The sequence below is a fragment of the Nannocystis sp. RBIL2 genome (assembly GCF_026626745.1).
In the GTDB taxonomy this organism is placed as follows: domain Bacteria; phylum Myxococcota_A; class Polyangia; order Nannocystales; family Nannocystaceae; genus Nannocystis.
In genome coordinates this window covers 3,193,082-3,250,752 of sequence record NZ_JAPNJW010000001.1, presented here as the reverse complement: position 1 = coordinate 3,250,752, position 57,671 = coordinate 3,193,082, and the positions used below count along the sequence as shown (strand labels likewise).

Below are 57,671 nucleotides of genomic sequence, written 5' to 3'. Positions count from 1 at the left end.
ACAAGGATTGGGGCGCGGGGCGTGGCGACGAGCTTGAAAGTCGCCGGCTCCCCCGCGCGCTGACGGGTGATGAGGATCTGCCCGCGGACGACGATGAACGCGAGCGCCTCGCCCGGTTCGATGACCTCGACGCAGTGCTCGCCGCGCACCATGACCAGGGCGCCGAGGTTGTAGCGACCGCCGCGGACATTGGTGAGGCCGAAGTGCATGGTCGTCCTTCAGGAGAGGCCGTCGGCCGAAGTCGATCCCGTCACGGGGGCGCGCGAACCGTCGCGGTGCGAGTCGGCAGGGCGCTCCGCCGGCGTGGCCTCTTCGTCCGCGCACGAGCTCGTCGCCCCTCGGGTTCCGACCCCCGGCTTCGCGTGGGCGACCGGGCCCGCAGCGCGCATGAGGCTCTGCATCAGGCTGGCCTCGACCTGGACGCCGTCGCGCATGTGCTGGAGCAGCGCTTGCCGCACCGCCGCAGGGTCGACGTCGCTCGCCAGCGCGAGCTGAGCCGTGCGCAGGATGTTCGAGAACGAGGTGAGCTTCGTGAGTGCGAGGCCGAACCAGAGGTCGAGCGGATGCTCCACCTGCGGCGCCGGGGCCGCCTTATCGCGGAGGTCCTTGAGCTCTCGAATGGTGGTTCGCAGGGTATGAATGATGTCGTCGATCTGGAGATCCATTTCGATTCCTTCCTTGCGCCGCGTATGCGGCTCATCTTGACTGAGAACTACTCATAATGAACGCCGCGGCGACACCCGCGAGCGTGAGGCCGGCGACCACGCCACCGATGATCTTGAGCGAAACGAAGAGGTCCGTCGATTTCGAGGGCGAGCCCTCAGCGACAGATTCGCTGTTGCAGTCCTCCAACGAACCGCATGGGGGCTGGGCCTGCAGCGCGCTCTGGATCGCATCCTCGGTCTCAGGGCCCCATTTACCGTCGACGCCGATCTTGAGAGCCGTCTGCGCGGCCTTGAGGGCCTCGACCGCCGCGGGGCCCCAAGCGGCGCCGACGTCGCCCTTGTAGAAGCCGAGGTCGGCGAGCGCCTGGAGGCGCTGACGTGTCTGGAGCAGCGACATGTTGTCGCCGACCATTCGCTCGATGTAGTTCGTGGGATTCAGCAGACCGGTCGGCGGCGGATCGTCCTTCCACCAGCGCGAGTTCGCGGTGCGGGCCGGCTCGGCCTTGTACGCCTCAAGGTGCAGCATGCCGTAGCCGCCCGCAATCCGTCCCAGCTTGTCACCCTTCTTGACACGCTGCCCGTGGACGACGCCGAATTCTTTGTGCGACCCGGCGATGACGCCACCGAGCACGAGGAAGAGGCCCGAGTCCGTGCGCAAGAAGACGGCGCGAGTGCCATCGGTCCAGCCCTTGTCGAGCCCGGCGATCATGCCGTCCTCGGGCGCGATCACGAGGGCGCCGTTCTGCGCGTTCGTGAGGTCGACGCCGGCGTGCCACCGCTCGCAGGTCTGCGTGGTGCAGCCGAAGGGACGACCGCCGCCGAGACTCCACGTGGCGAATTTGGGTGTTACGGTCGGCAGCGGCCACGCGGGCTTGTCGGCCCCGCCGGCCATCGGGATCTTCTCCCAGTCAGGTGAGCGGGCCATGTCAGCGCCTCCTCGTGCCGGCGAGCATGCCGCGTTGCAGGTCGAACCTCAGCGTCGTAGCCGACTGCTCATGGAGGCGCCGTTGCTCACTCCGTGGATGATCGAGACGCTCCTGCGTCCGCTGCACGAACTCTTCATCGGTCATGGTCTCACCTCCACTTCGCCGCCCTCGATCGCGGCCCTGTCCTCGGACGAGACGGGCAGGTGCGGCGACGTCACGGTGATGTCGATCTGGCCCTCGCCGCAGCTCCGGGCGATCTCGGCCGCGGCGGCGCTGATCCGCCGCAGCGCCTCGTGCATCCGCCTAACCGCGTCCACGGTGCGGCCCTCCATGAGCCGGCGCCGGGCTGTGTCGTAGTACGCCTTCGCCTGCTCGAAGGCCGAGCTCGCCCGGCTCTTGACGTCGCCCTGGCACAGCGGCGCGTCGAGCATCGCCGCCGTCCAGTAGAGCAGCACGCGGACGTCCTGGAGGGTCTTCGGCGCGTGGACGAGGTTGCGGTGGAAAGCCCGGACTCGCTTGTACACCTCCTCCAGCGCGCGCTCGCTGCGGCCGCGAAGATGCACGAGGACACCCGGGAGTAGATCGCCCTTCACGTCCCAGACCGTGACCCTGCCCTGTTCGTCTGGCAGTTGGCGGACTGCGTCCTTGAGTCGATGCCGGCGCAACGAGTACACGTCGCCCTCTTGCACCCTCTCGAGGATTGTCTCGTGATTGCTGATGTCGAAGATTGCCTCGTCGGGCACGCGCAGGACGCCGTCGACCTCGTCGACCTCGACGACCTTGAATGCATCGAGAAGGCTGTCCCATAGCTCTTGCATGAGCCGCTGCACGGGGATCGCCTCGACCCGCGAGCGCGCGACGACCTCGCCAGCTTCCATCAAGTCTTGCGACTCGAGCCAGTTCTGCAGTTCCTCGGCGCTGAGCCCCGAGGGGCCCGCGAGCTCGTGCAACGCGCGGGCGATCTCCTGGTAGCCGTCCGTGCGGCCGAGGCTCTTGCTTGTCTCGGGTCGTGCCCCGAGCGCCATGGTGCGCCGCTCCATGAGCGCGATGAGGTCCTGGAGCGGCGAAGGCGGCGGCGCGGGCTTGTCGTCGTCCTTGTCGTCCCCCTCATCGTCCTGTTCGGCCGCGTAGGCGGCCCAGAGCGCGCGCTCGACCCGCTCGAGGATCGTGTCCTGCTCCGCGGAGGCCAGCCGATCATCGAGCCAGCGGACCTCGTCCACGTTCAGATCGAGCACGTCGATCGCCGCGACCGCATCATCAGGCCCCGCGCCCTCCGGGTACACGGCGAGGACATACCCATTCGGCCGACCACGAAGCGGTGAGAGGCGCCAGCGCGGCTCCGCGTTGAATGCGTCGAGCACGACGTCGATGCCCGGCTGGCGAGGGCGCGCGGGCTGCCGGATTGCGCTGCGGCCACCCGCCTTACCGTTCGGCCCCTTCAGCTTCTCGACAGCTTTGCGGGCGCGCTCGACGATCGGCTGGTAGCTCTTGCCGCTGGCGATCGCCTCGTCTACCTGGCGGAGGTACTTGACGTGTTGTGTGACCGGTAGGCCCAACGCCCTGATCGCGGTGCGCGCCTCCTCGTGCACTTGATCGGGGTCGCTCCTGGGAGACGATCTGGCGGTCGTCGCCGCATCTGCGCGGGGGGGGGTCTCCTCGGGCTCAGGAGGTTGGGGCGCCGGCGTCTGATCGGACGACTCCACGCCGATGGCACGGGCACGGCGCCAGATCGACAGTATGGTCTTATCGTCGAGCGGCGAGCCTGCCTTTCGCTCCTCGCGCATGATTGCTTGTACGGCTTGCCCCACGTTGCCCAGGTCGCGCTCGATCCGCGCCTTTGCCTCGGCGTCGAGCTCTGGCGCGAAGAACACCTTGCCACCGCGCGCGGCCAGGACCTTCCTGTCCCGGGCGATGATGTTGAACGTTTGCTCGGTGCCGCCTTCGAGGACGACGCGGTAGCCGCGACGTCGGAGGATACTGGCTTCTGCGCGGAGGAGGGTGATCCGCTCTACCGTCTGCTCGGCCTGCGCCATCTGCTTCTGGCGATCGGCCTTGCTCGCGCGGCCCATGACGAGGGCGTCGTTCATCGCGGCGCGCTGAAGAAACAGGTTATCGACCACGCGCTGGTCAACGTCTTCGGGCGGCTCGGGGTCGTCCTCGCTGTCATCGTCGTGGTCGGCGGCGAGGAGTATCTGTAGCCTCTCGAGCTTCTCGCTCGAGAGCAGGCCCGAGGCGCCCGCCGCCTCACCAGCGCCCTGACGTGGCTTGTCGCTCGTGGAGTAGGTGGCGGCGAATGCCTGCTCGCTGAGCGAGCGGCGGAACGACTCGTCGTCGGCGTAGCGGCGGTAGAGCTGGCCGTGCGCCTCGTGGTCCTCGCTGAAGAGAGCCAGCATCACCCGGCCGAGCGCCCTGTCGTGCTCGATGCGGGCGTTCTGCTCGTCGGAGTTCTCGCGTGCGTTGCGGTACCCGGCATCGTCCAGCAGCCGCGGCACGATGAGCTGCCGCAGGAGGTTGCGCTCCTTCGACAGCAGGTCTTGCGGGACCTTGCGGCCCCACCAGGCGAGGCCGATGTCCTTGAGGACAGTGAAGTTCTCGCCGCTCGACGGGGCGAGCTCGAGGAAGCGTTGCCAGCCGGCGCGCGTCGGTGGGAGCAGCGAGCCCTCGCGGAGCGCCTCGCCTGTCGCAAGGACCAGCTTGCCATCCAGCACGATGGGCGCCTTCTCCCGCGCGTAGGCGCCTGCCATCTTGTCGGCGATGGTGTCGGCGAAGCGCGGCCACCAGCGGTCGAGCCAGGCGTCAGCGGCGCCGCGCCAGCCGAGGTTCTCGAACTTGCCGTAGCGGAGCGACGACTCGATCTTCTTCTCGATGGCCTCACCCGTCGTCACGTCGTCGTCCGCGGGCCACGCGGGGCTGCCCTCGCGGGGGAAGTGCTCGGGCTGGAGCGGCGCGCCCCCGAGGAGGCCGTCCTTGTACGCGATGACCTGCCAGCTCGGCGAGCCCGCTGCGCGGAGACCGATGGTGTCGCCGTGCTCGTCGCTCGTCACGCGCCCGAACTCGAGGTGCTCGAACTGGTCGGTGTGGCCGGCGCGTGGCTTGACGATCCGCAGGCCCTCGTAGACTGGCGCGCCGCCGTTCTCGGGGATCAGGACGTCCTTGTCGCGGACGGCGTACATCCACGGCGCCCACGGCCATGCCTCGGGGTCCATGCGCTCGAGGTCGGCGAGGCGCTGCTCACCCTCCTCGCGCAGCTTGGCCGCTCGCTCCGGATCCGTGGAGCGGCGCGCGTCGGCGAAGCGGCCCGCTGCCTGGCGGAGCAGGCGCGCGGACTCCTTGGCGATCTTCGCGCGGGCCTCGGTGATCTGCCGCGTCTTCTTGTCCTCGAGGAGCTTCTTGGTCTTGGCCTTGTCGCGCGAGATCATCAGCAGGATGTCCTCGGGCGTGAGCTGCTGCTGCGCGGCGGGATTGTTGGTGTCGCGCGCCTGAGTCTTGATCAGGTCCGCGAGCCAGGTCGCCTTGCCGTCGATGAGGCTGAAGCGGTAGCCGTCCGTCGAACCGTCGGCGAAGTAGTAGAATATCTGCACGGTGCCGAGGGTGTTGCCCTGGCGGACGGCCCGACCGTTGCGTTGCTCGAGATCTGCGGGCGTCCACGGCAGGTCGAGGTGGTGGATCGTGCAGGTCCGAACTTGCAGGTCGACGCCCTCGTAGGCGACCGAGTTGGCGATGATGACGTCGTACTTCGGTGCCGTCTTGCTGTCGGTCGGCCGGGTGCAGGTACCCGGTGCCGGTGCTTCGGAAGCCAAGCCGTTGAACTCGCGGGCGATCCGGATCCGGTCGGCCGGCGCGGTCTCTTCGGCGTTGAGGATGGCGATTCGTTCGCGCGGCACTCCGTGGCTGACGAGGACCTCGCGCATCCACAAATGCACCGTGGTCGGCTCGCAGAAGATGATGTGCCCGCAGTGCGCGCTCGCGGCCACTCGCTTGGCGCACTCGACCAGCTTGGGGCTCTCGTAGGCCGGCTTCGGGAGGCGGAGCTCGACAAGCTCGACGCTGCCGTCGGCGTTCGTGACCTTCTTCCTGACGATGCCGCCCTCGAGCGCGGTCGCGTAGGAGTAGCCGTCCTCGAGCGAGGCGTGGAGCGCGACCAGCGATAGGCGCGCGAGCAGGCCCAGGATGATGTTGCTCGGACCGTCCGGGCTCGGGTTCTCGAGGATGTGCTCGATCTGCGCGACGTACTTGCGGTAGCGCCGCTCCTGCTCCTCGTCCATGGCGATCGTGAGCGTCTCGACTACCGCCTTCGGGAGCTCGAGGTTGACCTCGGCGGCGGTGCGGAACTCACCGTAGGTGAAAATGATCGTGCGCAGGTCGTCGAGGTTCTTGAAGCCAGTAACCGCCGGTTTCATCGTCACGTCAAAGGCGGAGTCGAGGACCTCGCGATATTCGATCCGCAAGAATCGATCGATGAACTGCTCGGGATCGTGGATGCCGGCGCTGGTGAAGGCGGTCGGGTCGATGAACTGGATCAGGTTGTAGAACTCCAGCGGCGAGTTCTTCGCCGGCGTGGCGGTCAGGAGCACGATGCCGGCGCCACCGGTGCTCTTGCGCACCGCTGCGGCGCGGAAGTCGACCTGCCAGGCACGATCGCTGCCCTCGCCGCCGCCTCCCATGAACTTCGGCACGCCGTCCTCGCGAGCCTGCGGCATGTGGAGGTTCTTGAAGGCCGCAGCCTCGTCGATGACGAGCATGTCGATGCCGAGCTCGTCCCAGGCGACGCCGGGATCGTATTCGTAGCCCTCGGGCAAGGTGAGGATCTCGCGGACCCACGCGCGGACACCGTGCTCGAGCAGCGCCCGCTCGCGCTCGCTCATCTTGTCGCGGCCCTTGCGGCTCTCGGCCTTCTCCTCGAGGTTGCGTTTGCGCAGCCCGATGGCCCGCTCGACCGACTCGACCTTGCTGATGTAGTCGAGGACGGCATTCTCGTTCATCCGCGTGCGCGCGAGCGCGTCGAAGCTGAGGATGACCACGTCGACCTGGCCGCTCTGCAGCGCGATCCACTTGGCGGCGCGCTCCTGCGGCGTATCGGTCTCCGAGGTGAGGACGTCCTTGCGACGACCGCGGGAGATCCGCTTGCGCTTCGAGCCGATCACTGCGACGCGGTAGTCCGGCAAGGTGCAGAGGATGTCGTCGTGCCATTTCCAGACGAGCGAGCCCGGGACGAGGATGACGGGCCTTCGGACCCAGCCCTCCTGGCGAGCGCGGGCGATGATCGCCAGCGCGGTGTAGGTCTTGCCCACGCCGACGTCGAAGGCGACGAGGCCGCCACGCGCGGCGAGGACGCGACGTGCGCCGGTGATCTGGTGGGCCTTCAGCTTGGGCGCCTGGGCGCCCCAGCGGGCGATCTCGAGCGGCTCCGGGGTGAAGGTCGGGACGATGCGGCCGCGCGTGGCCCGGTTGTAGGCGTGGACGAATCGGTCCTTGCGGGCGTCGTCGGCGGCGAGCCAGTCGCGGAACGACTTGGCCCACTGATTGGCCAGCTCCATGCGCCGCTCGGCGAGGCGTTTCTTGTTCTCCTGGCGCTCTTCCTTGCTCGGCGGGGGGTCGTTGCGATCCCGCTTCTCCCGCGGCGGCTGAAAGAGAGAGGGGTCGTGGTTGTAGTAGCCGAGGAAGGCGAGCGTGTCCGGGGAGAGCCCGACCGTGTTCTTGCTGTCGACATAGTCGACGCCGACCGCCTGGACGAAGCCGCCCTGGCGCTCGAGTCGCACGGGCCCGTACTTGCTGTTCAGGGTCGCCGAGAGCCAGCCTGCGAGGAGTTCGAGGTCGTCATAGACGTTCTGCGGGTTGATGTCCTGGATGTCCTCGAAGACAGCAGGCTTGATGGCGTCGAGGAGTCGGCGGGCCTGGATCTTGGCCTGCTCGTCGCCTCGCACGGCGCGGGCCGCGGCGCGGTCGTACCTGTCCCAAAGCTGATTGCCGGTGAGGTAGGCGTCCTTGGGCAGGAGCTGATCCCAGCCGTCGCCCTCGAGGTTCCACTCGGCGGAGAGCAAGGCGTCGACGATCTCGACGCGACCGAGTTCGCCGCCGACCTGCTTGTGGAACGCCTCGAGCTTGCCGACAGAGAGGGCGCGGTGCTGCCGGAAGAGCTGCTCGGCCTGCGCGATGACGTCGTCGGGGCGGCCGGTGTACTTCCGCTCGATCTCGGGCGGGGCCTTGAGAGCCGCGACGATCTCGCCTGTCTTGGTGAAAGCGCCGAGGATCTGCTGGGCCGCGACGAGCTCGCGCTTGTCGGCGAGCTCGCGCAGGAGCTTGTGGCGCCAGGGGTTGCCGAAGGAGCCCGTGAAAGACTCCAGCGCCGCGTGGAGCTCGGGCCAGAGCTGGGCGGCGCGCTCGGCCTCGTCAGCGCCGAGAGCCGCGAGGTAGCGGCCGACGCGACGGCCGAGGAGGAGCGCGCCGCGCACGTCCTCGCCGATGTCGTCCGGCAGACCTTCTTCGGCGCGCGCGAGCGCCTGGTACTGGGGAGCTTCACGGCGGACGATCGGGCCGAGCACGCAGGCGGTGCAGAGCGGGCGCTCGGTGACCTGCGGGAGGCCGGCGAAGTCGCCGATCACCTGGTAACGCCAGGACGTCGCCGTGCCGGCCTCGTCGTCTCCGGAGAAGCTGCCCTGCTCGACGCCGAGGAGGTGCTGCGGGAACTCGACGAAGTAGTTGCCGTCGAGGATGAACTGGTCGTCGGTGTCGACCTCGGCGAGCTCACCGCCGCGGCTGCGCCAGAACAGAATGTCCATGACGACATTCGCGCCGGGGACGAATTCGCGGCGGTCCTTGGTGTGGCTCGGGAGCCGGTAGGCACCGGCGAGGTGGTGGCGGCGCAGGAGCTTCTCGCGGATCGCCCGGTTGCTGACGCCGCTCAGGAAGCCCGCGGGGACGAGGAAGACGCCGAGACCCCCAGGGACGAGGAGATCGAGGGCCCGGCGCATGAAGTAGGTGTAGGCCGTCTTCTCGCGGTAGAAGGCGTCCGTGTCCTCGAGCGCGAACTCGCCGCGGTCGCCGTAGGGCGGGTTCGAGAGGATCAGGTTGATCGTGCCGGTGTGACGTGCACCGTGGAGACGGATCCACCGCTCGAATGGCATGTGAAAGTGGGTCGCCGCCGGGTAGGTCGCTTCGAGCATGCGCGACGAGACCTGCGAGAACTCTACGGTCGTCCATTGCACGCGCTTGACTTCGGCGGTGGGGAAGATGCAGCGCGGCGGGCCCATCGCGCGAACGAGGCGGCCGATGCCGGCGCTCGGCTCGAGCGCGCGGACGGTGCCGTCGTTGCCGGCGAGCTGCGCGAGCAAGGGGCAGACGACCTCCGCGATCGCCTCGGCGACGACGGTCGGCGTGTAATACTCGTGGATCAGGCCGAAGGTCTCAGGGACCAGATCCTTGGGGAACTTGTCGTGGTTGTCCTTGATGGACAGGCCGCCCCATCCGGAGTACGCGAGGACGGCGCGCCGCTCGTCCGCGGTCATCTCGGTCGGCGACCGGTTGGCGACGACGCGCATCGCCTCGAGGTTGGCGCGAGTGCGCTGTGACCGAGTCCAGAGATCCGGCGGGAGCTCGTGCGAGCTCGCGGCGGCCTTCTTCTGCGCGCGCCGCTCGAGCCACTCGCCGAGCATGGCCTCGAGCGCGCTTCGGTTCCTGCGTACGAACCCGTCGAAGTATCGGGGCGAGACGTTGGGCGGCAACATCCTGCGCCAGACGGGGAGCAGTTTGTCGAGGAAGTCGGCTGCATGGGCGGTCATGGGGACTCCTTCGGGCTGCCGAGCCGGATACCGGGCTCAGAGAGGAGCGCTTCGACGACGTCGAGGATGGCGTCGGTGTCGCGGGCGGTGACCCGCAGCTCGAGGACGCGGATTGCCGCGAGTACGGCGCGCTCCAGGCGGAGGAAGAAGAGATCGGTGAGCGGCTCGACCTTGTTCGAGGCGAGGATCTGCGCCACCGCCGCGGCAAGCCTGTCGAGGCTCGCACGGGTCAGTTGTTCGAGATCGTGCTGCTCGTACAGGACCTTGGCGATCAGATGCTCCTGGTCGGCGACAGGCGGAAGAATCCGCGAGCGCTGCCAGGTCCGGCAGGCAGGGCAACGAAGGTTGGTGCCGAGCGCATACGGGCAGATCTCGCAGGTGCCGGTCTCGGCGTCCGCGGCGACCTCGGTAGCAGCCTCCCACGCGAATGCGCCCGGGCTGCGGCGCGAAGGCGAAATCGGATGCACGAGGGCGCCTCGGGACGCCTGGGCGGCGAGAGACGCTGCGCGACGCACAAGGTCCTCAAGCAGGTGCGCCCGACGCCGATCGAGCATGGCGGACCACCGAATCGTCGGGCGGCGCTCATGCAGCAGGACATGCGCGAGCATGGTGCCCGGAGCGAAGTCCGGAAAGTGCATGACTTCGCGGATGCAATCGTGAAAGCGTCCCGCGGCCCATTCAGGTGCTACGACACCCTCGTACGGCACATGGATAGAGAGCGTACTCGTGCCATCTTGATGCGCGAGGAGAGTGCCGAGGCTCTCGCTCATGATGAGACGCATGACGTGACCGAGCACGTCGTGCTGGTCGCCACCCGCGGGGGTCTTTCCGCAGGGGCAAGCGTCTCCGCGGCTGCACGAGTTGCAGCCGCAATCCTCCTTGCTCGCGCGGCTGTCAGTCGTCGTGAGCACCCCGACTTTGCCGGAGCGAGCGGCCATGGCGACCAGTTTTCCGTCCGCCGGCCCTTTTCCGCAGAAGAAGGCCGGACCGCTCTGCTGCGGAAAGGCGCGCTGTACGGGCCGGCAGTGAAGGGCCGCCTGCCCAGCGCTCGTGATTTGATAGCCGTCCCCGGAGTCCCACACCACGATACCGGCCTCGCGCGAGGCGTTGCGGATGAACTGGGCATCCACAAACCACTCATCGCCGGCTTGATAGTAATGGCCCTTCTGGTCGTTGGTGGTCATCATCGGCTCCGTCAGATGTCCATCGCGGCGAGCGCCGATTTGAGCGACTCGGTGATGCCTGCGTCTTTCTCCGGGTCGACGGGTTCGTCGGGGTCTTCACGAGCAGGTTCGGCTGGAGCGGGCGCAGGCGGTTCCGGCTCGCGCTCGCGCCTGGGCGGACGCCTCGGCTCCGGCACGGCGGGGGGCGTCTCGGGCTCAGGTGCGGGGGGCGTCGGCGCCGCGGAGGTCGCGCAAGCCTGCCGCGCGACATCTTCGGTCAGGCTGCTCTCGGGCTGGCTCGGAAGGCCCTTGGCGGCGTGCTCGCCGGCGAAGTTCTCGAGTTCATCGATCGTGCCGCAGCCGAGGTAGATGTATTTGCCGTTCTTCCATTCGTAGTACAGCGCATAGCGGTCGCCTGCGACGCGCAGCAGCTTGTACGCGCCGCCGTGGAAGGCGGCGCGGAAGCCTCGGCGGCCGGCGTCCGTGACCTCCTCCCACTCGAGATCGACCGATGGGGCCTTCGGCTTGGGTGGCGGCGCGGCCTCGGACACGTTGCCCTTGCGCTCGGCCTTGCGACGGTCCGCCTTCTCGCTGCGCTCCGCCTTCCCGCTACGCTCCACCTTCCCGCTACGCTCCACCTTCTCGCTGCGCTCCGTTTTCTCGCCGCGCTCTGCCTTCTCGCTGCGCTTGGGCGCCGCTTCCGCTGGCTCCTTCGCGGCGTCAGCGTTCATCGCTTCGCGCGCCCAGTCCGCCGGGCTGTGGTCGCCGCGGGTGCTCGGCGGGGCGCCGATAAGGCGCTTGGCCTCAGCCTTCATCTCCGCGAGCGGACCGCAGGCGATGTCGCGCCACGTCCCGTCCGCCGCGAAGTAGAAGAGGCCCCAGGTGCCTTTGCCGGGGCACTTGGCCTTGAGGAGCTGGAAGGTGCCGTCGCCGTGGCGGGCCTCGTAGGCTTGCCGGCCCTCGCGCTCGGTCTTGACCCATTCGAGCTCGGCGGGCGCGATCGGCTCGAGTGCCGCGGCCGACGCGGCCTGTGCAGCGACCGCCTTGCCGTTCATTTCGACGGTCCAGGGACCCGGGCCGCGGAGGTCGAGCTCGTGCAGCTTGCCGGTATTGTGATCCCGCAGGCGCAGGTGCCACGCGGTCGGGTGCAGCTCTTCGATCGTGAGTTCGCGTGCCATGGTTCACCTCGTGCGTTCGTCGTCAGAAGTTTCGCGCCGTGGTCGCAACGCGACGGTCAACAGGGCACCGAGCCCGAGGCCGGCGGTTCCCGAGATCGCGGCGATCCATCGCCAGCGCCGCTGGGCGCGCGCGGCGTACTCGCGGAATTGGGTGTAGCTGTCGAGGCATTCCTGCAAGGTCGCGTCCGTCATCGCCGGCTCTCCTTCCGGTCGCGCGCGCGCCGGTACATCCAGTAACCTGTTCCGGCGGCCAGGGCCGTGCCGCCCAGGATCCCCGCCGCCCGCAAGCCGTTGCGCTGCGTCGTGCAGTCGCTGTCGCACCGCTGCGGGTCTGCAAACGGCATCGCCAGCGATGCCTCGGGCACGACCGGCGCAGGATCCTTGGTGGGCTCGAGCGAGCCGGGGCTGAGCTTGAGGCCCAGGACGCCGGGCGGCCGATCCTGGACGCCCGCCTTGCGGAGTTGGTCCTTCCAGTCCTGGCCCTGGAACTTCTCGCCGACCGGCACATCGCTCAGATCGACGAGCCGGCGGTCGGGGTGCTCCAGCAGCAGCCCCCGCATCTGATTCAACAGTATCATCATTTTATCGTCTCTAAACGCGTCCCAGCTCGAGCGGACGTAGGCGCACTGCAAGGAATGGCGGAGGTAGTGGACCTGCCGCGCGCGCACCATGTCGAGTGTGGCCTTGAGATGCGAGTCGTACATGCTGACGAGGCAGAGTTCGCCCTTGCCGATCGCCCGTGTGAGGTTCGGGTGGAGAACGCAGCCGTACATGGGGCTCAGGCCGTCGAAGCGGCCCATGTCCCTGCGGACATTGCCCGGGAGGCTGCGGCCGTACTGGGGCGAATAGGTGGTGCCGCCGGAGACGTAGCACTGCCAGGCGCCCACGGCGCAGCCGATCGAGCTGCCGTAGACGTAGCGCAGATCGTCGAAGCGCTTGCCGCCCTCGGCCCACGCCTTCCCGTTGTCGCGCAAGAAGCGAATCCCCCCGTCGCAATAGCGCTTCCAGCGAGCGTGCAGATCCGCGATGTGAAGTTTGTAGAGGTCGAGGCTCTGCTCTTGTTGCGTGGCGAGCGCCCAGGCGGTCGCGCCGAGCCGGCCGAGGTTGATGTAGAACTGGCCGACGTCGACGACGTGCTCCTGTTTGATCGGCCAGGCGTAGCTGCGATCGGCGTTGAACGCGGCGATCTCAGGGCCGAACGGATCAAGGCTAACCTGGATCACCGACGTGATCTGGTCCATGCCGGGCAACACACCGAGGCCCTCGCCGGGCTCGAAGATCGCAACGTCCTCCCCTGCCTCGTCCTTGCCGCCAGTGGACTTGCCAGGCGCGAACGCGTAGCCGTGCTTGCGCTTGACGCCGACCCACTCGTCGCCGTCGAAGCGCGGCGCGAAGATCTTGGTCCAGTCGCCGCCAGCGAGGATCGGCAGGAGCGCGGTGTTGACGAGGTAGTCGTCGGTGTCCTTCGAGGGCTGCTGCAGCGGGGGCATGCGCGCGAACACGGCGCGCCGGGCCTGCTCTTCGCTGATCTTGGCGGCCTTCTGGCGCGCGGCGTGAGCCTGGCCGATGGCAACGCCGAAGCCGACGATCGCAGCGATGACCTTGCCGACTGGGCCGGTCGCGCCGAGGGCCTTCATGCCGGCGCCGAAGGCGGCGTCGGAGAGGGCCTTGAAGACCATGTCCTCGTCCATGAGGTCCGGGAGGGAGAACCGCGTCATGACGAGGTCGATCGCGCCGTCGAGCCCGCGCAGCACGCCATTGGTCTGGAGCGCGCCGAGGTCGATCGACTCCTTCGCGGCGGTGACGATCCGGTGGACCATGTACTGCGCACCGAGCTTGAAGTCGCGGGTGCCGATCTGATTCTGGAGCTTGCCGTTCAGCAGCCGATCCAAGTTGGTGTCGCACGAGCTGGGGTCGCTCAGGCACGCGACCATCGCCTCGTAGGGCGTGCCGGCGCTGGTGAAGGCGGTGGTGGCGAACGGGTGATGCCCGAAGATCTTGGCGTAACGGTCGGAGGTGACTTCGATGATCACGGCCGCACCTCCGCGGCTTGCAGGACCGCGCCGGCGAGCCCCTTCGGGGCGAAGGCACGCAGGCAGGGATCGGGGTTTTGGGCGACGAGGGCGGCGAGCGCCGGGCTGAGGCGCGTGGCGTCGCGGAGCAGCGCCCGGCGCAACGCGAAGAAGCCCGCGAAGCGGCGAACGATGTAGTTGTGAGCGTTGGCCGCGAGCGGGCCGAATGGCGTCGGCACGGTGGCGAGCTCGAGGCTCGCCTGCTCGGCGTGCAGCAGGAGGCCGCGGCGGTAGAGGCGGCCGGGGACGAGCGCCCTCGGGTCGTAGAGCGGGATGTCGCGCAGGACGAGGTCGACCGCCTCGCGGAAGTACCGGTAGTGGTGGACGACCGTGCGCGCGTCCTGGCGGAGGTTGCCCTCCGGTTGCCACAAGCCCGCGCACAGGCGCATGGCGGAGACAGCGGGGTTGTGAGTGGCGGTGGCGTCCCAGTCGAGGGCCGGCGGGGTGCGGTACAGCCGCCCGCCGTAGACCCATGGGAACGTCCCAAGGGACAGGAGCACAGGGCCGGCCCAGCCGCACGCGGCCGTCGATTCCAGGCTGCGATTCTTGTGGAAGAAGTTCGCGGGGGCGTCGTCGAGGAAGGCGCGTCCGCTGAGCGTGGTGCTGCCGCGGTCAAAGCAGGCGTTGTCACGCAGCGAGGACGGCTGCCGATCGATGAACCAGAGCTCGCTGGAGTACGCGGCGGTGTATCCGACGAGGACCTCGTGGCGGACTTTCGCCCGCGCGGCGCGGACGGCGGCGGAGATCGCCGGCGAGGAAGTCCGCGGACGCTGGCGATGCCAGGTCTCGAAGCTCGCCAGGGCGGCAGCGTGCAGGTTCGCCGGACCTTGCCGGGCGTTCAGCAGCGCGCCGGCGGCGATCTGGAGCTGGGTGATGAACCCGAGCGTCTGGGCGACATCTGACCATTGAGACAGGTTGAACATCGCCAGAGCGTCGGGAGAGCGTGCATCGAATTCGGGCACGAGGTCGGCGACCGCTTCCAGGTCGGCCCCGTAGCATGTGGTCAGGTAGCTCATACGAGGACCTTCGGAACGGGGAGCTGGCCGACGAGCTTCTGGAAGACGGCAGCGACGCCAGGCCAGTTGTCGGCGCGCATCTTGGTGGGGACCGTGGCGACGTCGCCGAGATCGATGCCGACCGTCTTGGCGTCCTCCCAGAACTGCGAGCGGATCTTGTTGTAGGTGTCGCCGTCGCGGCCGGGTGGGATCAGGAGCGAGATGCTGCCCCAGCCGACCTTGATGTCTGCGACGTCGCGGATGTCGTAGTGCTTGAGGAGGCGCTGCAGGTAGACGGTGGCGGCGAAGGCCGCGACGCGTGGCAGGAACATGATCCGCGGATCGGAGCCGAGCAGCGGCGCCTTGTCCTTGAGCTCCTGTACGCCTGTCCACAGGAAGTACGGCGCGAGCGCGCCGAACAGGCCGCCGCTGCCGAACGCGGCCGCGGCGTCACCGTGCATGAGGGCGGGGTTGCGGTCCTTGTTGTTGTGATAGGCGTTATAGGAATAGTTGCGCTCGGACTGCTCGCTCTCGGCGTCACCGTTGTGGGCCGCGGGGATGAAGCGGGACTCGCGGTAGGCGATCACCGCGAGGATCCGCGCGGCCCCGACGATGCCGCTCGCCTCCTCCGCGAGCAGAAAGAGGGGGCGCAGATCCGCCGGCGTCGTGCCCCAGTTGCGATCGAGGTCGCCCTTGACGTCGGCGGTGGTAGGCAGCGGCAGCGCGCCGTCCCAGGTGATCGGGCCTGTGCTGGTCGGCTTGGGCGCCGGGATGGTCTGGGGGTCAGGCGCGGGCGTCTGAGGGGGATCCCCGGCGGGCTGCGCGGCCTGCCGGCGCGCGAAGTAGGCGCCGGCGGCGACGACGAATCACACGCCTTCCGCCCGGTATCTGCCGTGTGTCATTTCCGGACCTCGACGGCAGCGTCTGCGAGCTGGTGGCGAGGCCGGGCCCGCGTGACACCGCTGTCGCTGGATGACCACCCGAGCATTCACTCATGCCGACCCACAAGATCAAGCAAGGCGAGTGCATCAGCTCCCTCGCCGAGCGTACCTGGCTTCCTCTCGACAGGATCTGGAACGACCCGGGCAACGACCCCCTGCGAGAGGCCAAGCGCGATCCCAACGTCCTCGCGCCCGGCGACGAGGTCTCGCTGCCCGAGCCAGGTCCGCGCACGTTCGAGGTCGGAGTCGACGGCGCGCACTGCTTCCGCGTGAAGCGCCCCAGGGCGATGTTTCGCCTGCGACTCCAGCGCAACGGCAACCCCCTGGCGAGCGAGCCCTATGCGCTCACGATGGGCGGCCTGACGCTCGAGGGCACGGCGGACGACGAAGGACGCCTCGAGGCCGCGATCCCGGCTGACGTGACGAGGGCGACGCTGGTGCTCCCGGAGCGTGGCGAGAAGTACGAGTTCAAGGTGGGGCACCTCGAACCCGCGGACCACTGGCGAGGCGCCGCGCAGCGCCTGCGAAGCCTCGGTGTGTACGGCGCCGAGCCCTCGACGCCGGACGATGGCTTCCAGCGGGCCCTGCGCCGCTTTCAAGCGTTGCGCGGCCTCGAGGTGACGGGGGCGCTGGACGGGCCGACGATCGCCGCCCTGCAGGAGGCTCACGGGTGCTGAAGCGAGGTCAGGAAGAGAACGTCCAGCGCGGCCCGACCTCGAGCGTGTTGAACGTCTCACGCTCGCGGTCCGAGCGAGCTGCCGCGAACGTCCCGATGAGCCGGGGTTCCGTGGGCTCGGGCTCGTGCTCGTCTTCCGTTGACTTTGGGTCTTGCGACTCCGGCATCCCGGCCACTATTTCCGGTTCCGGCGATCGACGCAAGCGACGAATCTCGCGCACGAAGCACCAGGAGGTCACGCATGCATGATTTCAGCTCCCGCCCCCGAACGCCCATTCTCCTCGCGTTGCTGACGCTCGGAGGGTGCGTGCAAGGCCCGAACACGGGGTCGACCAGCGAGCAGAAGTCCGGCCCCACCGGGCAGGCGGGCCCCGCCGAGACCCGCCTGGCGCTCGACGTTCCGCCCGGGCTCGCCGTCACCGTCGACGGCGAGCCGCGGGGGAAGACGTCGCAGGAGCCGCTCGTCGTCGCGCCGGGCAAGCACACGCTCGAGCTCGACGGCCCGTGCGGGAAGGCGAGCGCCACGGTGGAGGCCGCCGTCGGCGCGCTCACCACCGTGAGCGCGCCGCAGTTCGCGGGGCTGCAGGTCGCGCAGCTCACCGTCACGGCCAAGACGCCGGAGGGGAAGCCCGCGAACCCGGCGGTGTTTCTCGGGGACTGGGAGGTCCCCGGGGCGGCCGCCCAGCCGACCGCGATCCCGGCGTGCCAGCTGCGTCTCCGGCTCGTCGCGGACGGCCTGGAGGGCTTCATGGAGGACATCGAGTTCGAGGCCGGCAAGTCGTACCAGCGCGAGCTGGTCCTGGCGTCCGGGCCCGACATGGTGCGGATCGCCGGCGGCCACTTCCGCCTGGGGCCGCCAGGACCGGATCACTACGACCCGACTTTCAACTACCAAGAGGCTTACGAGGACTTCGAGGGCTGGCCCTACATCAAGACCTACGAGGTGGATGTCGCCACCTTCGACATCGACCGCGCCGAGGTCACGGCGGAGGAGTTCCACGCCTGCTACAAGGCCGGGTTCTGCGCCGACGAACCGGTGCTCTCGGCCGGCACCAAGAGCCCGCCTCCGGAGTTACGCAAGGAATGCAGCATCAATAATTACACCCCGATGCGCGATCCGAGGCCCGGCCGTGAGAAGCACCCGGCGACCTGCGTCGCGGGCTGGGAGGCGAAGAAGTACTGCGAGTGGGTGGGGAAGCGCCTGCCGACCGATGCGGAGTGGGAATTCGCGGCACGCAGCCGAAAGTCGGAGTACGCCTGCTCATGGGGTGGCGGGTACTCGCCGAAGGTCAAGTGCGACCGCTCCGGCCCCAACCCCTGGATGCGGGAGGTCTGTAGCTCCCCGAAGGACGACACGGAGCAGGGCCTGTGCGACATGACGGACAGCGTCGGGGAGATGATGACCCATGCCTTAGTCCCCGGACGGCCCGCTCCGAGCGATTGTCGCTTCAACACTGTGGGCCGCGGGGAATGGCCCTTCTCGGGCGGCGACAGCTGCACCGACAAGCATCAATCGCCGTACAGAGGCTTCCGCTGCGCGCGCGACGTCAGCGCCGCCCCCGCTCAGGGCTGACGCGACGAGCGAGAGGAGACGCATCCATGCCGCCCAAGAGGGTCATTTATCGAAATCCCGTCCCGGGGACGGTCATGAAGCGACCCTTGCCGTGCGTCGACCTCGACCCGGCGACGCTGAATCCCGATCAACTCCCGGGCAGCTCTTGTCGGAACAAGTACCGCGCCCTCCAGACGAAGGGGGTAAAATTCACCTGCCCCAACAAGGGCGGGAGCAACGGGTGCGAGGCAGGAGCATTCCTCTATCCGCGCAAGCTCACCGACAAGTACTTTCATTTTCACCAGGGCATCGATCTCGGGCAACTCGCACCGGGAGTCGAGGAGCCCGTGTTGGGGGAAGGTGCGAAGGGCCTGCCGATCCTGTCCGTCACCGACGGGTCCGTCGTGTGGACGCAGGAGTGGGACGGCAAGTCCAGCGGGTACGGGACGGCCGTGGCGATCTACGATCGGGAGCGCGAGCTCCTGTTCTGGTACGCGCATTGCGAAGCCGGGTCCATCGCGGTCAAGCAAGGCGAGGAGGTCGTCGAAGGCCAGGTTATCGCCAAGGTCGGGAACACGGGGAAGGCAGGAGGGCCCCACCTTCACTTCGAGGTCATTCGTTCACCGTGGAATGCCGGGGCTGAAAAGCCCACGTACACGAGGGTCGTGGGCGGCGATGCATGGGAACGCGAGCTCGGAAATAGAAAAGAGAGCCCGAGGCTCGACCCCCTGGAGGAGCTCGAGAAGCTCGGCCCCTGGGGACCGAAGCAGGTCTTCGAGCCCCTGGGCGAGTTGTTCGAGTCGGAGCTCGTCGAACGACTGCATCGACGCGTCGAGGTCGAGTCCTACGGCGGCTACTTCCCGCTGGGGGCCAACAACTTCTGGCACGGCGGGGTGCATCTGCCGGCGCCCGAGGGCAACCTGGTCCATGCTCCTTGCAACGGCACGATCGTCGCGGTCCGGCTCGCGCCCGACGAGGCATCCGGGAGCTGGACCTTCGGGCACACGAGCTTCATCCTCATCCGCCACGAGGTCCCGCAGTCGGTCTTCGAGCGCATGCAGAAGGGCCACGACGCGCCGAAGCCGGGCCAGGAGCCCGCGAAGACCTACAGCGGAAAGATCGGCGTCGGACACAAGGTCAAGGACCCCGCGGCGGTCAACAAGATCAAGGCGAGGCTGCACGAGCTGGGACACTACCTCCCCGACGATCCCGCCCGGCTGAACGACGGCCAGGTGGAGGCCGCGCTCGGCGAGGCGATCAAGGCGTTCCAGGCGACGATCACGAACCCCTACAAAAAGCACCCGGAGCGGTGGCCCGATGGTGTCATCGACATCCCGGGCCACACGTGGAACGAGCTCTTCCCGCCCGAGGAGTCGAGCGAGGAGCCTACCGCGCCGCAAGAGCCCGCCACCGACCCCAACCGCACGATCTACGTCCTCCTCATGCACCTCCAGCCGCTCACGCTGAAGGAGGCGCGCGCGGCCGACATCTCATGGGTCGAGAAGGTCAAGCTGACGGGGGGGTCCGACGCGCCTGCCGAGGAGCCCGACGAGCAGGAGGGTCCCGCGGAGGACCTCCGCAACCGCGAGGAGGCCGACTCGCACCGGATCAAGGCCGACGTGGCGATCGGTTCCACCAATACCGCTGACATCGAATGGGTCGAGCGTCGTCTGATCACTCTCGGCTTCCTGAAGTCGCGCAGCGAGCCGACAGGCGCCGTAGACCTCGACCTCGACGCCGCGATCAAGGCGTTTCAGGCCGAGCACCCGTGGCCGACCAAGCCCGCGAATTGGGACGGGATCGTGTCGAGGGGTGGGAAGACGGACAAGGCCCTGCGCAAGACCGCGTTCGAGCTCGCCGCCGAGAAGCAGACCACGCCGGCTGCCGGCGGCAAGAAATCCGACCCGATCGACCCCGCGTTCGCGGCGGCGGTGGCGAAGCTGGACAGATACGGGCTCGCCGACGTCGTCACCGGCCTCGATGTCCGGATCTCGGGAGGAGAGCCGCTGTGGAAGTCCGGCCGGGCAGCCAGCTTCAACGAGGCCGGCGAGCACGAACTCCGGCAGGAGATCCACTGGGAGGTCTTCTCCGAGGACCTCTTGCTCCCGAGCTGGGACGTGATCGACGACAAGGACGACGACCTCCACGCCGACCTCCCGGCGACGCTGATGGAACGGATCGACCTCGTCCCCGACAAGATCGTGACGGAGTCGGAGATCTTCATGTTTTACCAGAGCGACGCCTGCCACGAGCTCCGGCGCACCGCGTGCCGTTTTCGCAGCGAGTGGAATCTTGACCTCGACCGCACGATCGCCCGAATCGACGAGCTACAATTCAACACCATGGGCGTGTGGGAGGCGCTGGAGCCCTATCAGTGGTGGGAAAAAGCCCGTGACGTGCTGCCGGCGAACGGGACCCACGTCTGGCACTACAACCCGATCGAGTTCTTCCGCGTCTATCAGGAGATTCTCGAGGGGATGAAGCCGGCTCCACCGCCCGAGCCGCAGGACCCGGAGACCCAGGGCAGCCTGATCGTTCACGTCCTCGGCGCCAACGGGATGCCGCCGAAGCAGACGGTGACTGTCGTCCTGTCGCACGAGTTTGCGACCTACGCCTGGGAGGCGACCGACAAGGCCGGCGTGGCGGTCTTCCACGGGCTCCCGCTGGGGTCCTATGAGGTCTACCTGGAGGAGGTCGACGGGGTCACGCAGCCGGCCGAGGTCCGCGGCTATACGACCGCTGAGGTGCTCCTCGAGACCTCGCTGGAGGGCCAGCCGGAGCAGCGGGGCGAGCTCACGGTTTGGGTGCGCAAGGCGACCGGCGGCGCGGCCGTGGGTGCGCTGGTCACCATCCACGGTCCGAACCTGGACCGCAGCTTCGGGACGCTCAGGGTCGGCAAGAAGTCGACCGTGGTATTCGACGATCTGCGAAGCGGCGAGTATCGCCTGCACGTGGTCTATCCGGAGGAGGCGGCCCAGCCGAACGAGCTCGTCGAAACCGACGAGTTCGTGAAGTTCGAGGGCAAGAAGAAGAAGGCACGAATCACAGTCCCGCGCGGGTGGAGCGACGTCGTGGTCCACCACGACGACGGGGGCGTGCCGGTCGCCGGGACCGTGCTCGACGAGCAGGGAAAGCCCGTGCTGCCGATCACCACGGGCGGCTCCGGTCGAGCGGCGTTCAAGGTCCGGCTCGGCAAGTACAAGATCGAGTTGGGAGGCCGCAAGAAGACCCTCGACATCCGGCTCCCGACGACGGACGTGACGATCTGACGGCATTCCAGTGTGACGGTAAGGCGACGCGCGGGTTCCGTGGCGAGGCGTTCGCCGCGCACAACGCGCGTACCACCACCACTACTCGTTCGCGCTCGCTCGGTTTGGAAGGGGCACTCCGGTGATGTTTTTCGTCACCTTGCCCGAAAGACGCAAGGTCAAGATCGGAATGATCAAGGATCTCGTGGATTTCTTGAGCCCCGAGCTCAGCAATATCCCCGGAAGAGGCGAGGCGAAGTGGAGCATCAGCGGGGTGCTTCGGAGCCGAGAAAAAACGGCCCTCCCGGCCGGAAAAATCCTTCACGACGCTCATGGGGCTCGGCTAGGTCCATACGGCCCTTCCCTAGACAGGGGACGCGGACATGGGCGACACTAATCCCCATGCTCGCGGTCCCAGACCTGCCTCCCGACGCGAGCGCGGCCGCACTCGCCGCCTCTGCCGGCCTCCGCGCCCTCGCGCGGAGTGAGCGACGCCCCCAGTGGCTTCTGGAGCCGGACCACGCCACGTGGGACCGCTTCTGGGGACATCTGGGGGCACGCGACCTCGTCGCCTGGTCGACTACCTCCCGCCACGGCAGCGGCGCTTCGCAGTCGCCCCTCCAGGCTCGGCCCGTCCAAGTACCTCAGTGCCATGCACGGCGCCCCTTCCTCGGTCTCCCCGCTAAACGTGATCCAGGCAACACCCGCCTCGTGGCCGGGGCGTGCTCGGAAATCCCCGATCGAGTGATCGTGGCCTCTCAGGTTCGAACTTGCTCAAGAGCGCCAAATAACGATGTGCCCGCTTTGGAGGTTTTTTGATGCCCGCTGCGACCACCCCTACTGCCAGCATCGGATTTGAGGCCCAACTGTGGGAGGCCGCCGATCTGCTCCGCAACAACGTCGATCCGGCGGAGTACAAGCACGTCGTTTTGGGGCTCCTCTTCCTGAAGTACATCTCGGACGCCTTCGACGCCCGCGCCACGGATCTGGCCATCGCGGTAAAGAAGCCCGGCAGCGACTACTATGTTAAAGGCGAGGCGGCCCAGCGGAAGGAACTGGCCACGCTCCTGGAGGATTCCGACGAGTTTACGTCGGTGGGCGCCTTCTGGGCACCCCCCGAGGCGCGCTGGGCCGAGCTACGCGCCGCTGCACGCAAGCCAGAGATCGGCAAGCGCCTTGACGACGCGATGGACGCGATCGAACGCGCCAACCCCCGCCTGCGTGGCGCCCTCCCGAAAATCTACGCCCGCCCCATGCTGGACAAAGCCGTCCTGGGCAAGCTGGTGGACGTGGTCTCGGGCATCGGGATGGTGGAGAAGGACGAACACGGGCGGAGCAAGGACATCCTGGGCCGGGTTTACGAGTATTTCCTGTCCCGCTTCGCTAGTGCCGAGGGCAAGGGCGGAGGCGAGTTCTACACGCCCGAGAGCGTGGTCAAGCTGCTGGTCGCGCTGATCGAGCCCTTCGGCGGGCGCGTGTATGACCCCTGCTGCGGCTCGGGCGGCATGTTCGTGCAGTCGGTGAAGTTCATCGAGGAGCACGGCGGCCAGCGCCGGCAGGCCAGCATCTTCGGCCAGGAGTCGAATCCTACCACCTGGCGCTTGGCGCGTATGAACCTAGCCATCCGGGGCATCGAGGCCAACCTGGGTCAGAGCCACGCCGATACCTTCCGTGAGGACCTGTTCAGGGACGAGCGCTTCGACTTCATCCTGGCGAACCCGCCCTTCAACGTAAGCCAATGGCACGGTGAGGAGTTGCGCAGCGATGTGCGCTGGAAGGCGCCGATGATCGCTCCTCCGGTGGGCAACGCCAACTACGCCTGGATCCTGCACATGGTCCACCACCTGACGCCAAACGGGGTTGCGGCGTTCATCCTGGCCAACGGCAGCATGTCGTCCATGCAGTCCGGCGAGGGCCAGATCCGGCAGAAGTTGGTCGAGATGGAACTGGTGGACTGCATGGTGGCGCTGCCGCCCCAGCTCTTCTACTCGACCCAGATCCCGGTCTGTCTGTGGGTAATGGCCCGGAACCGAAACAACGGGCGGAGCTGGGACAAGAAGCTGCTGCGGGACCGACGCGGTGAGGTGCTGTTCATCGACGCGCGCAAGCTCGGCACGATGGACACCCGAGTGCATCGGCTTCTGGAGGGTGGGGACATCCAGCGGATCGCTAAGACCTACCACGCCTGGCGGACGGTGAGCGGAGCGTACCAGGACGTACCTGGGTTCTGCAAGAGTGCAAAGCGGGAGGAGATCGCTAAACACGAGTTTGTGCTGACGCCGGGGAGGTACGTGGGGGTGGAGGAGGTTGAAGATCGAAGTGCCGTGTCCGGTGACGAGTTCGACAGCCTCTTGGCCTTACTCGAAACCCAAATCGAGCAAGAGCAGCGATTGAACAAGGTAATGCTTGTAGCACTGAGGAGCCTCAGTCATGGTCGCTGATTGGAAGACGACCACAATCGGCAACCTCATCGACTCCGCCGGGGGCGAGCTTCAGACAGGTCCATTCGGCTCACAACTGCATGCGTACGACTACACCGAAGACGGCGCAGTTCGAGTGGTGCCCACGAGTGCAATCGGGCGCCGGCGGATAGATGGGAACGGCGTGCCGAGAATCTCATCTGCGAAGGCAGCCGAATTAGAGCGCCATCGCCTCAAGACGGGTGACATTCTGTTCGCCCGGCGTGGTGTGCAGGCTGCTGGTCTCTCGGCGCTTGTCACACCTGAACAGGAAGGATGGCTATGTGGGACAGGAGCCATCAGACTGCGCATCCCCGGCGGCGTGGTAGATCATTCCTTCCTCTCGTTCGCGCTATCGACAGAGACCGCCTACGAGTGGATTCAACAGCACGCCATCGGGGCAACCATGCCAAATCTCAATGAGAGTGTGGTGCGGTGGATTCCGATCCGCTTGCCACCCCTCAATGAGCAGCGTCGAATTGCTGCCGTTCTCGGCTCGGTTGACGACAGGATCGAGCTAAACCGTCAGAAAATCCGCACCCTGGAGGAGATGGCGCAGGTCCTGTTCAAGTCCTGGTTTGTCAACTTCGATGATCTTGTTGAGATTGATGATACCCCCATCGGCGCCATTCCGGTGGGCTGGCGTGTGGCGGGGATTGGACACGTTGCCGAGATTGTGCGCGACATCGTCGATCCAGCAGGACTCGCCCCGGACACTCCATACATTGGCCTGGAACACATGCCGCGGCGTAGCGCGGCGCTGGAGACATGGGGGCGAGCGTCGGAGGCAGGGTCCGCTAAGTCAAAATTTCGCAGGGGGGATATTCTCTTCGGCAAGCTGCGACCATATTTCCACAAGGTTGCACCTGCTTTTATGGATGGTGTGTCGTCGACAGACATTTTGGTTATCCGGCCGCACCATCCTGACTGGCGGTGGTTCGCCTTTGGTCATCTCTTCTCGGATGCGATGGTGGCTCACGCCTCCGCCGCAGCAGATGGCACTAAGATGCCACGCGCTAACTGGAAGGATCTCTGCCATCACCTGGTTGCAATACCGCCCCGCTCGCGAGCTGCGGAGTACAATGCCATTGTGGAGCCGATATACGATAAGATCGCCTTGAACGTACAGCAGTCCCGCGCCCTCACTGCCCTCCGCGATCTCCTCCTCCCGAAGCTCATCTCCGGCCAACTCCGCGTCCCCGAGTCCCTCGATCAGGCCCTCGAAGCCCTCTCCGCCGAGGTCACCCCATGAGGCGCATCAACGAGGACGCCGTCGAGCAGCAGGCCATCCGCTGGCTCCGTGCGCTCGGCTACGACCACCGCCACGGGCCGGACATCGCGTCGGACGGCAAGTCTCCCGAGCGCGCCGGCTACGATCAGGTCATCCTCGCCGACCGCCTGCACACCGCCCTCGCCACCCTGAACCCTCACCTCTCCGAGGACGAGCGCGAAGCCGTCGCGCGACAGTTCCTCTCCCCGCTCTCACCTTCGCTGGTCGAGAACAACCTGTCCTGGCGCCGGGCGCTCACCTGGGGCGTGGAGATCGAGGTCCGCCGGGGCGACCAGATCGTAGGCGAGCGCGCCCTGCTCGCGGATCTCGACAGTCCCGACAACAACGATTGGCTGGTAGTCAACCAGCTCACCGTCAAGCAGGGCGGTCCCAAGCGCCGGCCCGACCTGGTGGTCTTCGTCAACGGCCTGCCCTTTGCAGTGATCGAGCTGAAGAACCCGCTCGACGAAGCCGCGACACTCGAGAAGGCGTGGCAGCAGCTCCAGACTTACAAGGCCGACATCCCCGTCCTTTTCGAGACCAATGACCTCCTGATAGCTAGCGACGGCTACACGGCACGGCTGGGCAGCCTGACCTCCGACTGGTCGCGCTTCGGCCCATGGCGGCGGGTCGATGGTCCCGAAGACGTCGAGGCTGAACTGGAGCTGGAGGTGCTGCTGCACGGGCTCTTCGATCGGGGGCGCCTGCTCCGCTACCTGCGGAGCTACTGCGTCTGGGAGCAGGGCCAGAATCCGGTCAAGAAGATCGCGGCCTACCACCAGTTCTACGGGGTCGAGCACGCCGTCGAGCGCGCCGTGGCCGCGCATGAGGGCCGGGATCGCCGCGCGGGCGTGATATGGCACACCCAGGGCTCCGGCAAGAGCCTCAGCATGGTCTTCTTCGCGGGCCGGATGCTCCAACACAAGGCGATGCGTAACCCCACGCTGGTGGTGCTCACCGACCGCAACGACCTGGATGGCCAGCTCTATCAGCAGTTCGTCGCTGCGAAGGACCTGCTGCGGGAGACCCCGGAGCAGGCGCAGTCGCGCGAGCACCTGCGCACGCTACTCGACCGGCCGAGCGGCGGCGTTATCTTTTCGACGCTTCAGAAACTCGGCACCCGCAAAGGCGAGCGCATGCCCGTGCTCTGCGGGCGCGACAATGTGGTTATCATCGCAGACGAGGCCCACCGCTCGCACTACGACACCGTGGACGGTCTGGCGCGCAACCTGGACGAGGCCCTGCCGAACGCCGTGCGCATCGGCTTCACTGGCACGCCCATCGAACGAGAGGACCGCTCCACACCGGAGGTCTTTGGCGACTACATCGACACCTATACGGTTCGGCAGAGCGTGGCCGACCGCGCCACGGTGCCCATCTACTACGAGTCTCGGCTGGCCCGCCTCGACCTTCCCGAAAAAGAGCGACCCCGGGTAGACGCGGACTTCCAAGAGGTGACCGAGGACGAGGAACAGGACACTACGCTGACGCTGAGCGCGACATGGGCCAGCCTAGAGAAGGTAGTCGGGCTCAAGAAGCGACTCAAGCTCATCGCCGAGGATCTGGTCAAACACTGGGAGGCGCGCCAGGAGACGCTGGACGGCAAGGCGATGATCGTCTGCATGTCCCGGCGGATCTGCGTGGACCTGTACCGCGAGCTGGTGCGCGTGCGGCCGGACTGGCACGGCGCCGACGACGAGCACGGACGGATCAAGGTGGTGATGACGGGATCGGCGACGGACCCCGCCGACTACCAGCCGCACCTGCGCAACCGGGCGGCGATGGAGCGCCTCGCCGAGCGCTTCAAAGACCCGAATGACCCGCTCCAGCTCGTCATCGTGCGGGACATGTGGCTAACGGGCTTTGACGTGCCCTGCGCGAACACGCTCTACCTGGACAAGCCCATGCAGGGCCACACCCTGATGCAGGCCATCGCGCGGGTGAATCGCGTCTGGCGAGGCAAGCCGGGCGGGCTCATCGTGGACTACCTGGGCGTGGCCGAGGCGCTGCGCGAGGCCGTCCGAACCTACACCCAGGGCCGCGAGGATCGTCCCAGCGTGCCAATCCAGGAAGCGCTCGAGGCGCTGCAGGGCTGCTACGAGAAGGTCTCCGACCTGTACCACGATTTCAACTGGAGCGGGTACTTCTCGTCGGACCTGGCCGTCCAGCTCAAGACTGTCCGCGCCGCCGCCGACCACGCCCTGGCCCAGGGCGACGATGGGCGCAAGCGCTTCCTGGACAACATGGCGGCGCTTAACAAGGCCGTCGCCCTGGCCCTGCACCTGGAGGAGGCCCGCCGCTACCGCGACGGCGTGGCCTTCTTCCAAGCAGTTGAGGCCACGATCCGTAAGGTCGGCACCCCCAGGAAACAGAGCCCCGAGGCGCTGGACGCCGCCATCCGCCAGATCGTCTCCCGCGCCGTCGTGAGCGACCGGGTGATCGACGTGTTCGAGGCCGCGGGCCTGGACAAGCCCGAGATCACCATTCTGAGCGAGCCCTTCCTGGAGGAGCTTCAGCAGACCCCTTACAAGAACCTTCAGATCGAGCTGCTGCGCCGCCTGCTCTCGGAGAACATTACCGCGCTGGAGCGCACCAACGTCGTCGCCGCGCGCAAGTTCTCCGAGAGCTTGACCGAGACCATCCAAAAGTACCGCAACCGCGCCCTAGAGTCCGCCGAGGTCATCTTGGAATTGATCGATCTAGCGCGCGCCGTGCGTGACAACCCCAAGCGCGGCGCCGGCCTCGGGCTGACGGACGATGAACTGGCGTTTTACGATGCGCTTGCCGACCATGGCGACGTGCGATCGGTTATGGGCGACGCAGTGCTTGGCACAGTAGCCCGGGATCTGGTGAGAGCTATTCGCTCCAGTGTGACCCTGGACTGGACCCAGAAGGAGAGCGTGCGCGCGGAGATGCGCTCACGGGTGAAGCGCCTTTTGCGTCGGCACGGATATCCACCAGACAAGGCGGAGAAGGCGCTGGAGACCGTAATCAAGCAGGCCGAGGCGCGTTGCGCGGAGTGGGGGGAGCAGGAATGAATTCCAGCGACCGGACCGAATACCTCAAACGGCCTGCGTACAACCGGTGGTTGGACGGCCGTGGACCGGTCATCGAGATCGAGGATGGTACCTACACCCGAAGCGAAGTGTTGTTCGCAGTTGATCGGGACGGATATCATGCAAAGTATGCGGAATATGAGGACAAGCGCCTCGGCGACCTTCGGGATTCCGGGAATGCATGTCTGGACTGGCGCAAGAGCCAACGCCAACGCTTCGAGCGCCTGGTGGATGCGGCTCGACGAGGAGCGGTCGTGCCCTTCGTGGGCGCTGGCCTGACCATCCCCTGTGGCATGAAGGGATGGCAATCATTCCTGTACCACCTCGCCGACGAGTCTCTCACCGACCGCGCCATCATCGAGAGTCACATCCTGGCTGGCGAATACGAAGAGGCTGCCGAACTGCTTTGCAACAATATGGGTGAGCGATGGTTCTCCGAGCAGATCGTGACGGAGTTCGGCCGAGTTGTCGAGTCGAAGGGCGCTGTGTGCCTGCTTCCTCGGCTCACGAAGACCTGCCTGATTACCACCAACTTTGATCATGTCATCGAGTCTGTGTTTAGCGACCATAAGCCCTCCCTTGAGCGAGCTATCGGTTCAAACGCGGAGGAGTTTCACAGAGCGCTGGTCCAGAATAGGCCCTATCTGCTCAAGGTGCATGGCGACGTGGAGCGGGCGCAGGACAGGGTACTCTCTTTCACGCACTACAAGGCCGCCTACGGTGACGGAGCGATAGACTTCGCCCGCCCGTTGCCCAAAGCTCTGAAGCGGGCCTTTACTTCGAAGGTACTACTGTTCCTGGGATGTAGCCTGGGGCCGGATCGGACCATGCGTTTCTTCCGCACTCTCATAGCGACCGACGATCCTCCCGACCAGCACTACGCCATCTTAGAGGCGCCAGTTGCAGACTCAGATCGTGTGTCCCGCGAGAAGACGCTTGCGGAGCATGGAATTGTACCAATCTGGTATCCGAACGGCGAGCATCACCACGTTGAAGCTCTGGTACAGGTACTGGTCGATCGTATGGAGGCACAATAGCGCCGGACGTCACGGAGTTTCAGGGGACAGTGCCGCGGGGTCGTGTTGGACACGTTGCCGTCGTCGCACGGCTCGTCCAGTTCACCGAGCTCCTCAGGTGCTGGCGAAGAGCGGGCCGTGTTCCTCAGACCTGGCCCTGGTCGAGCGGGAGTAACAGTATCGCCGCCCGAGCTTGAACCGCTGGACCTGCTCGGATTTCAGGAGCGCCTCCAGGTGGCGCCGAAGCTTGCCCTCGGTCATCGCGGTGGCCTTGGTGAGTTCGTCGAGGCTGCAAGGGCCGGGAGCCAACGCGGCGAGGATCAGGGCACGTGGCGATTGGATACCGTGATCGGGCACCTGCTCCGCGCGCTCCGCGTCGCCTTCCTGGTGCTGCGGCGAGGTTTGGTCTGGCGCGGGCTCGGCCGGACTCGGCAGCTCGAGCGAGCGCTGCTCGGGTGATGCGTCCGGTGGGCGCACCGGCGGCGTCACATCAGGAATAGCCGACACATCCCTCACCGAGGGATCGCGGAGGGCCTCAGGCAGCACCACGACGCCAGCTTCCCAGGGGATGCCGTCGACACCCGACAGGGCTGCGAGCACGGCGTTCTTACCGCCTTCCCCCTCGCCCCGACGCACGAAGACAGACAGCCCGAGCTTGAGATGCACCTCGACCTGATGCGTCGTGCCTCCGTCGGCGACGCAGTCGGCGACGATGAGCGCGCGGCTCATGCCGGCGATCGTGCGGTTGCGGGCCATCGCTGCGCCGGCTTGCCACGGCTGCTTCGGTGCAAACTCGCTGATCACGACGAACTTGCCGCTTGCGAGACGACGATCGCGCGCCCACCTGCTGGCGAGCAACCCCTCCGGCGCGATACCGATCACGACCCCGTTCGCCTCGAGCGCCCCCTCGAGCGCCTCGCTGTCGACACCCCGCGCGAGGCCCGAGACGACAGGGAATCCCCGTCCTGCAAGCGCACCAGCAGCGGCCCTGGCAAAGGCGAGGCCACGCGTTCCGGCGTCGCGGCTGCCACTGACGGCCACCCCTGGCGCCGCCAGAAGAGTCATCTCGCCGGCGACGAGCAGGACCGTGGGAGCGGCACCGGGGGTCAGGCGCTGAGCGAGTTGCGCGGGGTACTGCGGGTCAGTGATCGGTAGCAGGCGGACGCGGCGACGCTCGAGCTCCGCCGCAGTGAATGCCTGTGCTGCGACCAGGCCCTCTGCGGCCCGCAAGCGCTCGAGCGTGCGGGTGTAGGGCTGGAGCGTCGGCGGCAACTCCGCCGGATCGAGTCGGAGAAGGTCGAGGAGACCCAGCCTTTCACGCCGATGGGCCGTCAGCACCAGGCCGTTGATCTCGCGGCGCGAGCCCCGCTCGGGGCCGAACGCGAGATGCAGCCAGTAGGCGGCTTCCTGCGGGTGAAGGCTCATGGATCGTCGGGGCTCACGGTCCGGGCGAAGGTCAGCGGAAAGACCTTCGAGGGGAGCGCCTTGGCGGCGGCGAGGATAGATTGCCCGGTATCGAAGACATCGTCGACCAGGAGCACTCGCCGCGCCGAGGGCACCTGGGGCCAGGCGAAGGCGCCTTCAACGTTTTCCCGCTTGCGCGGGCGCGAGCGCAACGCCTTCTGGGGAGAAGTCTTCCTCACTTTTTGCAGAAGGATCGTCCGACACCCGAGTTTTTGGCCCAGCCACCGCGCGCAATCCCCGACCACGTGGTCGGGACTCTCCGTCGGCGGCATGTACGCCACGGCGTCGAACGCGACCTCCTTGTAGCAGGGGTGCGAGCGGACGACGGACAGCGCTGACTGGCGAACGTCCTGGGGCATCGGAGACTTCGCCCGCTTCGCCCTAGCGACCGAGACTCCAAGGCCGAAGTTGTAGTAGGCGAGCGCGACACCCTTCTGGAGGTTGCCTGGCTTGCCGGCGAACTTGAGCGGCGGATGGAGGCAAGCCAGTGCCGCGCGGACGAGTTCAGTGTCGGGCCGCCCGAGCTCGCAAGGCCGACACCGATCGCAGCGACCACAACCAATCGGCGGTCGCTCGTCGCCCATCGCGCTTGCCAAGGCGCGCGCCCGACAGGTGTCGAGCTGCGGGTATGCCTCGCACTCCGCGAAGAGTTGGCGACGATGCTCCTGGGCGTCGGGGTCCGGCACATCCTCTGGGCGTTCGACGCCCCATGCCCACTGATACTGCCACGGGTTCCCGGTAAACCGCTCGACGCAACCTGCGTCGAGAAGGTCGTCGAGGATCCGACGCACGTGGCTCTCCGGGAGATCGAGCTTCTCGACGATTTGCGTGCGTGTGAAAGTCTCGTCGTCCTCGCCGGCGGCGAGAATAGCCTCGACGTCCTTGTACTCTTCGATAGGTGGACACCCCGAGATGATGTGCGCCCGCTGGGCAGCCTGGTCTTCCGGACAGACGATGGCAAGTGCCTCCGCGGATTCGCCGTCGCGGCCGACGCGACCGACCTGCTGAACATACTCGAGCAGGCTCGTCGGCAACCCGAGGTGGACTACCCATCGGAGATCGCGTCGATCGAGGCCCATCCCCAGCGCCGAGGTGGCGCAGAGGACCTGGATCTCGCCGGCGCTCCACCGCGCGAGACGCTCGGTGCGTTCCTCTGCATCCATTGAACCGAAGTACGTCTCCGCCGTGATCCCGGCATGCCTGAGGCAGTGGGCGGCGATCTCCGTGCTCTTCCGCGTGAGCACGTAGACGATGCCGGGCCGGCCAGGCCTCGCCGCGGCCACGGCGACCATGCGGGCGAGTTGCTCGGTCGAGTCGGCCGCCGTTACGACCTGAAAACCGATCTCGGGTCGGTAGGACGGGATCCGGATGGCCAGCACGTCTCGGCCATCGGGCGCGATCTGCTCGCGGATGTCGTCGACGACCGCGGCAGGTGCTGTGGCCGTGGTCGCCAGTACCGGCGTGCGTAAGCCGAGGCTCTGGATCGCCCGAACGAGGCGACGGTACCACGGCCGGAAGTCGTGTCCCCACTGGCTGATACAGTGGGCCTCGTCGACGACGACGCCCTTAATCTCGATATCCTGGACATGCTCGAGCCACGAGTCGGTACCGAGCCGCTCAGGGGCGACAAACAGCAGGTCGAGCATTCCCACCTTGGCCGCCGCGAAGGTGTCGTCGCGCTCGGGCCCCGGGATATCGCTGTGGATGGTCGCCGCGCGCAACTTGGACTGTCTTGCCCGCTCGACCTGCTCGTTCATCAGTGCCTTCAGCGGTGAGAACACGAGGACGACTCCCTGACGCCTTGTGTCTGCGGCGAGGGCTTGGTAGCACAGCGACTTGCCGTGCCCGGTTGGTGCCACGTAGAGCACACGCCGGCCGTTGAGGAGGGCGCGAATAACGTCCTCCTGGCCCCCGTGCAGGCGCTCGAGACTGAAGCGCTGCAAGATCCATGTGTGCAAATCCGAGCGGAGGACCCGGCGCGTCGTCACGCCGCGAACATAACCGAGCACAGCGACAGCTCCAAGCGGCCCAGAGCGACGTGCCCCAGCATCGAGACAGGCGCCTCCGGGCAACTGCGGCTCAGACGACTGCGGCGGCGAAGGACGCGGGGCTCGCGGAATGCCGCGACATCGGCGACTTCCCTAGGCAGCGCGCGCAGCAGCGGACCCAGAGCGCACTCGACGGCGTCGGCGAGCGCTCGTTCCAGCTTGTCGAGGATGCGCCGCCGCCGTTCGGTGACGAAGATCTTGTCCGGAAACAATGTCTCGCTGCTGGCGCCTCGGGGCCGTTCGGTGCAGCCGAATCAGAGATCGTGACAGCCGGTAACTTTTTCGCCCCGCGCTCGACAAGGAGGCGCGCGGCGCCGGGCTATCGGGGGGGGGCCGTCTCCCAGCGCGATCTGGACGCCGGAGCGACGCGCCGCCCACGCTTGGCTGTTCGGGCTCCCAGCCGCACGCGCGCTTTTGGTTCGACTCCCCCCGCGGCTCCGCGAAGCCGCGCTCTGCGACGTCTGCTCTGCGCCAGCCTTGAGCGGAAGCGAACGCAGCGGCGAGTCATGGACGGCCCCAACGGCGAGCCGCCGCGGCGCCGGGAGCTCAGCCGCCAGGACCCGAAATCGCTGGGGACAGCGGCCGTACGCCCGGTGCTTGAATTCTCGGTCTCGGTCCAAGTATTTTGATGCATATGCGGTTGCTGCTCCACCGAGCCTGCGAAGAGACGAATGGCAGGAAGCATGGACGGTCTCACCGTTTCTCCGCCTGAATGCGATGAAACCTCCGGTTCTTTTGACCTGGCTTGCCACCCGAGGCGACCCCTTCGAGCGGATGCACAGCGGAGGGGCTTACCGCGAGACATCGAACGGGCGGATCCCCGGGCCGATGCTCACGCTGCTCACCGACCCCGAGTCGATTTACGTCGACCGGATCCACGACGTCGTGGTCCTCCGCCAGGGTGGTGCGGAAGCTGCGGCGCACGAGCGGGTGTACGAGGAGCTGGTCGCCGCATTGGCGGAGCGGGCCCCGTCGCTCCGGCTTCATCCGCACGTCTGGGAGCACGACGACCCGACCGATCACGCTGCGATCTTCGAGTACCTTCGGGCTCTCCTGCCGCGGATTCGGCGGCAATTTCAGGAGCGTGAGCTCGTCATCCATCTCTCGCCGGGGACTGCCGCGATGCACACCGTCTGGGCGTTGATGGCCGCGACCGGCTTCATCGAGCCGCCGTTCACCGCTGTCCAGTCGTTCCGGGCCGGCGAGCGGCGGGGGCGGCCGGCAGTCGTGCCGTTGGGGCTCGAGGTCGGCACCTTCTTCCGCCGCTGGCAGGCGACCCGTCCTGTCGCCACGGAAGAAGGGGAACGGGCCGTCTGGGATCCCCGGCAATTCCGGTCCACCCGACTGCGCGATCTATACGACGAGGCTCGGCGCGTCGCCCGGTTGAAGGTGCCGGTGTTGCTGCTCGGCGAACGCGGCACCGGCAAGACGACTCTGGCGTCGTGGATCCGCCTGCGCAGCCCGTTCCGCAAAGAGAAGCAGGACCAGGCGTGGCCGGCGGTGCCCTGCGGTCAGTACACCTCCGAGACGATGCGGGCAGAGCTGTTCGGTTACGTCAAGGGGGCGTTCACCGGGGCGAACCGGGAGCACGAGGGCCTGCTCGCGCGGGCGAACGGTGACACTCTGTTCCTCGACGAGATCGGCGACATCTCGCGGGAGCTCCAGCGCCTCCTGATCAAGGTGCTCGAGGAGGGCAGCTATCAGCCCCTCGGCAGCACCGACGTCCTGCGCACCGACCTGCGCCTCTTGACCGCGACGAATCTCCCTCGCGACGCTCTGCGCAAGCAGCTCGACCCCGATTTCCTCGACCGCATCCGCAGCTTCACCCTCACGGTGCCGCCGCTCCGGGAGATCCAGGACGAGCTCGTTTGGCTGTGGCCCGTCGTGCTCGAGGCGGCCGCGCGGCGCTCCGGTGCACCGACGAGATACGCCCGGCTCGCCGAGCCCCAACACGCGCAGATCGTCCGCGCATTGCGGGCCGACCCGCTCCCGGGCAACGTGCGCGACCTGTTCCGCGTCGCCTATCGCTTCCTCGCCGCCCGCGCCGACGACGACGCGCCGCTCCCCATCAAGGACGCCGTCGACTACGCCCTCCAGGCGCTCGACGGCGGGGCGCCGGACCTCGCGGAGGCCAGCTCGCGCAACCTCGCCCGCGCCTTCGCCGATCGCGTCGCCCTCGCGCCCGACCTGCTCGAGGATGGCCCGCTCGATCCCGAGCGACTGATCGCCGACTTCAAGCGATGGTTCGCGCAGCAGGTCCCCGGGCTTTCGGAACGGACCGGGCGGCCCGAGTCGGAGCTGACCCGGATGAACGAACGGACCCTCCGCAACTGGCGGCGGAAAGAAGATGCCGGGGTCCCGGAATGAGTGTGCCGGAAAGGACCGGGCGGCCCGTTGCGTGAAACAGGCCGGTCCGGGATAGCTTCCGTATTTCAACTGCTTACGCGCTGGGTGAGCCGTTCGGCACGGCGTGTGGACTATGCGGCATGGCCCCACCGCGATGGTGGGGCAGCGAGGTCCCCATGCACGCACAGTTCAGGCTCACACATCACGCCGTCGAGCGGTCCCGCCTCCGACGCATCCCTGCGAAAGCGATCCACGCCGCGCTCGTGTTCGGCAAGCATCGCGCGATCCGCGGGGCGGACGTGTACACGATCGGCTGGCGCGACGTCCGGCTACAGGCGCGGTACGGCATCGACCTCTCCCGCTGGGAGGGTATCGAGGTCGTCTGCGCGCATGATGGCCAGGTCCTCACGGTCTACCGCAACAAGAACCCGCGGGCGCTCCGCGATCGCCTGGCTCGTCACGCAGCTTGAGGGAGCGCCGCATGGGTTTCGCATCGTACCGCGAAGACATCATCAGTCGCTTCGGTAGCGACACATACCCCCGTGTCAAGGAAACCCGACCCATGAGCCGTCTCAAGGATTTCACCGTCCCGAGTGCCCGCCCGCTCCCCGTCATCGTGCTCGCCGACATCTCCGGCAGCATGGGCGTGGACGGCAAGATCCAGGCCCTCAACCACGCCGTACGCGAGATGCTCGAGGCGTTTCAGGAGGAGGCCGATCTGAGGGCCGAGATCCACGTATCCGTCATTACCTTCGGCGGGCAAGCGCGGACGCACCTGCCGCTGGGTCCGGCGCGGAACGCCCAATGGAGCGACCTCGGTGCGGCCGGGGGCACACCGATGGGGGCCGCCTTCGAGCTCGCCCGTCAGGCGGTCGAGGATCGCAACGTCGTTTCGAGCCGGTCGTACCGCCCGACCGTCGTACTCGTGTCCGACGGGCAGCCCACGGACGCCTGGCAACCGCCGCTCGCGGCGTTCCTCGCCAGCGAGCGCGGCGGCAAGGCCTTCCGCATGGCGCTGGCGATCGGGTCCGACGCCGATCACGAGGTGCTCAAGGCGTTCCTCGCCGACCCAGCGGGGCGGGTGTACCGCGCCGACGAGGCCAAGCAGATCCGGACGTTCTTCCAGCTCGTGACGATGAGCGTGTCGAGTCGGTCGCGGAGCGCGAACCCCAACAGCGCCCCGGCGCTCGCGGATGACGGCTGGGACCTCTGATGATGCGTGTGGTCGCCAGCTCGGTCCGCGGTCCGGCGCACCGAGGGGAGGGGCTACCGTGCCAGGACGCCTGGATGGCCGTACCTGGGCCGCGCGCCGCGCTCGCCGTCGTGTGCGACGGCATGGGCAGTCGCCCGCACGCCAGGCAGGGCTCACGCGCCGCCACCCAGGCGGCCCGCGACGCCTGGCGCATGTGGAGCCGATCCGCGACGGGTAGCGTCGAAGATCTGATCCGACTGCTCGAGGTCTGCTGGCGGCTCCGCCTGCGTGTCCCCGCGGAGCAAGCCGCGACGACCTGTCTGCTCTACGCAGAGGACGGTCACGGGCGCGCCGCGCTCGCGCAGCTCGGCGACGGGCTGATCGTCCGGCGCAGCGCGACCGGCACCGTGACCGTGCATCCCTCGCGCGCCGAGGGCCTCGGCCGCACCCAGGCGCTCGGTACGCCGCACACGCTCGCCGATTGGTCGCTGGGCCTCACGGCGCCCCTCGGAGTCGGCGAGGCCATCGCGCTCGCCACCGACGGCGTATCGGACGACCTCGACTTCACGCGCCTCGGAGCGCTGATCGCCTGGGTGATCGACGAGCTCGGTCCCCATCCTCACGCCGGCCGACTGCTGCGTACGGAGCTGCATCGCTGGCCCGTCCCCCATCACCGCGACGACAAGACCCTCCTCGTTCTATGGAATACCCCCACCTCCAAGAAGTGATCGACGAGACCGGCGCCGTCCATGCGCTCGAGCGCAAGCTCGGCGCCGGCGGTCAGGGCGTGGTCTGGCTGGTCAAGGGCGGCCGGCGCGTGGTCAAGTTGCTCGACCGCGGCGCTCCCGAGGCCCTCCGGCGGCAGTTCCTGTTCGTGCGCAGGCTCGACCTCGCGGGCCTCCACGTCGCCCGGCCGTTCGCCGTCCTGAAGCCGCCCCACGTCGGCTACGTCGCCGAGTTCCTCGGCGACATGACCCCGCTGGCCGCCCTGCTCAAGCACCCCGCGACCGACCTGTTGCGCTGGCACATCGAGACCGGCGGTCTGCGCCGCCGCCTGCGGCTCCTCGCGCACGCAGGCGAGGCGCTCCTCGGCCTGCACGGGCGAGGCGTCATCTACGGCGACGCCTCGCACTGTAACGTCTTCGTCTCCGCGCCCGTGACCGCCCACGAGGCCTGGCTGATCGACCTCGACAACCTCGCGCACGAGTCCGACCCGCGACGCGCGCTCTACACCCCGGGGTATGGTGCGCCGGAGGTCGTCGCCGGCACTGCGGGTTGCACCACGCTCTCGGACGCCTGGGCCTTCGCGGTCCTGGTCTGGCAGACCCTCACGCTCACGCACCCCTTCATCGGCGACCTCGTCCACGACGGCGAGCCCGAGCTCGAGGAGCGGGCCTTCGCCGGCGAGCTCCCGTGGGTCGGACATTCCACCGATCCGCAGAATGTCTGCAGCCGCGGCTTGCCATCCCAGCAAGTCATGGGAGCTCGCCTCGTCGAACTCGCCGCTCGCACGTTCGAGCCGGGCCTCCACGATCGGAAGAAGCGCCCCGGCGTGTCGGACTGGGTGGAGCGCCTGCACGCTGCCGCCGACCAGACCGTCCTGTGCCCCGGATGCGCAGGGACGTACTTCGTCACCGAGCCGGCCTGCCCGTGGTGCGACGAGCCGCGCCCCGCAGTCATCCCTGTGCGGCTCACCCGCTGGCAGCCGGACAGGGGCCTGGTCTCGGGCGCCGTGAAGCTCGGCCAGTTCCCGCTGACGACCGAACCCCTGAGGCTCACCCGGCGCGACACCCTGGGGCACACGGGGACGGCCGCGCGCGAGTTCCACATCGAGCTCGCGCCCGTCGAGCGCGGTATCTCCGTACGCGCTCGACCTGGTTGCGACGCCTGGATCGCCCCGGTCGCGCGGCCCCATGAGCGTCACTCGCTCGCCGAACGCCCCCGGATCGTTCCACCGAGCGGTTGGATGGTCTTCTTCGAGGACCCCGCGCAACCGCAGCGCGTGGCCCTGCTCGGGAGGAACCCATGAAAATCGCCGAGGTCACCGGCGGCCTCGCGGCCACCCTGCGGGTCCGCTCCACCAGCGGTCCGTTTCAACCCGTCCCACCGCGCGAAGAGGAGGTCCAGCTGACCCGCTCGGCCGATCAGACGCTGCTCTCGTTCGGCGGCGCCGTCTGGGCGGTCGCGGGGGTCACGCCCGCCGACGACTCCGAGCTGACCACGAGCGTCGGCAGCGGCCTGCCCATGGTCGCCTTCGTCGTGCAGGCGACGGCCGATGTCCTCATTCTCGAGACCCGCCGCTTCACGCAGGAGCTCCGGGTCACCGAGCCGCTCGAGCTCGGCGTCGACGAGAAGGTGCTCGACGACATCCGCCTCGTCCACCGGTTCGGCGGCACCGTCGCCGACGTCGGCGTCTGGCTCGAGGATCGCCTCCTGATCCCGCCGGTCGCCCGCGAGCCGACGCAGCTGCGGCGGCTGGTCATCGCCAACGACGCCCGCGGCCGGCTCGAGGCCTTCAGGATCTACGGTCATCGGATCGCCGCCGATGTCCGCCGCGTCGACGACAAGCTGCGGATCGAGCGGGTCGTCCGCGGCGGCCGCAACGACCATCAACGCCTCACCCTGCTGTCTGCGCCCGTCTCCGTCGTCGATGCCACCCTCGCCGCGGAGCTTCACGGCAACGTGCGCACCACCCTGTCGCAGGCCGTCACCAGCGGCGACAGCTATCTGCAGATCTGGCAGACGTACCACAAGATCGAACAGGACACCGTCCAGCGACGCGCTCGAACCTTCGGCGTGCTCGAGTACACCGCCTGTGCGCTCCGCCGCGAGGACGGCGGCTGGCGGTTCACCCTCGCGTCCATCGAGGACCTCGCCAGCCGCCTCGCGCTGCTCGGCGAGTCCGAACGCTTCGAGCTCGAGGCCGGCGACACCCCGCCCGTCTTCGACGGTGATCGCGGCCCTGCCGGCGCCCCGCGCAAGTCTCGTCCGAAGTCCCCCAATCTCACCGCGGCGGTCGTGCACATCGACGAACAGAAGCGGTTCATCGATCTCGCTGCGCCCGACGACGACGACGAGCAGCCGAGGCCGCCGAAGTCCGGCTATCTCTACCTGGCGACCGGCGGCGACGAGGCGCGCCTCGAGCGTCGCAGGCGCGCCGAGGAGGCGCTCCGCACCGGCAACTGCCCGCTCCCGCAGCTCGGCCTGCTGATGGAAGGCCAGCCGGCACCGGCCGCGCGGATGCCGAGGCGCGAAGCGATGAGCCCGGCCGTGCGCGAGGTCTTCGGCGCCGCCCGTCCGACCCAGCGCCAGATCGAGGCGATCGAGCGCGCGCTGAACACCCCCGACATCTGCCTGATCCAGGGGCCGCCGGGCACGGGCAAGACCCAGGTGATCTCCGCGATCGAGCGTCGCCTCGCCGAGCTCGCCGACGACGGCGTCGAACCTTCGCAGCGGATCCTCGTCACCGCGGCCCAGCACGACGCGGTCGAGAACGTCGTCCAGCGCAGCGAGGTCTTCGGGCTCCCGGCGATGAAGGTCGGTCGGCGACGCCGCGGCTCCGACGCCGCCGTCGATCCGGCCCAGGTCTTCGCCGACGAACGACTCAACGCCCTGCGCGCCCGCGTCGGCGCGCCGCCCATGGCCGAGCGTCTCGCCGTGGCCCGCCGCCTCGCCGTCGCCTGCATTCGTACCCGCTCGCTCCCCGCCGAGCAGGCCGGGTGGATCCGCGATTTGGTCCGCCACCTCGACGACCTCGTCCCGCATGACCTTCGGGACAGGGCGCTGGAGCGCGCCGCTGCGCTGGAGCACCCCACCGGCGCCAGCGACCCCGAGGCGCTCGACTTGATGATCCAGGCGGCACGGGCGATCCGCGTCGACGACGGCCCGTTCTCCGACGACGGACCCCTCCAGGCTCGCAAGGCGCTCCGCCGGCTCGACGCGCTCCTGACCGCGCCCGAGCTCGCCTTCCTCGAGCGCTGCGCCGCCGTCGAGCCAGAGCAGGTCCCCTCCTGGCTCGCCGAGGGGCGCGTCCACCGGGACGCCTTGATCGATCGGTTGAGCCGCCCCTCGCCCGCCGCCGGGCCGCACCTCGACGAAGACACGCGGGGCCTCCTGCTCGGCATCCTCGACGCCGTCGATCGCCGCCTCGCGGCCACCCGCGCCGGTGACGGGGCCGCGATCGCCAGCTACCTCCACGACCTCGAGACCGACCCCGACGGCGTGCGCGAGGCCCTCCAGCACTACACCGTCGTCCTCGCCGCGACGCTCCAGCAGTCGGCGGGCAAGGAGATGCGTCGCGTCCGCGGCATCGACGGCGGCCAGACCACCTTCGAGTCCGTGATCGTCGACGAGGCCGCGCGGGCCAACCCGCTCGACCTCTTCATCCCGCTCAGCATGGCCAGGCGCCGCGTCGTGCTGGTCGGCGACCACCGCCAGCTCCCGCACATCCTCGAGCCGGACGTCGAGCGCCAGTTGGCCGAGGGCGTCGATCATGGCACCGTCGCCGCGCAGACCCTGCAGGCCGTTCAGGCCAGCCTGTTCGAGCGCCTGTGGGTCATGCTGCGGGCCCTCGAACAGCGCGACGGCATCCGTCGCACCGTGACCCTCGACGCCCAGTACCGCATGCACCCCGAGCTCGGCCGGTTCGTCAGCCGCGAGTTCTACGAGGTCCACGGCGACGGCGAGATCGAGAGCCCGCGCCGCGCCGCCGAGTTCGCGCACGACCTTCCGGGTTACGTGAAGGCGGGAGAGCCGTGCGCCGCCGCCTGGCTCGACGTTCCGGGCGACAGCGTCCGCGCGCGTGAACGCAGCGGCCGCAGCAAGTCGCGCCCCGCCGAGGCCGACGCCATCGCGCGCGAGGTCCACCGCCTCATCGACCACGACCCGACCCTGACCTTCGGCGTGATCGCCTTCTACGCCGCCCAGGTCGACGCGATCGGTGAGGCGATGATCGCGGTCGGCCTGACGGAGCGCGCCAACAACGAGCGCGGATGGCGGGTCGCCGAACGATGGGCGCTCACCTACAACGCCGCCGGAAAACCCGTCGAGCGCCTCCGGATCGGCACTGTCGACGCCTTTCAGGGCAAGGAGTTCGACGTCGTGTTCCTCTCCGTCACCCGGTCGAACGACCTCCCGGCCGACACCGACGAGCAGCAGCGCCGCAAGTACGGCCACCTGATGCTCGAGAACCGCCTCTGCGTCGCCATGAGCCGGCAACAGCGCCTGCTGGTCGCTGTCGGCGACCTCGCCTTCGTCAAGGCCGCCGCCCCCCTGCGGGCCCTGCAGGCATTCATCGAGCTCTGCGGAGGGTCGCATGGCACCGTTCGATAAGACCACCCCGATCCTCCGCTTCCGCCGCGGCAAGGTCCCGGGCGCCGTATGGATCCTCTGGCCCGTCTTCGTCTGGCGCGTCGTCGCCCCGGTGCCGCGCGAGCAACGGCTCAACCTCTTCCAGCGCGCCGTGCTGGCGCTTGCGCGCGCCGGCGTGGTCCACGTCGTCGACCTCGCCGAGCGCCTGATGATCGCCCCCGACCTCGCCGGCCTCGTCGTCCAGGAACTGCGCGGCATGGGGCTGCTCGATCACATCGCTCGTCCGACTCGTCGCGGGTTGCAGACGCTCGACGACATCGAGCTCGATCCGCCGGAGGACGCGACCTTCGGCCACGTCCTCTGCGATCCCTTCACCGGCAAGCCGTGGCCGCGCTTCGTCACCGGCGACCTCCCGCTCGCCGACGTCGAGCCCGACGAGGACGGCTGGCCGGTGCTCCTCGGCGGCAGCGCCGGCGACCCGTGGAAGGATCGCACCTTCAGCGTCACTCCCGGCCCGAGCGACCCCCAGCGCTTCGCCCGACCGGACGCCAGCGACGTGCTCCGCGTCGCGCGGCGCCACCGACGGCACCGCGACCTCGGCGACGCCGACCCGCGTGACGTCCCGCGGCTGCAACGCGTCTCGTTCGTCGACGAACGGCCCCAGTCGTACTGGCTCGCCGTGTGCGTGCGCCGCCACGAGTCCGGCGATTGGATGGTCGAAGACCCATTCGGCGGCGGTGAGTCGCTGGGGCTGCGCGCGCAGCTCGAGGTCCACCTCGACCGTCACAAGGAGCTGCGCCGACGGATCACGGGGCTCGTCCGCGACGACGCGGGTCCGCCGTCGCTGATCCAGCTGCACACGCAAGCGACGCTGGAGGTCGAGGATCGGCTGACCATGTCGATCCGCCAGCACGAGCCCGTGCGCGAGCGCCTCGTGGCGATGCAGCGCGCGTGGCTCGAGGCGTCGCAGGACGGCGCCCCCGCCGACAAGTGGGACGACGTGCTGGTGAAGGCCCAGCGAGCCGCCGAACGGGCGCTGCGGACCGTGCACGAGCCACGGCGCGGCCTCACCCCGCCGCTCCACGCGGAGCTCGCCGAGTCCGACAAGGCGCTCAACCAGCAGCTCCTCGACGCGATCGCCGGCGAGCTCGGCTTCTCGACGCCGCTCCCGGCGACCCTCGCGTCGGTGCGCCGCGGCAAGGTGCAACACGCCGAGAGCAGCAGCAGCGGCAGCCTGCGCCCGCTCGTCGTCCTCGCGCTGCTCGGCGCCGACCGGGACCCCGCCCATCCCCTGCGTCGCGCCGCCCGCCAGCACACCGACTTGCTCGCGCGCCTCGACACGCTCGCACAGGCCCGCGACCGCGCCGCGCACGACAGCGACCGACAGCCGGGCAGGGCGGTCGAGCGCCACTGCGAGACCGCGTTCCTCGTCGTCGAGGCGCTCCTCCTCCACCGCTGAATCCGAGACGTACCTGCATGAGCAACAAATCGAAGAAGGCCAAGAGCCAACCCCATCCGGCCGCGCGAGCCCATCTCACTGCGACGGCGGCGCCGCTCCCCGTGAACGAACCGACGGCCGACCAGCGCGCGCGCCTCGAGAAGGGCGACGTCCAGGTCGAGGCGCTGTCCGCCGAGCTCGGCCCCGCCGTCGTCGAAGCGCCGCCCGAGCCGCCCGGCCCGACCCTCGAAGCGTGCCTGCGCCGCGTCGAGACCCTGTTGAAGGACGCGCGCACCGTCTTCGAGAGGGCCAAACTCCGCGAGGCCGCCGTGAAGACCGAAGAGGAGCGCCTCGGGGGCGAGAAGCGGGCCCAGGAAGAAGCGCTCAAGCAGTCTCGGCGCGCGGCCGAGGCGCAACTCGAGGCGCGCAAGCAAGAACAGGAGGCCTCCGAGCTCGAACTGCTGCGCCGCGTCGAGGCCTGCGAGCAGCGGGAGCGCACGGTCGACCGCCGCGAGTCCGAGCTCGACGCGCGCGAGGTCGTCCTCGTCGAGAGGTCCGCCGCCCTGACCGAGCGCGAGCTGAACGCCGAGCAAGGCTTCCGCGCCGAGAAGCTGCGGATCCTCGCCACCGTCGAGAAGGAGGCTGCGCGCCTCCGCGACGAGCGCGACGGCCTGGCGCAGGAGATCGCGGCGAAACAGGCCGCCAGCGAGAAGGCCGCGCGCGCTGCCGCGGACGAACGCGCCGCGGCGTGGGCCCAGGACGACGCGCGCCGGAGCCAGGCGGCCGCCGAGGCCCGACGCGCCCTCGACGCGGAGCTCGCCCGCACCCGCGAGAGCGAGCAGGCGAAGCTCCGCAGCGAGCTGCAAGACCGACGTGCTCGCGCCGACGTCGAGCTGCAGAAGTACCAGGATGCGCGCCGCGTCAACCTCGACGCCGAGGCGGCCGCCCTCGATGCGCGAGCCCGGACGCTCGCCGAGAAGGAGCGCCAGTCGAAGAACGCCGAGCGCGACCTGCAGGCCGAGCAGGAGCTCTTCGCCGACGACCGCGCCGCCCTGACGAAGAAGGTCGAGCGCCTGGTCGGCGAGCGCACTGAGAGCCTGCGACACGAAGCCGCCTCGCTCGCGCGGCAGCTCGTGGATGCTCGCGCCCAGCGCGACGCCTACGCCACCGAGCTCGACGCGCGCCGCGAGCTGGATCGGCGCTTCGGCAGCAAGGCCCCCGAACAGATCCTCGCCGACTTGATCGAGCACGAGCGCGAGCGCGACCTGCTCACCCAGCAGCTCCGCGAGCGGCCCGACGCCCGCGCTGGCGAGCGCCTCGTCGCACTCGAGCGCGAGCGCTCGAGCTGGCTCGAGGAGCAGGCGGTCCTGCGCGGCGACCTGGCGAAGGCCATGGGAGAGCTCGCCACCCGTCGACTCGCCGCGATCGAGCTCGAATCGCTACGCAAGGAGAAGGAGGCGCTCCAGGTCCACAAGCAGCTCCTCGACTGCGCGCTCGCCGAGCTCAACACCCGCGTCAAGGAGCTGACCCGGCAGGAGGAGCACCGTAACCCGATGACGGCCCTCACCAGCCTCGACCACGACGAGGCGCTCCAGAACGAGAAGCGGACCACGTCGCCGCTCCGCCAGGCCACGCCGACCCTGCGCGAGTTCGCCGACGACCTGCGGCACCGGATCGCCACCGGCGTCGAGGGACGAACGCTCTACTATGCCGAGCGAGACATCCGCGCCTTCCTCGGCGGCCTGGCCATGACCCGGCTGATGCTCCTGCAGGGGATCTCGGGCACCGGCAAGACCAGCCTCCCGCTCGCCTTCGCCAAGGCCGTCGACGGCGGCTGCGAGGTCATCGAGGTACAGGCCGGCTGGCGCGACCGCCAGGACCTCGTCGGCTACTACAACGCCTTCCACCGCCACTATTACGCGACCAACTTCCTGCAGGCGCTCTATCGGGCCGGTACACCGGCGTACCGCGACCGGCTGTTCCTGATGGTCCTCGACGAGATCAACCTCTCGCGCCCCGAGCAGTTCTTCGCCGACTTCCTGTCCGCGCTCGAGCAGCCGCAGGAGTCCCGGCGGCTCACGCTCGTCAGCGATCCCGTCGCCGACGCCCCGCGGCTGCTGCTCGACGGGCGCCACCTGCCGATCCCGCCCAACGTCTGGTTCATCGGTACCGCCAATCACGACGAGACCACCGCCGAGTTCGCGGACAAGACGTACGACCGCGCCCATGTGATGGAGATGCCGAGAAACACCGGCGCGGCCCGCTTCGAGATCCAAAGCCGCGGCACCCGCACCGCGATCTCCTACAAGGCGCTCACTGAGGTGTTCGAGGCGGCCCGCACCGACCAGGCCGTCGCCGTCGAGCGGGCGAGGACATGGCTGCAGAGCGCGCCGTTCGCCGGCACCATCGAGCAACGGTTCCGGATCGGCTGGGGCAACCGTCTTGAGCAGCAGTTGGCCGCTTACCTCCCGGTGGTCGTCGCGGCCGGCGGCACGATCGGTGAGGCGATCGATCACCTGCTCGTCACCAAAGTCCTGCGCAAGCTCAAGGACCGTCACGACGTCCGGGTCGACGCGCTCGAGCAGTTGCAGGAGCAACTCGTCACCGACTGGCGGAAGCTCGATGCCACGCGGCCCGAGCGCTGCCTCGACCTCCTCGGCAAGGAGATCGCCGCCAAGAAGGTCGAGTCGAACGAGTGACGCGCTTCCGCGATCGCCTCGGCGGCGCCGCGGAGGTGCTGCCACGGCCCGCTCTCTGCGACGCCTGGACCGCCGACAGCCGGCGCTTCGGCGACGAATGGCCCGGCCTCACCGAGGGCGCCGTGCTCGGCCGCTGGCCGGACGAACTCGAGACTGAGGCCGCGACCAGCCTGGCCTGCGCGCTCGGCGACGAAGCCTCCTGGGACGCCCTCGCCGCCGCGCCGGCGGTGGTGCAGAGGATCGCCGAGCGCGCGCGCCTCCAGCCACTCGACTTCGAGCTCCTGCGCCATCTCCCCCATCTCCAGCATGTCTGCCACCGGCCGCGCCTGTACCTCCGTGTCGAGGAGGAGCGCCTGCCGGTCTCGCGTGCTCGTCGGACCCCCGTCCGCGCCGTCGCCGACCTCGTCTCGCACCCCGGCGATTGGGAGCACCGCACGCTGCGCAGCATCCAGCCGTCGCGCGTGCTCGCCCGCCAGATCGACGACGAGTGGGACCTCTACGAGAACCGCGTCGCCGTCCGGCTCGTCGATCACCTCCTCGCGTACGTCGCCAGACGGCTGGCGGAGCTGCTGCAGGTCGAGAAGTCGCTCCGCGCCCACAAGGACAACGTCGAGGAGGGCACGACCTCGTTCCGGCGCGCGCGACGGATCATGAAGCTGTGGGCCGATGCGCTCGACGCGAGGATCGAGGACGACCTGCGCGCGACCCGGCGACGCCTCGAGCACGCACAGCGCGACCTGCAAGCCCTGGTCGACGCGCCCCTGTACCAGCGGGTGCCCCGGCGGGCGAAGGTCGCCCTGGCGTTGATGGCCACCAACATCCTCGTCAACGATACGCACTACCGCAAGGTAGCCGCGCTCTGGCGAGCGTGGGTCAAGTACGGCCACAAGCGGCAGGAGACCCGGGAGCAGCGCGCGGCGCGGCGACAGAGCGAGGCGCTCGCGTGGGACCGCTTCGTGTTCCATCTGGTCGTACGCGCCTTCACCGACCTCTCGTGGTCCGCCGCGCCCGGGCCCGCGGGCTGGACGCTCTCCCGTTCGGGCCACGTCGACGTCGACGTCGCAGTCGACGACAATGGCGTGATCGTCCTACGCGCGGAGCGAGCCACTCTGCGCCTTCTACCGCTCTGCGCCTCCTTCGCGGCGAGCGACGACACCCAGCTCCTCGAGCAGCTCCGCGCGTGGGACCGCCTCGGCGAGCTCGTCGGCGTGTACGTCCAACCTCTGGCCGACCGGACCTTCGCGGGCGACGGAGCTGACGCGGTCCATCTCCCGGTCGGGCTGACCGCTCCAGATCGCGCGAGCGGCTGGAGCTTCGGCGGAAGGGCGACGCTCCTCGGCTGCTCCCCGTGGGGCATCGACAGCGAGGAGCGCTTGGCTCGCCTGCTGAACGGCTGGCTCCACCGCGCGACCGTCCACCGCTATCCGGTGCATGAGAAGCTGCGCGACCTGCCCCACCCGCCGGCCGCCTGGCGATGGGTACGCTTCGATGGCCTCCATCTCGTCGCGCTGCAGGCTCCCGAAGCATACGAGCAGGTCGACGCGCTCGCCTGGTGCGCCAGGCAGCAGGCCGACGTCGAGGCCCAGGTGCAGCTTGCGAAGCTCACGCGGCAGGCCGTCACGGTGGCACCGCTCGACGCGCTCACGACGTTTCGTCGGTTCGTCGAGCAGGACGCGAGCGTCCTAGAGAGCCTCGACGCGTGCCCCGTCTGCAGCGACAAGGGTCGCGTCGAACCGCGACCGGGCAAGCAGCCTGACGGCTCCGACGCGACGTGGTGGGCCAGCTGCGCCACATGCAAGAGCGAGTGGGGCCTCCGACCATGTACGAGCTGCGGGGCTCGGTTCCGGGCGCTGATGCCGGCAGTCGGGCTAGATCTGTCACAGGTCGCAACCAACACCTCCGTGACGGATTGGCCGGACAAGGTGCTCGGACGCGATGCGTGGGCCCAGCCCTGTCGACAAGCCCCTCGACAGTTCCGTTGCCCAAACTGCGGGAAGTGCCAACAGGGGAGCTGTGGCCGGTGCGGGCCGCGTGGCTGACGGTAATTTCTCGTCGCTCGTTCACGGTGCGCATGGCAGCGGAGGAGCTCAATTGCCACCTTGCGGTCGAGCCCGGGTGCACCGAGACGCCTCACCAGACGATCGACTTCCACACCTCGTGGACCCACCGCAGGAGCTCGACGAATGCCTCGCGCGATTCGTCGACCGGCTCCTGCCCGATCGACATCAGCGACACCGACGCGCCGCCCACCCGCCGCGAACGCCTCACCGCGAGCCCGCGCGCGGCCATCGCCGCCTCGATCTTCGGGATCAGATGCTCCGTGGCAGCTCGTGCGTCAACGAGCTTGTACCACGCGCCCGCCTTGATTCGCAGCTTGCGGTCGGCCACCTCAAGATACAGCGTCACGACCGTGTCTTCGTACGGCACTTCGTGATGCGACGACTTGCCGTGCAGGACCACACCGAACGGCTGGATCGAGACCTCCCACAGCGAGCCCGACTGCTTCAACGCCTCCGCCCCCGCGTGATAGCGGTACGCGATCATCACCCGGCCGCGGTACCCGCATTCTGCGAGCGCCGCCTCGTCGGTCCATGCGCGTCGGCGCCGGAGCTCCTCGTGCGCGAGCTCCTCATGCCATGCCAGGGCATCGCCGAGCTTGGGTGCTGCCGCCTCAATGAGTAACTTGAGGCCGACCAGGTCAGCGACCGACCAGCGCGTGACCTCGGGGATCTCACCCTCGAACGGTTCGATGCGGCATGCCTGCGCTGACCCTAGGCACAGGAGGATCATCCGGCGGTGCACCCCGCAGCCTGGCCCCGCCGCCAGCGAAGCCAGTTGCTCGCCCTTCGGGGTGCCGTCGACCTTCACCTCGACGGCCAACTCGCGCTCCTGACCGTCGACGGTCATCGTGACGAACAGGTCCACGATCGAATACTGCCCCTGTTCCACCAGCCGCTGCTCCTTGACGGCCGCGAGCGCCGTGATCCTGTCGGCCTCGATCGTCTCCTTCGCGCGGAGGTTCCACAGCGCTGCCGCGAGGCGCCGCGCCTCTGCCGTCTTCGCCTTGTTGTTGAGCGCCGCCGCGATGATATTTGTGTGCAACTTCTCGGTCGTGTATGTGGTCCGCACCACGGATGGGCTGGCCGTGGCGGCGCGGAGGGACTCGAGTTCGAGATCCAAGGACGACATCATAAGCCCATGACACCACAGATCCGGCTCGGACCGGCGATGATTGCGGAAGACGGCCCGCCGTGAACGCCTGAGCGGACCATCGTGAACGCATCGATCGGCATCGTGAACGCCCGGATCGGGCATCGTGAACGCCGAGATCGGCTGAATGAACGGCCGGATCGGTCATCGTGAACACCCCGCGGTCGTCGCGTGCTACGCGCACGCGACGCGCGGAGAGGCGAGTTCGGCGCTGAACCACCGGTCATCTCGCACGGGAGGCGAGATGGCGACCCAGCGACTGACCATGCGAAAAATCCGAGAATTTCTGCGCCAGAAGCTGGCGCTCGGCCGCAACCGCGCACGGAACCACGATTGGCGAGGTTGAACCAGCCCGTCGCGGCCCCTATGGGCTACGGACGGCGAGTTCAGTGAGCCTTCCATGTCCCACCACCGCGACGTGGCGGCGAGCGTCGGCGTCAGCATCGGCCATCAGCAAGATCGTCGGCGACGTGCACGAGCGCGGGCTGACGCTCGAAGCCGTCGATGGCATGAGCGACGAGGCGCTCGAGCGGGCCTTCTACGGCTCCGTCGAGGCGTCCAGGACGGCGCGGCCGCTGCCGGACTTCCCCGACCCTGCACACCGAGCGCCGACGCCCTGGCGTGACGCTGGCGCTGCTGCACGAGGAGTACTTCGGTCGGCGGTCCGCAACGCTCGCCCGGCTGCTCGAACCCGTCGCCGCAGGTCGAAGCACGATGCCCGGGTCAAGGGTGGCAAGACCCACCCTCCGTAGAAACGAGGCGAGCGGCTTTGCCCGGAAACTGGAGCGTCTCCCCGACGTCTCCACGCACAGGTCGAAGCCCGCGAGTCCTGGGGACTCGCGGGCTCTCAAAACAGGAACGAATTCGTGAACCGGTACGCGGAGTTCAGCGAAATTGCGAGTGCGATCAATGGGTTGAGAAAATCCGCGTTCGATTGCTTCGAGCAGTGAGGTAAGAACGTCTTGAAGATTCCGAGCACTTTCGAGTGCTCGGAATCTTGCGTCTCCGCGACGTCTCCACTGCATGAAGCGCTCTTGAGCTGTCGCGATGTCATCCTCGAGCACCAATTTGGAGCTGATACGGGACCTCGACGACCGCATAGATAAGTTTGGGCGGGGTGCTACTCGCTGTCGATTCGACCAAGGAGGCCAGACTTCGAGCGATGGCTCGGGGACCGCTCGACGCCGCGCTGAACGCCCGCATGGCTCTTCGCGCGGCGCGCAGCAAATAGGGCTCGAACGGCTCTTTCACCGAGATCACGACCAGCAGCGACTCGTGGTAGGTCCCTGGCGAGAGATCCTCCGGCGCGGTGACCATCAACGTGCGCGTGCCCCCATTTTGCGTGATCCCGAGGGTCACTGGGAGCTCCCATAACGCGGCCAAGGCCTCGGTCCAGGGGGTCAGCGCCCGATCGGCCCGTACGCGAAACACGGCGGCATAGAATTCGGCCGGGGCCGTGGTCCGCCTCACGGTCAACCTGATCGTGTCGTCCGGGCGAATCAAAACGTCCTTCCACGAGCTCTTCCCGGAGAGTTGGCTCGACGTGAAGAATCGACTCGCTCCATGCTCGATCGTGAGGTCGACGTCCCTTGCCGCTGTTTTCGGGCTGTCATCGATCCAGCGCTTGAGCGCGTTCCAGCGTCGCAGGCGGTCGAGCTGCTTGACCGCCTGATCTTGCCAGCCGTCGGTCTTGTGCCGCCAAATCTGCGGCTGCGACGGCTCCTGCACGAGGTATTGATGGTCCTTCGCGTCGACGTAGGCGACGATGGGCCCGCCTCCGCTCTGAAGCGCAAGGTTCGCCGTCTTGATGGCATCCTCGAGCGCGGAGTCCGGCGCACCATCCAGCGCCTGCACGAAGCCCAGAGTCCGCGGCCGACGGCGCGCGTAATAGCCATACACCGGCGTCTGGCTCCCGACTCTCACTTGCTCGTCGGTGGCTTCGAGGTCGAGCGTGTATCGGCCCATCCATTCGGGGAACGCCGCCACTCTTCGTCCGGGCTTGGACGGCTGCGCGGCCTCGAAGTCCGCGGTCGTCAGGTCGAAGAGATCGAAGAGGTCGAGATCTGGATCGATACTGTCGCCCGGCGAGGCGTGCAGGACGTAGCGCTGCATCGGATCCTGGACATCCTCGCGATCCACGCGAAAGACATCGCGCGGCAAGCGACTTTCGACCAGGGTAAATGGCCTCCGCTGGCGCGGCCCGTGCAAGATGGGCTGGGAGACCCGGTTATACGAACGGACGTGGCCCCGAACATGGGCGATGACGGACTCCCACCGTGGATAGTCGAACGTCAGGGCCGAGCACAGCCCCAGCGTCAGGTCGGGTGGAACGCCGAGCGCGTGCGTTGCTCTGCCGCCGTCGAAGGCGGCCGCGACAACCACCACCCGCGAGGACAGGCGCTCGTCGGCGGACGGGAGCATGCCCAGGTCCAAGTCGAGGATGCCGCCAGCGTGGCAGCAATCGAGCACGACCGTCAAATTGACCTTCTCCCCCTGAGCCGCCGCCACGCGCTGCAACGCCCGGCTCAACTCGTCCCCCGTGATGACTTCCGTTCGGGTCGGGATGTGGCGCCACTCGGCGTGACCGATGAAATACACCAACACGGCCTCTCCGGCGTGCGCCGGATCGGCCTCGAGTCGCTCGGCGAGCGCAGCCAGCGCGCGCATGATGGTCCGCTTGCTCGGATCGGCCTTGTACCGCTCGACGCTCCAGGGGGCGGCGCCTGGTCTGGAGAGGCCTGTGAGCAGCTTCGCTACTGCGGTGAGGCCGGCTTCCACCGGCCACTTGTTCCGGGCAGGGCCCGTGACTCCGCCGAGCAACAGTGCAATCGCCATCGTCCACTCCTATCGATCTATCGATTGCCGAGAGATTCAGCCTATGCGGTCGGCGGGGCGACACGGCCGTCTCCGCCGCCGCCTTTCTGCTTGATCTTGATGTTACGGGTCCCCGAGAACGACCCGGTCGCGTTACTCCCGCTCACCGTCAGGGTGAACGTCTCGGACCACGTGAACTTGCCGCTCGGCGACTCGAACAGCCTGCCGTTCGCGCTCCAGCCCACGGGCGATTCGCCATAGACCTGGGACGACACGGCGGTCACAGAGACGGTGCCCGCCGTGTCCGGCACGAAGATCGCCACGAACTGGTCGGCAGGAAGGGGATTCGGCGGGGCCGTCAGGGCATAACGCCCGAGCGTGAGCACCTGGGTCGTCGAGTCGGTCGATGCGTCCGCATCCAGGCAGCCGATGATAATCTCGGTGCCGTTGAAGCCAAGAGTCAGGGTGAATGGAGCAGGATGTGCCACGTTTTCTCCTCGGTATCAATTGTCAGGACAGTGATCGTCGATCCACCGTTTCAGCTGCCGGGGATCCGGGATGTTGCTCGCCGCGAGCCGCTCGACGTCGTCGCGGCGCAGCCCGGCGCGGCAATAGGCGCGCGCGAGCGTCATGTCGACCTCGGCGCGGAGCCTCGCGTCGTCACCCGGCTTCATCGCCGTGAGGGCGCGCTCGCTCGGGGCGATGGCGTCACGCGGCCGACCGAGCTTCAGCAGCGCCAGGCCGTGCTGCACGTCGCGCTGCACGGTCAGGATATCCTGCTCGGGGCGCGCGTTGTCGACGTCGAGCGACGCCAGCAGCTCGTCGGTATGCCCCGCGTGCAGGAGCTGCCACCCGAGCTCCACCGCGACGGCTGGCCGCTCCGCGGGGGGCAGCGCGTCCGAGGCCGCGACCTCCCGCAGGATCTCAAGGGCCTCGGGGTGCCGCTTGAGCTCACCGAGGCTCTGCGCCAGCAACCTGCGCGCATCCAGGCAGCGCCCGTCGTCGGCGTTGGCGCACCAGCTCGCCGCAGTGCGGGCGTGGCCGACCGCGGCGCTCCAGGATTGCCGGTCGAAGGCGACCGTCGCCAGCGCGAGATGAATGTCGGCGATCTGCGAATGCCCGGAGCCGAAATAGGGCTGCGCGAGCTCGAGGGACCGCACGAACGCCGCCTCCGCGGTCGCTTGATCGCCGAGCTCGAGCGCGACCGAGCCGAGATTGAAGTGCGGCTTCCACAGCTTGGGATGATCGGGCCCGTACAGCTCGGCGAACGCATCGATCGTGCGGAGCACAGTCGCCCTCGACTCCTCGAGCAGTCCCTGCTCGGCCAGCGCGTGTCCGAGGTTCAGCAGGGTCAAGGTCCGTACGCCCGCACCGTCGCCCGACTCGGCGGTGAGCGCGAGCGACTCACGATAATCCTGCTCGGCCGCCGCGAACTGGCCTCGCCGCTCCTGAAGGTAGATTCCGCGGTCGGACAGGGCCTGCGCTCGGCGGTGGTTGTCACCGGCGATCCGCCCCAGCTTTGCGAACGCGTAGCGCGACCAATCATCGCCGATCTGCGCGTCGAGCTGATCGTTCAGGGCCACCAATTTGGTCATTCCGGTCGCCACGTCGAAGGCGAGGCCGTCGCAGCCGGCCGACTCGGCGATCTCGAACGCGGCGATGAATTCGGCCTGCGCTTCCGCGGGGCGCACGAGCTCGGCAAGGATCGTCGCGTGGAGATGGCGTGCCTCGGCCCGCAGCGGCGCGACGCCGTGGGCCTCGGCCTCGGCGACGATACGCACCGACGCGGCCGCGGTCTCGGCCAGGCGGCCGCTCACATTGGTTTGGCGGACCTCGTCGAGCGCGGCTTGCAGCGCCTCGCTCGCGGGATCGGTCGGCAGCGCGGTGCACGACTCGGCGAGCAGCACGTGATGGCTGCAGTCCTCGATTTGCGGCAATGATGCCAGTCGATCCACCGCCCCGTCGAGCGAGCTGCGATCGACCTCCAGAAGCCCCTGAATCGCCGCGGTGAGGGTGTCCCGACGCTGATCGAGGCAGACCAGACTGCGCGCGCGCAGGGCCGGGTCGTTTCCCATGGCCTCTGGATCGCAGGCCTGACGACGGGCCTCACCGTACGCCTCCGTCTGGCGCTCTATCAGCCGTGCAACCGCTGCGAAGCGAGCCCCGGCCGATGGATGGCCGGTGGCGAGAAATACTTGTTCGATCGCCGGCGCGCGCTGCTCCCACGCGAGCCGAGCGTCGTCGGCGTGCTCCAGACACGCGTTGCGACCCGGCCCCGCAAATACGAAGCCGAGTCCGAGACCTCCGGCCATGGCGAGCGAGAGGCCCCACGTCGACCAGCGATGGGTCGGCGGCGCCAGGTCGGCGAGCAGCGCCTGGATGTTCGGGTACCGCTCGGCGGGATCGCGTCGCAGCCCGCGAGCGAGCACCCGGAAGATCCGCTGCGGCACTCGGCTCCTCGGCGGCGCTCGCAGCGGTGCGCTCAGCATGGCATCAAGGTACGCGGGCGGGCTCATCGACGCCTGCGAGCCGCAGAACGGACGCTCACGATAGAACGCCTCGTAGAGTGCGACACAGAAGCTGAATTGATCGCTGGCGGCGGTCGCCGTGCCCCCGAGGATCTGCTCCGGAGACATGTATCCCGGCGTCCCGGCGCGGGTACCCGCGAGCGTCGGGGATGCGCCCGCCAGCGCGACGAGCGGATCTTTCGCATCGGGCTCGGTGCTCGCTATCTCGCCGTCGACGGTCCCGCGAGCCAAGCCAAAGTCGGTCACACGAACGCGGTCATCGTCGCCGAGCAGCACGTTGGCTGGCTTGAAATCGCGGTGGACGATGCCGACGGCGTGCGCCGCCGCCAGGCCGCGGCCGGCCTCGACGAAGACGCGGACGATCTCCCGCCACTCGCGCGGCTTCGCCTCGAGCCAGGCCTTCAGCGAGCAACCGACCACCAGTTCCATGGCGATGAAGACGCGCCCCTCCCACAGCCCGACCTCGTGGATCTGGACCACGTTGGGATGCGACAGGCGGGCCATCACCTGCGCCTCGCGCAGCAGGCGGGCCTCGCCGTGCCTCGCCGGCGCGGTGACGTCGTGCTTCACCAGCTTGAGCGCGATCCGGCGATTGAGGCGGGGGTCGAACGCCGCGCGGACCTCTCCCATTCCGCCGACGCCGAGCTTCTCGAGCACGACGAAGCGATCGACGCGCTCGGGCTCGACGCTCACGCCGAACAGTTCGGCGCGGAGGCTGGCCATTCGCGCGCGTGCGTCGAGGTCGAGCCCCGGGGCGGCCCAATCGGCGGGGGTCGTCGCGTCGAACCCCGGGTCCGGCGCCGACGACGATTGCCAACCGGAACGCGGCTCGTCCATCACCTCTCCTTTCGGCGTTCGGTGCGGGACTGTCCCCCCGCGTTCGCTCGCGATCCGCATTCTCTCAGAAAGTGATCCGACCCGACGTATCCGTTCACTCGCTCCGCAGGCTCTGCGAAGGAAGGGGGTGGTGATGCGGGCGCGCGTTCGGGCGCACGGCCGGCGGGCGATGAAACGTGATACCGTGCTCGCCATGGTGGTTTCGTCCGAAAGCGATGGAGCGTTGTTCACCGCCTGGCGAGCCGGAGACCGCAGCTCCGGGGACCGTCTGTTCGTTCGTCATTTTCCGACCTTGGACCGGTTTTTCCGCAACAAGGTCGCCGCCGATCAGATTCGCGACCTCGTGCATCGCACCTTCCTGGTTTGCCTCGAGCGCCCCGAAAACTTGCGCCAGGCCGCGAATTTCCGCGCCTACCTCCTCGGGATCGCCCACAACATCTTGCGCGAGCACTACCGGGCCGGGCGACGCGACGACCACGACGACGTCGAGGCCTGCTCGGCGGTCGAACTCGGCGCGGGGCCCAGCACTCTGCTCGGCGCACGCGAGGAGGAGCGGCTGTTGCTTGAGGCGCTGCGCAGCGTGCCGCTCGAGTGTCAGGTGATCCTTGAGCTCTATTATTGGGAGGATCTCTCGGGCCCGCAGCTCGCGGAAGTCCTCGGCGTCCCCGAGGACACCGCGCGCAGCCGCCTGCGCCGGGCGCGGATCCGCGTCGGCGAGGTCCTCGAGCGTCTTGCCCGCTCGCGCGAGCTACTCGACAGCACCCGCACCAACCTCGAGGTCTGGGCCCGTTCGGTCCGCCCGCAGCGCTCGCCTGCGACGTGAAGGGCGGCTCGGACCGCGAACGGCCAGCCGCCGCGCGGCCTCGCGCGCTGAAACGGCCCGAGATTTCGCCCGGATGCATGCACGGGTTCTTCGTCCGCCGTCACTTTTGATCGTGAGCGGCGAGGCGGGCGCAGGCCGGCGCGACCAGCACGTCCGCGCCGGAGACCCATCATGAGCTCGCCATCCATCGACCTCGCCTATTGCACGCTCGATGCATACCTCGACATCCTCCCCACCCTCGAAGGTCTGGCCGACGTCCTCGACGACGAGCCCGACGCGCTCGAGCTCGACGCGTTCGTCGGCGAGGCGCCGGATCGCCGCGACGGGCTCGCCGACGCCGTCGTCCTGAGCGTCGAGGATCGCGGCGAGCGCCAGTTCGTCGTCCGCGGCGGCGGCGACGAGGTCCACTTCCGCTTCTGGCGCGGCCCACGGCGGACCGCCGACGGCCGCACGTACGACGACCCCTACAACCTCGACGCCTACGAGGGTGCCCGCTCCGGCCTCGTCGGCGAGCGCGAGCTCGCGGAGCTCGGCTACAGCGCGAGCGAGCGGAAGATCTTCGCGGAGAACGGCGACAAGGAGTCGCGGGGCAAGTTCGGCGCCGTCAACACCTGGGACCGACAGCTCGTGTCATGGGGGGTCGCGCAATTCGCCGGGCGCGCCGGGACGCTGGCCTCGCTGCTGGCCCACCTGCGGCGTCGACAGCCGCAGCTCTTCGCGCGGTGGTTCCAGGCCAACGGAGTCGACGTCGCCAGCGGTGACTATCCGGCGCTGAAGGCCGGCGGTTACGTCACCCGGCGCGGCGTCCACGTGTTGATCCGCACCGGCGAGCTCGAGCTCCGCGGCGATCGTGCGTGGGCCTTCCTCCGTACGCAGCCGCGGCTGCTCGGCCTGTTGATGCTGGCCGGTAACGTCCCCGAGATCCAGGGCGAGCAGTGCCGCTTCTGGCTCGAGCGCTTCTTGCGACCCGCGTTGCGCGTGCGCGTGCGCGGGGTAGCGATCGGCGCGCTCGTCACCTCCGAGTACGGGGCGGGGATCCTCGCGCGCCTCTACAACATGGCACCGACCTTCGTGCGGACGTGGTCGGAGGCGATCTTCACCGAGCTCGAGGTCGCCACGCCCGGGCGCGACCTCGCCGATCCGTCGCAGTGGACCGCCGCGCTCGAGGCGGAGTTTCTGCGGCGCATCGGCGATCGCCGACGCATCCTCCGCGGTAAGGACTACGGCGATTACGGCGCGAGCTTATCGCGCGAGCGCGGCAGCTTCGACGGCCCCGCACATGGCGACGTCGATGCAATCGCGTCGCCCCGTCGCGACACCCGGAGTAAGCCCGATATCGACGTGACGCACCTGAGCCCGACCGAGAAGCGCAAGCGCACGCGGCAGTGGACGCAGATCACCGGCATCACCCTGCACCAGACGGCGGTCCATGGCTTCCCGAGCAAGGTGTGGCCGCGCGTCACGGCCCACCTCGGCGTCCACTCTGACGGTCGGGTGTACTGGATTCACCCGCTCCAGGCCTATCTGTGGGCCTCCAACGGCTTCAATGCCAGCACCGTGGCGATCGAGGTCGCCGGCAATTTCCGCCGCGAGGAGGGCAGCGCGGGCACCTACTGGAAGAAGGGCCGCGGACCCAGCGAATTGACGCCGACGATGGTCGAGGGGCTGCGACGCGCGATCCGCTTCGTCTGCGCCGAGGTCGAGCACCACGGCGGCAAGATCACCCGCGTCCATGCGCACCGCCAGGCCAGCATCAATCGACCGGCCTGCCCCGGCGAGGCGATCTGGCGCGCAGGCGGGCTGTGGGCCCAGCGCGAGCTCGGGCTCGACGACGGCGGCGATGGCTTCAAGATCGGCTCCGGTCTGCCCATCCCGCGCGCGTGGGACGAGCGCCGCGGCGCGAGCAAGCGCGGCGACGCCGTGCCGGAGCCGACCTGGGACGGTGACGAGCAGGACGCAGAATTCCC

Annotated in this window: 36 protein-coding genes (2 of these 36 running past the window's edge); 18 read left to right on the top strand and 18 right to left on the bottom strand. The window is 68.4% G+C overall.

Annotated features, from left to right (window positions below; all coding sequences use genetic code 11):
* The 11 genes in view from OV090_RS12660 to OV090_RS12610 are tightly spaced (at most 31 nt apart) and all read right to left on the bottom strand, a layout consistent with a single transcriptional unit that may run on beyond the window.
* Nucleotides 1-209, bottom strand: the 5' portion of a protein-coding gene (locus OV090_RS12660) for a hypothetical protein (protein ID WP_267703863.1). Its footprint begins 79 nt before the window's first position; 209 of the gene's 288 nt are visible here — the first part of the coding sequence; it begins with the start codon at nt 207-209; the stop codon falls past the left edge of the window.
* A 9-nt stretch (nt 210-218) separates the two neighbouring features.
* Nucleotides 219-665 (bottom strand): hypothetical protein, encoded by a 447-nt coding sequence (locus tag OV090_RS12655; protein ID WP_267703862.1) that lies wholly within the window; start codon nt 663-665, stop codon nt 219-221.
* Between the two features lie 31 nt (nt 666-696).
* Nucleotides 697-1,590, bottom strand: a complete 894-nt coding sequence (locus OV090_RS12650; RefSeq protein WP_267703861.1) for a peptidoglycan-binding protein — start codon at nt 1,588-1,590, stop codon at nt 697-699.
* A gap of 1 nt (nt 1,591) precedes the next feature.
* Entirely contained in the window at nt 1,592-1,735 is a 144-nt protein-coding gene (locus tag OV090_RS12645) for a hypothetical protein (protein WP_267703860.1), read from the bottom strand.
* Nucleotides 1,732-9,369 carry an SNF2-related protein gene (locus OV090_RS12640; RefSeq protein ID WP_267703859.1) on the bottom strand — a complete coding sequence of 2,546 codons (7,638 nt, stop codon included), beginning with the start codon at nt 9,367-9,369 and terminating at the stop codon, nt 1,732-1,734. Before OV090_RS12640 ends, OV090_RS12645 begins: the two co-directional genes overlap by 4 nt.
* Nucleotides 9,366-10,556 (bottom strand): hypothetical protein, encoded by a 1,191-nt coding sequence (locus OV090_RS12635; protein WP_267703858.1) that lies wholly within the window; start codon nt 10,554-10,556, stop codon nt 9,366-9,368. Before OV090_RS12635 ends, OV090_RS12640 begins: the two co-directional genes overlap by 4 nt.
* A gap of 8 nt (nt 10,557-10,564) precedes the next feature.
* A complete protein-coding gene (locus tag OV090_RS12630) occupies nt 10,565-11,710 on the bottom strand; it encodes a hypothetical protein (RefSeq protein ID WP_267703857.1) in 1,146 nt (381 codons plus the stop codon).
* 3 nt (nt 11,711-11,713) lie between these two features.
* Nucleotides 11,714-11,902 carry a hypothetical protein gene (locus tag OV090_RS12625; RefSeq protein WP_267703856.1) on the bottom strand — a complete coding sequence of 63 codons (189 nt, stop codon included), beginning with the start codon at nt 11,900-11,902 and terminating at the stop codon, nt 11,714-11,716.
* Complete coding sequence (locus tag OV090_RS12620; protein ID WP_267703855.1) at nt 11,899-13,743, bottom strand: hypothetical protein; 1,845 nt, start codon at nt 13,741-13,743, stop codon at nt 11,899-11,901. Before OV090_RS12620 ends, OV090_RS12625 begins: the two co-directional genes overlap by 4 nt.
* A complete protein-coding gene (locus OV090_RS12615; RefSeq protein WP_267703854.1) occupies nt 13,740-14,798 on the bottom strand; it encodes a hypothetical protein in 1,059 nt (352 codons plus the stop codon). The genes OV090_RS12620 and OV090_RS12615 overlap by 4 nt, the downstream gene beginning before the upstream one ends.
* On the bottom strand, nt 14,795-15,364 hold the full coding sequence (locus OV090_RS12610; RefSeq protein ID WP_267703853.1) for a hypothetical protein: 570 nt from the start codon (nt 15,362-15,364) through the stop codon (nt 14,795-14,797). Before OV090_RS12610 ends, OV090_RS12615 begins: the two co-directional genes overlap by 4 nt.
* A gap of 407 nt (nt 15,365-15,771) precedes the next feature.
* Between OV090_RS12610 and OV090_RS12605 the strand changes: the two genes are divergently transcribed.
* The 7 genes from OV090_RS12605 (at nt 15,772) to OV090_RS12575 (ending at nt 29,016) form a co-directional block, all read left to right on the top strand.
* A complete protein-coding gene (locus tag OV090_RS12605; RefSeq protein WP_267703852.1) occupies nt 15,772-16,395 on the top strand; it encodes a peptidoglycan-binding domain-containing protein in 624 nt (207 codons plus the stop codon).
* Between the two features lie 306 nt (nt 16,396-16,701).
* On the top strand, nt 16,702-17,967 hold the full coding sequence (locus tag OV090_RS50645; protein WP_267703851.1) for an SUMF1/EgtB/PvdO family nonheme iron enzyme: 1,266 nt from the start codon (nt 16,702-16,704) through the stop codon (nt 17,965-17,967).
* Between the two features lie 74 nt (nt 17,968-18,041).
* Nucleotides 18,042-21,215 carry a peptidoglycan DD-metalloendopeptidase family protein gene (locus tag OV090_RS12595; protein ID WP_267703850.1) on the top strand — a complete coding sequence of 1,058 codons (3,174 nt, stop codon included), beginning with the start codon at nt 18,042-18,044 and terminating at the stop codon, nt 21,213-21,215.
* A 797-nt stretch (nt 21,216-22,012) separates the two neighbouring features.
* The gene (locus tag OV090_RS12590) at nt 22,013-23,635 is read left to right on the top strand and encodes a class I SAM-dependent DNA methyltransferase (protein ID WP_267703849.1); all 1,623 of its coding nucleotides are present in this window, start codon (nt 22,013-22,015) and stop codon (nt 23,633-23,635) included.
* Nucleotides 23,625-24,905 carry a restriction endonuclease subunit S gene (locus tag OV090_RS12585; protein ID WP_267703848.1) on the top strand — a complete coding sequence of 427 codons (1,281 nt, stop codon included), beginning with the start codon at nt 23,625-23,627 and terminating at the stop codon, nt 24,903-24,905. Before OV090_RS12590 ends, OV090_RS12585 begins: the two co-directional genes overlap by 11 nt.
* Entirely contained in the window at nt 24,902-27,961 is a 3,060-nt protein-coding gene (locus OV090_RS12580; protein ID WP_267703847.1) for a type I restriction endonuclease subunit R, read from the top strand. Before OV090_RS12585 ends, OV090_RS12580 begins: the two co-directional genes overlap by 4 nt.
* Nucleotides 27,958-29,016 carry an SIR2 family protein gene (locus tag OV090_RS12575; protein ID WP_267703846.1) on the top strand — a complete coding sequence of 353 codons (1,059 nt, stop codon included), beginning with the start codon at nt 27,958-27,960 and terminating at the stop codon, nt 29,014-29,016. Before OV090_RS12580 ends, OV090_RS12575 begins: the two co-directional genes overlap by 4 nt.
* 93 nt (nt 29,017-29,109) lie before the next feature.
* Here OV090_RS12575 and OV090_RS12570 read toward each other — a convergent pair whose 3' ends face one another.
* From OV090_RS12570 to OV090_RS12560, 3 genes are read right to left on the bottom strand one after another with little or no spacing between them, the layout of a single operon-like run.
* Nucleotides 29,110-30,420, bottom strand: coding sequence for a DNA-processing protein DprA (locus OV090_RS12570; protein WP_267703845.1), 1,311 nt, complete (start codon nt 30,418-30,420; stop codon nt 29,110-29,112).
* The gene (locus OV090_RS12565; protein WP_267703844.1) at nt 30,417-32,402 is read right to left on the bottom strand and encodes a RecQ family ATP-dependent DNA helicase; all 1,986 of its coding nucleotides are present in this window, start codon (nt 32,400-32,402) and stop codon (nt 30,417-30,419) included. Before OV090_RS12565 ends, OV090_RS12570 begins: the two co-directional genes overlap by 4 nt.
* Before the next feature lie 41 nt (nt 32,403-32,443).
* Nucleotides 32,444-32,719, bottom strand: a complete 276-nt coding sequence (locus tag OV090_RS12560; RefSeq protein ID WP_267703843.1) for a hypothetical protein — start codon at nt 32,717-32,719, stop codon at nt 32,444-32,446.
* A 616-nt stretch (nt 32,720-33,335) separates the two neighbouring features.
* On the opposite strand from OV090_RS12560, the gene OV090_RS12555 reads away from it, so the two are divergent.
* The 9 genes from OV090_RS12555 to OV090_RS12515 all read left to right on the top strand — a co-directional run bounded on the left by OV090_RS12555 (nt 33,336) and on the right by OV090_RS12515 (nt 47,531).
* Nucleotides 33,336-34,874, top strand: coding sequence for a sigma 54-interacting transcriptional regulator (locus OV090_RS12555; RefSeq protein WP_267703842.1), 1,539 nt, complete (start codon nt 33,336-33,338; stop codon nt 34,872-34,874).
* A 242-nt stretch (nt 34,875-35,116) separates the two neighbouring features.
* A complete protein-coding gene (locus OV090_RS12550; protein ID WP_267703841.1) occupies nt 35,117-35,323 on the top strand; it encodes a hypothetical protein in 207 nt (68 codons plus the stop codon).
* A gap of 92 nt (nt 35,324-35,415) precedes the next feature.
* Complete coding sequence (locus OV090_RS12545) at nt 35,416-36,066, top strand: VWA domain-containing protein (RefSeq protein WP_346660389.1); 651 nt, start codon at nt 35,416-35,418, stop codon at nt 36,064-36,066.
* Complete coding sequence (locus OV090_RS12540) at nt 36,066-36,773, top strand: protein phosphatase 2C domain-containing protein (protein WP_346660362.1); 708 nt, start codon at nt 36,066-36,068, stop codon at nt 36,771-36,773. The genes OV090_RS12545 and OV090_RS12540 overlap by 1 nt, the downstream gene beginning before the upstream one ends.
* Nucleotides 36,746-38,074, top strand: a complete 1,329-nt coding sequence (locus OV090_RS12535; RefSeq protein WP_267703839.1) for a hypothetical protein — start codon at nt 36,746-36,748, stop codon at nt 38,072-38,074. Before OV090_RS12540 ends, OV090_RS12535 begins: the two co-directional genes overlap by 28 nt.
* The gene (locus OV090_RS12530) at nt 38,071-41,376 is read left to right on the top strand and encodes an AAA domain-containing protein (RefSeq protein ID WP_267703838.1); all 3,306 of its coding nucleotides are present in this window, start codon (nt 38,071-38,073) and stop codon (nt 41,374-41,376) included. Before OV090_RS12535 ends, OV090_RS12530 begins: the two co-directional genes overlap by 4 nt.
* Nucleotides 41,360-42,814 carry a hypothetical protein gene (locus OV090_RS12525; RefSeq protein ID WP_267703837.1) on the top strand — a complete coding sequence of 485 codons (1,455 nt, stop codon included), beginning with the start codon at nt 41,360-41,362 and terminating at the stop codon, nt 42,812-42,814. The genes OV090_RS12530 and OV090_RS12525 overlap by 17 nt, the downstream gene beginning before the upstream one ends.
* Before the next feature lie 17 nt (nt 42,815-42,831).
* Nucleotides 42,832-45,492 (top strand): hypothetical protein, encoded by a 2,661-nt coding sequence (locus tag OV090_RS12520; protein WP_267703836.1) that lies wholly within the window; start codon nt 42,832-42,834, stop codon nt 45,490-45,492.
* On the top strand, nt 45,489-47,531 hold the full coding sequence (locus OV090_RS12515; RefSeq protein WP_267703835.1) for a hypothetical protein: 2,043 nt from the start codon (nt 45,489-45,491) through the stop codon (nt 47,529-47,531). Before OV090_RS12520 ends, OV090_RS12515 begins: the two co-directional genes overlap by 4 nt.
* 91 nt (nt 47,532-47,622) lie before the next feature.
* Here OV090_RS12515 and OV090_RS12510 read toward each other — a convergent pair whose 3' ends face one another.
* From OV090_RS12510 to OV090_RS12495, 4 genes are all read right to left on the bottom strand, one after another.
* Complete coding sequence (locus OV090_RS12510) at nt 47,623-48,672, bottom strand: hypothetical protein (RefSeq protein WP_267703834.1); 1,050 nt, start codon at nt 48,670-48,672, stop codon at nt 47,623-47,625.
* 1,080 nt (nt 48,673-49,752) lie between these two features.
* Entirely contained in the window at nt 49,753-51,537 is a 1,785-nt protein-coding gene (locus tag OV090_RS12505; protein ID WP_267703833.1) for a hypothetical protein, read from the bottom strand.
* 41 nt (nt 51,538-51,578) lie between these two features.
* Nucleotides 51,579-52,004, bottom strand: a complete 426-nt coding sequence (locus OV090_RS12500; RefSeq protein WP_267703832.1) for a hypothetical protein — start codon at nt 52,002-52,004, stop codon at nt 51,579-51,581.
* 15 nt (nt 52,005-52,019) lie between these two features.
* A complete protein-coding gene (locus tag OV090_RS12495; RefSeq protein WP_267703831.1) occupies nt 52,020-55,112 on the bottom strand; it encodes a serine/threonine-protein kinase in 3,093 nt (1,030 codons plus the stop codon).
* Between OV090_RS12495 and OV090_RS12490 the strand changes: the two genes are divergently transcribed.
* Together OV090_RS12490 and OV090_RS12485 are read left to right on the top strand one after the other, a co-directional pair.
* Nucleotides 55,075-55,704 carry a sigma-70 family RNA polymerase sigma factor gene (locus OV090_RS12490; RefSeq protein WP_267707100.1) on the top strand — a complete coding sequence of 210 codons (630 nt, stop codon included), beginning with the start codon at nt 55,075-55,077 and terminating at the stop codon, nt 55,702-55,704. The two genes, OV090_RS12495 and OV090_RS12490, sit on opposite strands and share 38 nt — an antisense overlap.
* Nucleotides 55,705-55,875: 171 nt before the next feature.
* On the top strand, nt 55,876-57,671 hold the 5' end (the start) of the coding sequence (locus OV090_RS12485; protein ID WP_267703830.1) for a CHAT domain-containing protein. The gene runs 3,223 nt beyond the window's last position; the window shows 1,796 of its 5,019 coding nt (coding positions 1-1,796); its start codon is at nt 55,876-55,878; its stop codon lies off the right edge, out of view.

What these genes read in the sequence shown, in the direction of transcription:
- OV090_RS12570 (WP_267703845.1), bottom strand. Translation starts at nt 30,420, where the DNA reads ATGAGCCTTCACCCGCAGGAAGCCGCCTACTGGCTGCATCTCGCGTTC.
- OV090_RS12555 (WP_267703842.1), top strand. Translation starts at nt 33,336, where the DNA reads ATGCTCACGCTGCTCACCGACCCCGAGTCGATTTACGTCGACCGGATC.
- OV090_RS12595 (WP_267703850.1), top strand. Translation starts at nt 18,042, where the DNA reads ATGAAGCGACCCTTGCCGTGCGTCGACCTCGACCCGGCGACGCTGAAT.
- OV090_RS12530 (WP_267703838.1), top strand. Translation starts at nt 38,071, where the DNA reads ATGAAAATCGCCGAGGTCACCGGCGGCCTCGCGGCCACCCTGCGGGTC.
- OV090_RS12640 (WP_267703859.1), bottom strand. Translation starts at nt 9,369, where the DNA reads ATGACCGCCCATGCAGCCGACTTCCTCGACAAACTGCTCCCCGTCTGG.
- OV090_RS12580 (WP_267703847.1), top strand. Translation starts at nt 24,902, where the DNA reads ATGAGGCGCATCAACGAGGACGCCGTCGAGCAGCAGGCCATCCGCTGG.
- OV090_RS12590 (WP_267703849.1), top strand. Translation starts at nt 22,013, where the DNA reads ATGCCCGCTGCGACCACCCCTACTGCCAGCATCGGATTTGAGGCCCAA.
- OV090_RS12490 (WP_267707100.1), top strand. Translation starts at nt 55,075, where the DNA reads ATGGTGGTTTCGTCCGAAAGCGATGGAGCGTTGTTCACCGCCTGGCGA.
- OV090_RS12625 (WP_267703856.1), bottom strand. Translation starts at nt 11,902, where the DNA reads ATGACGGACGCGACCTTGCAGGAATGCCTCGACAGCTACACCCAATTC.
- OV090_RS12635 (WP_267703858.1), bottom strand. Translation starts at nt 10,556, where the DNA reads ATGATGACCACCAACGACCAGAAGGGCCATTACTATCAAGCCGGCGAT.
- OV090_RS12615 (WP_267703854.1), bottom strand. Translation starts at nt 14,798, where the DNA reads ATGAGCTACCTGACCACATGCTACGGGGCCGACCTGGAAGCGGTCGCC.
- OV090_RS12525 (WP_267703837.1), top strand. Translation starts at nt 41,360, where the DNA reads ATGGCACCGTTCGATAAGACCACCCCGATCCTCCGCTTCCGCCGCGGC.
- OV090_RS12520 (WP_267703836.1), top strand. Translation starts at nt 42,832, where the DNA reads ATGAGCAACAAATCGAAGAAGGCCAAGAGCCAACCCCATCCGGCCGCG.
- OV090_RS12575 (WP_267703846.1), top strand. Translation starts at nt 27,958, where the DNA reads ATGAATTCCAGCGACCGGACCGAATACCTCAAACGGCCTGCGTACAAC.
- OV090_RS12585 (WP_267703848.1), top strand. Translation starts at nt 23,625, where the DNA reads ATGGTCGCTGATTGGAAGACGACCACAATCGGCAACCTCATCGACTCC.
- OV090_RS12540 (WP_346660362.1), top strand. Translation starts at nt 36,066, where the DNA reads ATGATGCGTGTGGTCGCCAGCTCGGTCCGCGGTCCGGCGCACCGAGGG.
- OV090_RS12545 (WP_346660389.1), top strand. Translation starts at nt 35,416, where the DNA reads ATGAGCCGTCTCAAGGATTTCACCGTCCCGAGTGCCCGCCCGCTCCCC.
- OV090_RS12655 (WP_267703862.1), bottom strand. Translation starts at nt 665, where the DNA reads ATGGATCTCCAGATCGACGACATCATTCATACCCTGCGAACCACCATT.
- OV090_RS12650 (WP_267703861.1), bottom strand. Translation starts at nt 1,590, where the DNA reads ATGGCCCGCTCACCTGACTGGGAGAAGATCCCGATGGCCGGCGGGGCC.
- OV090_RS12645 (WP_267703860.1), bottom strand. Translation starts at nt 1,735, where the DNA reads ATGACCGATGAAGAGTTCGTGCAGCGGACGCAGGAGCGTCTCGATCAT.
- OV090_RS12505 (WP_267703833.1), bottom strand. Translation starts at nt 51,537, where the DNA reads ATGGCGATTGCACTGTTGCTCGGCGGAGTCACGGGCCCTGCCCGGAAC.
- OV090_RS12535 (WP_267703839.1), top strand. Translation starts at nt 36,746, where the DNA reads ATGGAATACCCCCACCTCCAAGAAGTGATCGACGAGACCGGCGCCGTC.
- OV090_RS12605 (WP_267703852.1), top strand. Translation starts at nt 15,772, where the DNA reads ATGCCGACCCACAAGATCAAGCAAGGCGAGTGCATCAGCTCCCTCGCC.
- OV090_RS12630 (WP_267703857.1), bottom strand. Translation starts at nt 11,710, where the DNA reads ATGGCACGCGAACTCACGATCGAAGAGCTGCACCCGACCGCGTGGCAC.